The following is a 43,402-nucleotide window of genomic DNA, read 5'->3' on the forward strand; positions in this document are numbered from 1 at the left end:
GTCGTTCCTGATTTAATTCCCTCAAGCCGGGAAGGCTGTTACTTTTCCTTGATGAAAAGTAACCAAAAATCATGACAGAATGATCACTCCCGACCCTATCCGATCAGTATCGGGGCCATCGCACGCCCGGAATTCTGTCGGCCATCCCGCCTATGCGCAGAGGTTTCAGGTTCATGCCTGTTGAGCGTTTGGGTTGAAAGAAAGCCTCTACAAGGAAGGCGCGTAACTCACCAGCCTTGTCTCGCTTGCTGGCAAGGGGAAGGACCAACAAGTGCAAAGGAAAAGCCAACTCTACCTCTGAACCGCCATGGGATATCAGACCATGTTGGCAATAGTTTTTACTTCATTCTAACAATTCGAATTCCTCCTTGCTTGTAAACTTCTCCTAATGAACATTCATTATTCTTGAAAAAGAATTTATCACTATTTGGTTCGTATCTTACTGTTTCGCTATCCAATAGGAGATAATAGTGTTCCCTATCATGTAGCATGGCCATGTTGTCTTTTGTTAAGGAAACTAATTCAAGATATGACAGAGAACCTGAACTGATTAGTTCGTTAATAGGAATTTGTGATTGCCCACTTAGAATAAAGTATTTTTCTCCGCCTCCTGGCATTCCAAACCACGGCATAACATCTCCTTTAGATACAGAATATTTACTTGGAATCTCATTTACTATGAAATAACGTTCTTCTAAATGTTGGAATTCGGGCGGAAGTGATTTTTTTTCAAAGGGCTCATTTGCTGACCAAAAGAATATTCCTTGATTTTGCCAAGCTGGGTTTTCAGGTTCAGGTGATGTGTTCTCGTCGAAATAGTGCATGAATAGCTGATGGTTTAACATTCTTAAGGTTGCCCCATTAACAGCTTCTGTTAATTCATCAATTGACGATCCTGAGTTCTTCTTCTTAAATAAATTTTTGAACATTTCACAGTAATTATTGCTAACAACCACTGGTGGTTGTTATACGCCTTGTAACACTACCAAATCTAGCAGTTTTTGCTTCCTGATCAAACCATTGTCGGCTATGGGGTGTACGCTGCTCCTCTAACCCGCTCCCACCCGCCCCTTTGTGGCCTTCCACCTAAAGGAGTCACTATTTTCAGCTCACCACCCTACGTTAGCGGCCGGTTCACTAAATTGTCACCTCAAAATCGGGTCAATGACGGATGAAAATAGCTGTTTACAAGCCATAGCGCAGGGTAGCGAGGAAGCTTTGGAGCAGCTATACCTTCTGTATGCTGATCGGGTGTACAACACGCTCATTAGCTACACCAAAAATGCGGAGGATGCCGAGGAACTCCTGCAGGATGTATTTGTGACCATCTACAATACGGCCTCCGGCTTTCAGTACCAGTCATCCGTCAGCACCTGGATCTACCGCATCGCGGTGAATAAATCCCTGGATTTTCTCCGAAAAAAGAACAGTCAGAAGCGCTCGGGCATCTTCACCTCCCTGTATGTAAAGGACTCCGCGGAGCCGAAATATGAAGCTGCCGATTTTGTACACCCCGGGGTGAAGCTGGAAAACCAGGAAGATGCCGGGCTGCTCTTTCGGGCCATCGATGCGCTTTCGGACAACCAACGGACGGCCTACATCCTCACCCAGGTGGAAGGCCTGCCACAGAAGGAAGCAGCAGCAATCATGAACCAAAGTGCTAAGGCCGTGGAGTCGCTGGTACAGCGGGCCAAAGCAAATTTGAAACAGGAATTAGAAAAATATTTCCCCGAACGAGGGAAATCGAAAAATAGTACGTCGAAATGAACATGGAACTAAAAAATCGTGTCACGGAGGTGATGAATAGCCTGGAGGGCATTCAGAAAGCGAAAGCGCCCCGTGATGGTTTTGCAAAAATTCAGCAAAAGCTGGCAGATCAGCGCCGGGAACAGCCCACCCTCAGTAAGCCTGACTATGGCTGGATGAAGGTGGCTGCGGTGATCGCTTTGGTGGTCTGCTCCAATGTCTGGGCCGTGGCTAACTATTGGGCATCTGACCAGGCAACCTATGCAGCTGCTGGCAGCTACCCACAGATCGTCACTGATTTTAACCTGTACGAAAATGAATAACAAGATGTATAAAACAGGATTCTTCATCCTTTTGGTCATCAACATTGGGCTGGTAGTGCTCTTTGCGCTGGGTCCCAGGCCCCCACGCCCCGAAAGCGGGATCAAAAATGAAATCAGCCGCGAGCTGGACTTCACAGCAGCGCAGAAAGCAGCCTTTGAGCAAATGGCCCTGAACCATCGGGAAGCCATCCGCACGCTGGAAAAGCAGGAACGCGAACTGATGGGCGCATTCTTCAATCAGCTCTCCCAGACCGAGCCCAATGGCGTGAATGAAGGGCTCCTTCAGGAAATCATGCAGCTGGAAAAGGATAAAATCATGGTGACCTACCACCACTTTGAAGATTTAAAGGGGATCTGCAACGAGGAGCAGCTGGTCAGGTTTGAGCGGGTGATCCAGCGCATCCTGCCTGTACTCACCAATTCGTCCGGGAGGCCGACGCGGCCCGATCAGCCTTTTTTATGAAGTGCCTTCCGCCGTACCTCTTAGGTCTGTCCTTTTCACTACATCGCAGTGAAGCAATCTGACACCAAAGGCAAAAACCGTCAAATACCCCGCCCCTTCTGAATGGTGATGGAGCACCTCAACGGCCTTTTTTTACACTGGCTGAAAAAAAATCATGACACTGCGAGGGGTGATTAAATAATCCGCGTCTAAACATCCAAACAATAGAGAAAATATGAAAGTATCGTGGATAAGCATGATTTTAGGGCTCCTTGCAGGAGCAACCATTTGGATTTCCTGTGGCAATGATGACTCAGAGGACAGCAGCATTGACGATGGCGAAACGCTCACCGAGCTGCCAGCAGCTTTTGGTGTTTTTGATTCTGACAATGTCTCCGTTATGCTGACCAACGATGGCAGGGAAATCATCATCGAAACCAATGGCCTCCCCAATCACACCTCACCCTATTGGTCCAACACTACGGCCCGAGAGATGGACGGTATTACCACGTCAGCCGCTGTAGAAAATCATCCGCTTTTTGTGGAACCGACAGTCACGTCTTATGATCAAATGGCACCAGGGAATATCGATGATTTCAATGGCTCATTTTCCCTGACGGTGGATGCCGTGCCAGGTCTGGCAAGCAGCAGCACAGCCACAAGCCTGGGAGCCGTAGGCATTTCGGTCAGTGGTTCAGTGATTTACAATGACCAGGAGGGCCCAAACGTTCCGCTGGATGGAGCCGTGGGGTCCCTGGATTACAACGGGGCACATACAGGGCCTCAGAGTTATCACTACCACCTGGAGCCCAAAGCATGGTCTGACGATGATGATCATCTCATAGGAATTATCGCTGATGGATTTTTCCTGTATGGAAGAAAGTGTACCTCAACAGAAACCTACCCTACTGATCTGGATGAATCCGGCGGGCACATCAGCACGACCAGGTACAATACCACTGAAGCGTATCATTATCATATTCAAAACGAACGCTACCTCAATCAGTACTACATCTTATTTCCCGGGGATTATCAAGGAACCGCCAATGCAATTCGCTAAAACCTTCTGGTTCTTTCTGGTGATGGTGGTGGGGTGCCAGTCGAAAAAAACGGCTGACCATTCCGTATTCACTGAGGCTACCCCTTTGATCGAAGTGTCGGTTGACTCCATCAAAATTGATAGAAATCAAGGCCTCGCATTTTATCAGGGCATTCCATTTACCGGAGTGTCCGTGGCTTCCTATGAAAATGGTCGGATCGCAGAAAAAATCACCTATCTGAATGGCCAGCGAAATGGAAGCAGGCACAAGTGGTTCGAAAGCGGCCTTCTGAGCTATGAAGCCACCTATGTCTCCAACAAACTCCACGGTGAGGCCACCTCCTGGTGGAGCAATGGGAACCTGCGATCTCAATCGAATTTCCAATCGGGGGTAGCTGATGGCACACAGCAAGAGTGGTACCAGGACGGTCAGCTTTTCAAGGAGGTGCACCTCGCAGATGGCCAGGAGGAAGGGCTGCAGCGTGCCTGGCGAAAAAACGGGAAACTCTATGTCAACTATGAAGCCAGAAATGGCAGAATCTTCGGACTGAAACGGGCCACGCTGTGCTATGAATTAACCAATGAAAACATCGTATTCAATGACTAGATACCTGATCATTCTACTGGTAATAAGCCTCACTGGCTGCTCTCCCGAGACAAAGGAGGCAACCAACCCGGTAAACCAGCTGCCTTATTATGACGAGGCAACATTCACACCCAAATGGTTTGCCTCATCGGAAGATATCCCTGGCGATTTTCATCAAATTCCATCCTTCTCTCTGATCAACCAATCCGGGGACACCCTGACGGAAAAAGAGGTGGAAGGCAAAATATTTGTCACTGACTTCTTCTTTACATCCTGCCCCGGTATTTGCCCTCAAATGACCTCCAATATGCTATTGGTGCAGGAGGCGTTTTTAGAGGACAACGATGTTTTGATTTTGTCACACTCAGTCACACCCGAGTATGATAGTGCCTCCGTACTCATGGAATACGCCGCATTGAAGGGTGTGGTAAGCGGCAAGTGGCATTTACTGACCGGAGACAGAGAGGCCATTTATGATCTTGGCCGCTATCAATACTTTGTAGAAGAAGACCTGGGGCTGGAAAAGGCCCCGGATGATTTCATTCATACGGAAAACTTCGTCCTGGTAGATAATGAAAGGCGCATTCGCGGCATTTACAACGGCCTCAACAAAGCATCTGTCAACCAACTGATTGCTGATATCAAAACGCTAAAATCCAGTACTTAAGCGTCCCTGTCCATGAGGATGATTTATTCTCCTCCCGAGGGAATTACCGGAAAGCTGCGTCTAAACTGACAAGCGTAGTAAACAGACCTTAAACTTTCAAATCATGAAGAAAATACTCCTGCCAATCATCCTCCTCGCCTCTTTCATGGCTTGTGAACAGGAGCATGCTGCCACCTCAGAAATCGTTATTGACGACACTGATTTCGAAGCAACAGACTGGACCACCGATACCCACAGCAACGATGCGGATCCCAATTTTGAGGAGGTTTTTGAAGACAATGCGGTCAAACGGCTGGACCTTGTGATTACCGCTGACCGATGGGAGGCCATGCTGGACGATATGACCAGCCTGTATGGAACCTTTGGCACAGGCAGGGGTGGGAACTCCTTTTCGGATGAGAATCCCATTTTTGTTCCGGCAGAGGTGTTTTATGAGGGTACCCAGTGGTACAAAGTAGGTGTTCGCTTCAAGGGCAACTCCAGTTTGGCTTCCACCTGGAAGTCCGGCAATATGAAGCTGTCCTTCAAACTTGATTTTGATGAATTTGAAGATGATTATCCCCAAATAAAGAATCAGCGTTTTTATGGTTTCAAGAAGCTAAGCCTCAAAAACAACTACAATGACAAGTCCATGCTGCGGGAGAAAGTAGCAGGCGATATTTTCAGAAACGCCGGATTGACGGGTTCGCACACTGCATTTTATACGGTGTATGTAGACCATGGCGATGGCCCCATATACTTCGGACTGTACACCCTGGTAGAAGAAGTGGATGATACCGTCATTGATACGCAATTTGCAAGCAACGATGGCAACCTCTATCAGCCGGATGGCGATGGAGCCAGCTTTGCGGCAGGCACATTTAGTGAATCTCAGTTTGTAAAAGAAACCAATGAAGATGCGGCTGACTGGTCGGATATTCAGCATCTGTTCGCAGCCCTGCACGCAGGAAACAGGACCAGCGATGCAGCAGCCTGGCGTGCGGGTCTGGAGGCCGTTTTGGATACGGATGTGTTCTTAAAGTACCTGGCGGTGAACACCGTCATACAAAACTGGGATACCTATGGGAGGATGACCCACAACTACTTTTTGTACAACAATCCCGAAACCAACCTGCTTACCTGGATTCCATGGGATAACAATGAGGCCCTGCAAACCGGCAATAGAGGGGGCTCCCTGGCACTCAATTTCTCAGGGTTGTCTTCTTCTGAGTGGCCGCTGATCGGTTATTTGTATTCCGATGCTACCTACAAAGCGCAGTATGACGCTTACGTTGAAGAGGTCGTCAGTGGGGTCTTTAATGCCAGTGACCTGCAGACTACCTACACCGCTTACGCGGCTTTGGTCGAGCCCTATGCCATTACCGAAACCCGGGGCTATTCATTTCTGAACAGCAGCTCTGATTTTCAATCAGCCATCAACGGCCTGAAAACGCATGTAACACAGCGAGCGACAGCCGTAACGGTTTATTTAAACTGATGTAAAACCGGAAGGATTGTTTGTCATCAATCTTTAACCGGAAGATTCAATCTCATCATTTGCCATTTCATCACTATATTCCGAATTATTTCACTTTACAATAATCTCATCCATGCTTATTTTGTCCAAGGTTCGTCGGTTCACTTTCTTTCTCACCCTCCCCACCCTCCTGCTGGCCACGGCCTGTGGCAGCGGCGATGGTGATGGCGATGAAGAACCGGAGCCCACGGCAGAAGGCATCTTTATCAATGAAATAGTGGCCTCCGGTGACGACTGGATAGAGCTGTATAACGCGCTGGAAACCAGCAAGGACCTTGGAGGCTATGCCATTTCGGACAGTGGCAATGAATATGCGCTCCCTACCGGCACTACCATTGCCGCCAAGGGGTTTATCGTGTTGCTCTGCAATGATCTGGGCACAGGCCTCAACACCAATTTCAAACTCGCTTCGGGTGGGGAAACAGTCTCGTTGAAAAATGCGTCCGGTACCCTCATTGATCACATCGAATTCCCCAACCTGGACAATGGGCAATCCTATGCCAGGTTCCCGGATGGGTCAGATCTTTGGCAAATCACAGGGGTCACCACACAAGGTGAATCCAATGGCACGGATGGTGCGCCTGCCATCAATTCCATCTCACGGGCTCCGCTCGTTCCGGCCCTGAATCAGCCTGTGGTCGTCACGGCTGAGCTGATCTCGACGACAGGTGTGGCATCTGTCAAATTATTCCATCGTTTCAATGGCGGTGCCTTCTCGGAGGTGGCCATGACCCTTCAAAGCGGAACATCCTACACCGGCACCATCCCGGGAATGACCACAGAAGGGACCGTAGCGTATTATGTGGAAGCCGTAGGAACCAACGGGTCGTCCTCATTCAAACCTGCCTCCGCCCCCGATAATACGGACGATTATTTGCTCAACACAGATCCCCTGCCACAGCTGGTCATCAATGAATTCATGGCCAGCAATACCTCCTGCTGCCCGGATACTGATAGCGGAGAAGAGGAGTTTGATGACTGGATAGAAATTCACAACCTGGGCACTACTGCAGTGAACCTGGCCGACATGTATTTCTCAGACGATAAAGACAATCCCTTCGGTGACAAAATCAGCGACGATGATGCCGCCGCCACTACCATTCCTGCGGGCGGTTACCTGGTTTTTTGGGCCGATGGATCTACCAGTCAGGGTGCCACACACCTCAATTTTAGCCTGAGTGCCGATGGCGAGGATGTGGGGTTATTCTACATCGATGGACGCCCCATTGACACGTACACCTTTGGTGCGCAAAGCGAGAACATATCGTGGGGACGAACAACTGATGGTGGCGACACCTGGGGAGCACTGAGTAATCCCACGCCGGGCCAGGCCAATCAATGATTTCGAGTAGGGTGTTAGAATAGTCCTTTAGAAGGCTCCCGGGATACCCCGGGAAATGGCCTGCTATCGGGACATGAAAAAAGTGATTTTTCCCACCTTTTTTGCGAGGGACTGAGCGAAGGTTCACGTCTAAATAATCAAACAAATAAGGAAATGAAAAACACAATAAAAACACTCGCACTCGGAGCTATGGCTTTCTTAATGGTAGCATGTGCTTCACAAAAAAATCAGACAAGTAGCAATGACCAAAGGCCGTCAGGTCAGCAGGCTGGTCGCCAGCAGGGACCACCGAGTTTTTCGCAACTCATTGCTGAAATGGACGCCAACGATGATGGCAAACTAGCAAAAAGTGAGGTAAAAGGACCACTGGCAAATGATTTCGCTAAGATTGACGCTAACAGTGACGGATTTCTTTCAGAAAGTGAATTGAAAAATGCACCAGCTCCGCAAAGAGGCGGCCCAGGAAACTAAGCAAGATCGCATTTCATCAAATACTCAGTCCCCGGCTTGTCGGGGACTTTTTTTGTTTAGACCATTGGCTCAGCCCTGCACATGGGTCTTCTCTAAGGACGTCAGGGATCAAAACCGCCCACTCTGTAGGGGCACTCAGCGAATACACCGTACATTTACCTGATTGCAACCTCCGTAAACCTGCCAAAGATTACCATGAGCATCTTCAATATCATTACCGTCCTGATCATCCTTTCAGCCGTATTTGCCTTCATCAACACCAGGTTTCTGAAGCTCCCTTTCACCATTGGCCTGATGATCATCGCGATTATTTTCACGGTCGGAATCAGTATTCTTGGTCACTTTAATCACTATGTGCTGGATGAAGCCAAGCTTATGATCCAGTCGGTGGATTTTGAAACGGCACTTCTGGACATCATGCTCAGCTTCCTTCTTTTTGCCGGAGCATTGCATACCAAACTTGAATCACTCAAAAGGCAAAAAGGCCCTATAGCCCTGTTTGCCACCATAGGGGTGGTACTCTCTACTTTTCTGATCGGCACCATGATGTATTATCTGTTCATGGCCTTCAGCTACCCCATCAATTACATCTACTGTCTGCTTTTCGGGGCGCTCATCTCCCCTACTGATCCCATTGCCGTCCTGGGTATTTTGAAGGACGCCAATGCGCCTAAAAAGTTGGAGACGAAAATCGTGGGTGAGTCGCTTTTCAATGATGGCGTGGGTGTGGTGGTTTTCATCGTGCTTTTCAAAATCGCTCAACAAGGCCTGGAGGCCATGAGTTTTGCGGATGTGAGTTTGTTGTTTGTGACCGAGGTAGCCGGAGGCATGATCCTGGGCCTATCCGCTGGATGGGGTGCTTTTCGGTTGATGAAAGTCATTGATAATTATGAAACGGAGGTCATCATTACGTTGGCGCTGGTCATGGGTATTTCTGCTCTGGCGCATTACCTACACGTATCAGGACCGCTTGCCGTAGTAGTGGCAGGTATTTTTCTGGGCAACAAAGCCCCAAAAATTGCCTGGTCTGCAAACACCCATACATATGTCGATAAATTTTGGGAGCTCATTGATGTCCTGCTGAATGCCGTTCTTTTCGTACTCATCGGTTTGGAGCTATTAGTGGTGACGATGAACGGGAAATACCTTCTATTTGGAATGATCGCCATACCTCTGGCCCTTTTAGCCAGGTTCATTGCACTTTCAGGCCCGGTAGCAATTTTCAAGTCCAAACTAGACTTCATCCCCAAAACTAATCTGATCATGACCTGGGGCGGTATCAGAGGGGGCATTTCCATAGCCCTGGCCTTATCTCTGGAACCTCAGATGGGGCGCGAACTTTTCCTTACCATCACCTACGTGATTGTGGTATTCTCTATCATCATTCAGGGATTGACCATCGGATCGCTGGTGAAGTGGGTTTTGAAGCGTTCGGAATCTGGTTAATGAATTAGAGACGTAAGATGGCTTCCAGAAAGCCCATATTTTCGCCCTTGTTCTTTACAAAGGTCTTACCGATCTTGTAATATCCGGTAGGCATTGACCAGCCGAAGACATAAGGGTGAATCAACCTGAAGTGGAAATTCCAAACATAAAAAAGGTACTTAATTTTTACTATTTCATATCTGAAGACTCCTATTGTTGTATATCATTGTTGGTAGTTTGGTCCGATTTGGAGATAATTTGTAATGGACCTGGTTCACGAAGATTATGATGTGGGAGCGAAATGAAAGTGGCATAAATGGTGGAGCTTTACCGGAAGTATTGGGTATAATTTGGAACTGTTCCAAAAGCTGGACTTTTTACAGGATGCTGCTAAGCATAGTCAATGGCATATTGCCACTGGGCACCCTGTATTTAATCAAGAAGATTGTTGATGAAATCGTGCTGCTGGCTGATGGTCTGGGACAGGATGATTTTCCCTATGAATCCTTTGTGGTGTATATCGGACTGTGGCTGGGATTAATCCTGGTTACTGCGCTCCTTGGGCTGCTACTAGACTATATTTCGGAGGTACACAATCATATCCTCTCCAACCACATGCAGGGAATGATCCAGGAAAAAGCACTTGCCGTAGAGTATCGGTTTTATGATACGGATAATTATCATGACATTTTTCATCGAGCACAGAGAGAAGCCAGTTCCAGGCCCCAAAGACTACTCAACGACTTGACCACCTTTATCAGCAGTGGCGCATCACTTATTATCCTTTCTACCATTTTTCTTTCCCTGCATTGGGCCATTGGGTTAGCTTTTGTGTTGATAGCCATCCCTACTGCCCTGGTCCAATTCAAGTTCATTCGCAAGTTCCATGAGTATAAATTGAAGACTACACAATTGGAACGAAAAGCCAATTACCTGAACCAGCTGATTACTTTCAAACCGTACGCAAAGGAGAATAGAATTTACGCGATAGGCCCTGAAGTGCGAAGGCTCTTCATCAAAGCAAAGGATGAACTTCTAGCAGGAAACCTGAGAATTCTGAACACCTATTTGAAATCCAATATAGGTACAGTGTTTATTGAAATATTGTTCCTGGGTGGCATCTTCTATTACGTCATTGTTCAGACAGGTAGTGGCATCCTCAGTATTGGATCCATGGTGATGTACTTTCAGGCTTTCCAGAGGGGCCAAAAGTCCATGAAGGATGTCCTTTCTGCTCTAAACAAAATATTAGAACAGAAACTCTTTCTTAAGCATCTATTAGAGTTTTTACATCTCAAAGGGGTACAACCGGACGCTGATCATTCAAAAGTAAAAATTGAATCCATCGCCAAAATAGAAATTAAGGATGTGGGGTTTTCCTACCTAAATGATTCGTTTGAGGTACTCAAGCATATCAACCTCACCCTGAACACGGGTGAAATTTTGGCCATCGTTGGAGAAAATGGATCCGGTAAGTCCTCTCTGGTTAAACTTTTATGTGGATTTCACTCACCATCGGCGGGTGAAATCTTGATCGATGGAAAGAACATCAATGATATTGATAACGATTCTTACAGGAATCAGGTGAGTACACTTTTTCAGGATTATTCAAAATACCACCTCTCTGCAGGATTTAATGTATCACTGAGAGAAGGTCATTGGGATGAAAAACTGCTCCGAGCAGGTACGGATAAAGCCGGAGCTACGGAGGTGATCGATGCGTTGCCCCATGGGTTCAAGACTCAGCTGGGCAAGGAGTTTAAGGGTAGTTCTGAACTTAGTGGTGGGCAATACCAGAGACTTGCACTTTCGAGGGCCCTCTACAAATCTGCTTCTGTACTTATTTTGGATGAGCCCACAAGTTTTATCGACGGTAATTCTGAAAGAATATTTCTTCAACAGCTCCGTGAAATCTCCAGAGATAGAATTGTGATCATGATAAGTCACAAATTGTCTAACATTATCTTAGCAGACAAAATATGTGTTTTGCACGAAGGTCATAAGGTAGAGTTTGGCTCTCATGACGAATTGATCAAGGCAAATAGCTACTATAAAAAAATGTTTGAACCACAGTTAGTGAGATTTTCCGAGAACAGCTAACAACACTTAACTGGAATGCTTTAGCACTGATCCGCCATGAATGAAAAACTGATCTCAATACATATTCCTAAGACTGCCGGAACCTCCTTTCGTCATACGCTGATAGATGTTTACGGGATAGAGAGGGTAATGCCATTTTATTATCCCGACAAAAGTAAAATCTCCTATAAAATCCCAAAGCGGATCCGTGTGCTTCATGGTCACATATCCAGTCACGATTACGACCAATTAATTAAGCAAAATCCTGAGTGGGAAAAAGCCAAGGTAATCTCCTGGGTCAGAGATCCGGTGGACCGGTTTATCTCCAACTATTTCTATATGAAAGATATAGTTTGCCGACAACTGGATAACTTCAATAAAGACACTCCGGATCTCAAAAAAAGAATGGTGCGCACGCTAGACGACTTTATCCAAAGACCCAATGAAAGAGACGAGATGGTCAGATTTATTAATGAACAAGACCTGGTATCCAACAAGTTTTCATTTATTGGAGATGTAAGTAATTATGACGAAGACCTTCAATTGCTGGCATTTATTCTCGGTTGGAAGGCTTATCGAACCTATCAACACAACACCACAAAGGGTAAGGAAAAAGTGGACAATGAAACCCGAAACAGGATCAGAAACATCCTGGAAGGAGACATGAACATCTACGATGAGGTAACAGCGTGGCGAAGAACTCACCAGAAAGCAACCGGACATTCCGGATTCACTCCTGCAGTTTCGATCCACAACAAGTTAAAACTCAGGAATCGGGCGGTCGGCAGAGTTCTTTCCTTGTTTCAAAAAATTAGATAGAATGGCACTGGAGTTAGTTTCAATACATGTACCTAAGACCGCAGGCACGTCGTTGGCGCACAGCTTTTGTCAGGCATATGGCGACGATCGAGTCGTAAGCCTGACAAGGAAGCTGGTTAGAGGAAACGAAAACAATCTCAGCGTTCACCTCCATCCAAATACCCGAGTCTTACATGGGCATTTCTTTTATTCTGAAATTGACCCCCATATTCTGGCTGATGAAAACATCAGGCTCATTGCGATGGTGAGGAATCCTATTGATCGTGTAGTTTCCAACTATCACCATTTTATCAAAACCACTAAGGAACACTTTCCTGGTTCAAGAAAGTGGCTTCGCCGATTTGAATCCCTGTTAAAATATGCTTCCAGGGAGCATACCCAAAATGTCCTCAATAGATATCTTGCGCCCTATAACTGGGATCGCTTTGCCTTTATTGGTGTTCAGGAGTGCTTTGCTGAAGATCTGGCTCGTCTTTCAGTGCTTTTGGGATGGGACCCTAATACTGAAGAATACAGGCTGAATGTGCATAAACGTAAGAAGGAATTAACACAGGAGGAAGAATACTATCTGACCAGGTGGAATCAGGAAGACATTAAATTGTATGAAGAATTGGTGTCCATGCGTAATCTCAAAAAATGGTGATCGTGTTTTATTTTAGAAATTCAAGTGCAGAATGATTGTCTCGCATAAGCATAAATTCATTTTCATAAAAACACACAAAACCGCCGGCTCTAGCCTTGAAATGGCACTGGCCAATATTTGTGGCCCTGATGATATTATTAGTCGGTTAAACACGAAAGATGAAACAGCACGAAAAAACCTGGGCTACGTAACTGCCCAAAATGATTATGTTCCATTCTCAGCTTACAGACTAAAAGATTGGTATAAATTTCTGGTGAGGGGTCATAGACTCTTTTATAGAAATCACTGGCCTGCCAAAAGGATCAAGAGGTATATCCCTAAGCATCAATGGGAGAGCTATTTCATTTTTTGTTTTGAAAGAAACCCATACGAAAAGATCATTTCCTGGCACTATTGGGTTAGAAGAAAAACGAAGCTTAACATCAGTGAATTTCTGAACGTCAGGAGCGAAAAGATACGAGCCGAGCTCGAAATGTACCATATCAATGGGAAACTAGCTGTGGACAAAATGTATGCATATGAAGAACTGCAGGAGGCTCTTGCGGATATTTCTGACCGATTATCTTTAACTGAGCCATTGACCATGCCCGAATACCGTGCAAAAGGGAACATTCGAACAGATAGAAGACCATTCGCAGAAGTACTCAGCCAGAAAGAGATGAAGACAATTTATGATATTTACTATCCGGTATTTGAACTACTGGGATACGAGAAAACCAGTAAAATCGAGCTATGATTAACACTGATCCGCATCCCTCAATCGTTTGGCTGGCATCATACCCAAGATCAGGAAATACCTTCTTTCGAAACATCCTTTTTCATGTGTATGGCATAGAGTCCCTTACCTATCATCTTCAGAATAAGGATGAGCTTGACCGAAACACCCTTGAAAAGAGAACATTTGTCAAGACTCATTTAACACCTGATCAAATCCCAATTCTAGAAGGCGATCAGGTCATCTACCTGGTAAGAGACGGAAGGGACTCGGTATTGTCACGTGCCCATAGAAAAAAGAATATGGTAGATCGTTTCTCTAATTTCAAAGTGAATTTGATCAATTTCATCTCCAGCCAATACCCGGGAGGATCGTGGTCCGGGCACGTTTCATCCTGGGCCAAATATGCTACGGTCACGGTCAAGTTTGAGGAGTTGATCGAGGATCCAATAGGACAAACCAAACGCATAGAGGAATGTATGCCAATGCCCTCACCTGATTGGGCTCAAATGCCCACTTTTGAGAGTCAAAAACAGGGCAATGCCAGGTACGTAACCGGGAACTCAACTGTTTTCTTCAGAAAGGGTAAAATCGGGAGCTGGAAAGAGGAAATTCCGTCGAGGTACATCCTGTTGTTCAATAAATTGCATGGCAATACCCTATTTGAATTGAATTATACAGAAAGGCCCAATCACTTTTCCAGATTAGATCAGCTGATCATTTATTCAACCTTCGTAGAAGCCAAATTCTTCCAATACCTCAATTTATACTATAGGTTAGTTAATAAAATACTTAGTCTGAAAGGAAACAATAAATGATTTTGATCACCTCCTTTCCCGGATCGGGAAATACTTTCTTCCACAATATTTTAAAAGAAGTTTACGGTATTACATCAGGTTACTTCAATGAAGGTGATGATGTTAAACTGAGCGATTTTATAAGTACTCATCAATTGCCCGCGTCTCTCCCGGAAAAAATGCAGGCTTATCCATCTGTGTGTATTGTAAGAGATGGCAGAGAGGCAAGCATCTCATTCTCCAGAAGCATTCATAATGGCGCATCCGCTCCCCTGGTAAAAACGATTCAGGATGTGACAATAGCCAGGCAGGGTGATTATTATGACGGCTGGTCCATACACGTAGCGCAGTGGCTTCAAAAAGCAAAAATCGTCATCAGGTATGAGGATTTAAAAGAGGATCCAATTCGGGAGATAGAGCGATTGAGAACTATGTACCCGGGTCTCCCAAAACCTGCAGCGCAACCAATTAGCTGTGCAGCAGATCCGGACGCTATTGACTCCCATGAAGATATGACCGGAGATCTTGAAGAAATGTTTTGGGGGTTGCATGGGGATGTCATGCAGGTTTTAGGGTATACTAAGGATAGAAAACTCCTGTCACGAGAAGCGTTTGTGGCTGTCGAGAATTTTTATGACCCGCAACCTGCTGAAGTTAAGCATGTACTGATTGAAGCCAGTACCCTGCTCAACAAACAAATGGATGGCACCAAGAGGTACATAGAGACACTCTTAAGAGCACTGCACGTTCAGGTGCTAAAAGCACCAACATCACTGGATATTAAAGTAAGAGTGGATAATATATATCCTTTGGCCAATCTCTTTTCCAAAAGCAAGTCTGGGAAAAATGTAAAAAAAGGCCTGGTAAATGGCTTTGTGGTTTACATAGTCTCCTTCCCCAGAAGGTTGAAAAATAAGCTTCCCAACAAATCAATTGAAGATATACTCTTAGTAACCCGAATATTAGGGCTTTTGGCCATTTACCAAAAACTGATTCAGACTTTCAACCGCAGACTTGTCAGCCAATATGAAAATAACAAGCTTGACCTGCTTCATCTTACGCTTCCTCAAAGGGCAATAAAGCAGCCTATCGCACTTAAAATGACCTGTACAGTTCATGATCTCACGTGCAAACTGTTTCCGCAATTTCACCTCCTCCATAGTATCAAGACGACTGATCGGAGCATGAAGTGGATTAAGAAAAATGGAAGCCACGTTATTGCTGTATCTAACCATACCAGAGCGGACATAATCAAACATTATGATTTTGCCAATGGTAGCATTGACACAATCTTTGAAGCGATAGACCATGAGCTCTTTTACCCTGTGTTGGATCCGCTACTTAGTGACAAAGTATTGAATAAGTATGGTATCAAAGGAGTCCAGTACTTCTTTTCGCTGTGTACATTAGAGCCTAGAAAGAACCTCAATAATGTGTTGAAAGCCTTTGTGATGTTCTGTGAAAGAAACCCTCATGCCAATATAAAATTCGTGCTCGCAGGGGGGCGGGGTTGGAAGATGAGTGAACTTCCAAGTCACCCCAACATACTTGCCACCGGGTATATTCCCGAAGAAGAATTAGCAGCCCTCTATTCCGCATCGATTGGTAATTGCTACGTATCATTCTATGAGGGATTTGGTTTACCTCCTTTGGAAGCAATGCGTTGCAAGACAGTGGCCATATATGGCAACAACTCTTCTATGGTTGAATTAATCGGAGATGCCGGACTACCCGCAGACGCCCACAATGTTTCAGAGATCGCTCATCAAATGGAAAAAATTGCCTTTGATAAAGAATTCAGGTCAATGATGGAAGATAGAGCCTATAAGAAATCATGGGAGTATACCCTGAATACCCTAGGAAAGAAAACGCTGGATCATTACAATTCTTTGGTTTAATCACTGAATCCAATTTTGCCGGTGTCTCCCACAAACTAAACCACTGCATGGGGGCGACTTAAACACTGACCTGAGTGGTATCAGGGGTGTATTTCCATAGCTCTGGCCTTATCCCTGTGGATTAGAGACGTAAGATGGCTTCCAGAAAGCCCATATTTTCGCCCTTGTTCTTTACTATGAGCACAGGGATGTCCGATTCATGAAAGACAAGTTTTTCGGCCAGAGATCCCATCAAAATAGAAGAAGCGGTGGTTCTTCCCCTTGAACCGATCGCAATGAGGTCCGCACCGAACTCAACGGCTTTTGTGTGCACTAATTTTTCATTTTCGGCAAGTTTTGAAGACAGGTAGGAACACTTCAGGTCAGCCGAAAACTGATGTTCTTTCTGAAATTTTGCACAATCATTCTTCGCATGGCCGCTAATGATCTCGTCGAATTCCTCATAGGTCTTACCGATCTTGTAATATCCGGCAGGTACATTGTATACATGTAACAGCGCAATGTCTTCCGATGAATTTTTTGTAAGCACTTCTGCTTGTTTTACAGCCAATGCCGAATGCTCGGAAAAATCGACCGGCACCAATACCTTTTTGAGTTCAGGCTTGAAGTTTTCGGGCACTAATAAAAGGGAACAGGGGCATTTTCTGGCTATGTGACTGGAAACCAAACCAGAACCCTTCAGGCTCTTCTTCCTTCCCATCAGGATCAGATCCACAGCCTTTACATTGGCCAATTTCAGGATTTTATCAATAGGGGCTCCATCCCGGACGATACATTCCGTTTTCACATCTGATCCCTGAAAGTACGGTTTTACCTTTTGCTCAATATCCGCCTGGATACTCTCATCAAGGGGGGCCATTAAAGTGGGGTACTTTTGAATGAGCTCTTCTGGTAACTCCAGGTTTTTGGCTACGTGCAAAAAGAAAATCCGCTCCAGAGGTAGACTTCTGCTTATCAGAGCCGCATACCGGATCACGTGTTCATCCATTTCGGTAAGATCAAGTGTCACGAGTGCTATCTGATAGTTATGGTGTTTGAAATTTTTCATGATATAACTGGGTTCATTAAATCTTCATTTATTTTAATACAAGTAAAGGAATGGGACTGTGAAAGGTCATCTTTTGTGTTAAGCTCTCGTTGAACAGCCGCTCAATAAAGGAATAACTCCTGGGGAGTATGGCGATCAGATCGATATTATTTGCCAGACCGTATTCCACAAGGCCATCTTCTACACTGTTGCTGTAAGTAAAATGAAAGTCAGACTTCACTTCATCCAGTAGGTTGATAATATCCTCCCGGTTATCAAGCTCCTGCCTGATCATGGTTTTTGCGTCACGATTCAGGGTGATTACGTCCACGGCCAGTTCCATTTCCCTGGCCAGATCAATCAAAAACTGCATTTCATGATTGACTGTGGAAGTACTGTAGTCACAAGCCAAACCGACCTTTTTCAGGCGTTTGAGCGAAGTTTTATCCGGGATCACAAAGACAGGTACCTGTACTCTTTTGATGATCTTAGCCGTTTTTGTGCCCCATATTTCATCAAAACCGCTGGCTCCTTTCGTGGCCATGACCAGGAGGTCAATCTCTTCATCCTTAACAGTCTCTACGATGTTGTCCAGAGAAAGTCCAAGCTCCTTTCTGAATTCATGTGGAACCCTGCTTAATTGCGGGTGTTCTTTCAGCAGTTTAGCAAACTTCTTATCAATGCCTTTTTCCAGTTTTTCAGGGTTGTCGGTATAGTCTTCTTCAGCGACCAGCCGATGATATACGTGCATTATGAGCAATCGACCACCGATCCGATCCGCCAAATGAATGGCCTGATCCAGCGCATTCCCGGCTCTTTCAGAAAAATCAGTAGGGAGTAATATCCTTTTTAGTATTTTCATGATTGAAGTCTTTTGATTTAATAATATTCCCAGACTCCAATGATACTGGCAAATTCTCTGGTAATTTATGATTTTACTTAGGGTCCGCAGGTGAGATAAATCAGGTGTCCGGCTCCGAAATCGTGAATTTCACATTGCCAAATTAGTAGATTGGAGCCGTTCGTCGCTTTTATGACCGCCCAAAAGTGGCAGTTCATCTGGAAAAATTCTGACGAACTCTGAAAAACAGAAATATCCTTTTACCAAAACAGCCCCTAATCATGACAAATCATACCAATGGATTGGAGAGAATTATTTGAAATTGAGCACCAAAACATTGAGACATGATGAACAGATTACTCCTGCTATTTTTTACTTACATTCCGTCACTTATTTACGCCCAGCAGCTCCAACTAAACGACCAAAACTATTTTGAAATGCCGGGACTGGACGTCACGGTGTTTGCAGACATTTATCCCGATGGCCATCAAACCGGAGTGACGGTCATCCAGCACGGTATACGCACAGCTGCCAACGGTGACTTACGGCTGGAAACCTCACCGGGTCAATGGTCGCCGGTACCCAGGGGTGGAAAGCTCATGGCTGACGAACCCAATCAAACCCTGACTCAACGACTATGGTACCCTGACTCTTCCAAAAACCGAAAAGGATTCAACCCCATTATCTACCCGGATCTTCAACTTTTTTACAATGTAAGGGTAACCCCTATAGGAGGCAGTTCATTTAAAGTGACAGTAGATCTGGACGAACCCCTCCCCAAAGAATGGGAAGGCAAGGTCGGTTTCAATTTCGAACTTTTCCCCGGTGACCTTTTTGGCAAATCCTACCTTATGGATAATCAGACAGGTCAGTTTAGCTCACAGCCCAACGGTCCCATGACGACCCGGTACGGGGAAACACTGGCCGAACCACTGGCCACAGGCCACACCCTGATTGTGGCACCAGAGGAAGAACTCCAGCGCATGAAGGTCACGTCCGGTGCCGAACTTCAGCTCTGGGATGGCCGCACCAACCATAACAACGGGTGGTTTATTATCCGAAGTGAAATCCCTCCGGGTGCCACTCAAAAGGCCATTGAATGGGTGATCACCCCCAACGTGGTAGCTGGCTGGCAATACAAACCGGTAGTGCAGGTATCGCAGGTAGGGTACCATCCTGATCAAAGGAAAATTGCCATCATAGAGTTGGATCAAAACGCCACGATGGAGAATCAGGAGATCACTTTGTACCGATTGGATGAAAACGGCAAAACGCTGGTCAGGAAAGCAACCCCGGACCTCTGGGGTAAGTTTCTGAGGTATCAGTACCGCACGTTTGATTTTTCAGACCTCCGTGATCCGGGTCTGTATACCCTTGCCTATGGTGAAGTGAACACCCATGCTTTCAGAATAGACAGAAAGGTATATGACCGCCATGTCTGGCAGCCTACACTGGAGTATTACCTGCCCGTGCAGATGTGTCACATGCGCGTCAATGAAAAATATCGTGTGTGGCATGACCTGTGTCACCTGGATGATGCACTGATGGCCCCTACGGATACCAACCACTTCGACGGTTACCTGCAGGGCGCCTCCACCCTTACAGACTATCAACCATTGGATCAGGTGCCCAACCTCAACCAAGGTGGATGGCATGATGCCGGGGACTATGACCTCCGAGTAGAGTCTCAGATAGGAACTACCTGGATGCTCGCGATGATGGTGGAGGAATTTGACCTGGACTATGATGCCACCACCATCGACCCTGAAAAGAGACTGGTGGAAATTCACCTGCCTGATGGAAAATCAGATGCCATCCAGCAAATAGAGCATGGCCTGGCCACCGTGCTGGGTGGGTATCGAACTTTAGGACGGCTGTACCGCGGGATCATCTGCCCAAGCCTGAGGCAATACGTCATGCTCGGCGATGCGGCATCCATGACGGACAACCTGTCCTACAATAGTACATTGGATAGTACTCAGGTGGTGAATCAGGAGTCGGGCATTCCGGATGACCGCTGGGTATTTACCGAAGAAAACCCGGGACGTGAACTTTATGTAGCCGCAGGTCTGGCTGCAGCTGCACGTGTCCTGAAGGATAAAAACCCCGACCTGGCCAATGAGGCATTGGCTGCTGCCAAAGTCATCTACACCGCAGCGGGCAAAGCTGATGGCCATGTGTCTCAAAAGATACTGGCGCTGGCGGAGCTGATTCTTACCACTGAAGATCCTGAACTCATCACAGCATTCATCTCCCTGAAAGCGGACATCATTGCCGACCTCTCACATTCGGGCTGGGCGGTAGGCAAAGTCATCCACCGGATTGAAAACAAAAAATTCAGGAAAGAGGTAGCCAATGCCGTCGCTAGCTACCAACAGGGCCTTCGTGCCCAGCAGCAAACGGATTCACCCTACGGAGTACCTTACAAGCCCAACATCTGGGGTGCCGGTTGGTCGATCCAGCGATTCGGAGTGGAGCAGTACTTCTTTCACAAGGGTTGGCCGGAACATACCACCTCAGATTTTTACGAAAATGCGCTCAATTTTGTATTAGGGGTTCACCCGGGCATCAATACCTCCTCATTTGCCTCAGGGGTGGGTGCACAGTCCGTGACCGTGGCTTATGGGGTCAATCGGGCCGACTGGTCATTTATTCCGGGCGGAGTGGCCTCAGGTACGGCGCTTATTCGACCAAACCTTCCCGAACTAAAAGTGTGGCCATTTTTCTGGCAGCAAACAGAGTATGTAATGGGTGGAGGAGCTACCAACTACATGTTTCTGGCACTGGCCGTAAACGATCTGTACAGGGAGCGCGGAGAATGAACACTTTAGCCCCCTTTAGTCAAAAAAATGCCGGACCAAAAAGCCCGGCATTCCCTAAACTATGAGAAATTAAATATGAAGAAGTAATGAATTCTTAAGGGTTCTGCTTCATCAAAGGGTTATTGGCTATTTCATTGGATGGAATGAAATAGATGTTGCGAGGGTCATCCCAGGGAATTACCTGAGTAGTCTGCCCTTCATCCAGGTGCATACCCGGATAGCTTCGATCAATGTTGAGTTTATTTCTGACCAGGTCTGTCAACCTAAAGCCCTCCCAGGCCAGCTCAAGTCTCCGCTCGTGAAGAACCACCTCCAACGCAGAAGCAAATCCCTTCAGATCTGTAGTGGTATAGAGCGCAGTGCCTGTGAGTCCGGCACGCTCCCTGATCACATTCACATCCGCGATCGCTCGAGCTGCATTGTTCAGATGCGCATAAGCCTCTGCTCGATTGAGGTACACCTCCCCCAGGCGAATGAGCTGTGGTGAATTGAGGGTGACCACACCATCCTGATAAGAAAACTTGGTGATGAAGTATTTAGGAAAACCATTGCGCTCCTTCACTGTCACACCGTCCGGCTCCAGGTCCGGCACAATAAAGTCATTGCGAATGTCTTCCGGATATTGGGAAAGAAAATCTCTCAATGGCTCAGAGGCATACACCTCACCCCATCCCTGCCCCTGATCGGTCAGGTACATAGAGCCTATAGATGCTGAAGCATGATCATCCTGCAGCAGATGCGCTACCAGAAAAATTGCTTCCTCAGATTCTGCCCCATTCCAAAATGAATTGAGGTAATCCGCTCTGGAAACCAATGAAAAATCATCACCCTCGATTACCTTATCCGCATAGTCGATGGCATCCTGCCACTGTCCCATGTGCAGATATGCTCTGCTGAGCAAGGCCTGAGCTGCTCCTTCTGAGGCATAGGCTGATCCACGGCCACCAGACATCAGCTCTTCGGCTTTCAGCAAGTCTGCCTCCACCTGGGCATAACACTGCCCCACTGTGGATCGGGCTTCAGTAGGCTCGTCAGAAAGGGATGTTTTCAGTACGATCCCCGGGCTATCCTCCCCATGGCTAAAGGGTACTGCAAACAACTTCAACAAACTCAGGTGCAATAGCCCTCTCAGAAAGTAGTTTTCACCAAGGAGTTGTCTGAACTCGTCAGAAGAAGATTCATCTACAGCTCCAATAACCTGGTTGCAGCCATTGATGGCCCGATAGGAAGAAAACCACACATAGCTGGTATTTTCCATGGTAGCAATGTGCTCCCGGGTAAAGGCATAGAACAGGGGATCAGTAGTAGACCCGCTAATCATCACATTGTCACTTGGAAACTCCGATAGCTGGTGGTCATTCCGCACCCAGTAGTTGGCCGTATACTCCTTGTTATCATATACAATCAATTTCTTCAGCATGGCATAGTTGCCATTGGTAGCGGCCACCAGGCCTTCATAGTTGCCGGCCAGCGACTCGTTCACAATACCGTCACTGGGAAGCTGATCCAGTTCACAGGCGGTAAATGTCAAAAGGGAGATGAGCAATATATAAAATCGTTTCATGTCTTTCTTCTTTAAAATCTTGCGGTCAATTTCATCAGATACTGTCTGCTGATCGGGTATTTAAAATCCTGAAAACCAGGAAGCTCAAATGCCGCCACAGAAATCCGTGCCTCAGGATCCAACCCCGAGAACTTGGTCCAGGTGTAGAGGTTATCACCACTCAGCCCCAGGTTGAGGCCCTGAAGTTTCAGTGCTTTGCACACTGCCTGTGGGAAATTATACGTCAGTGACACGTTTCTCAACCTGATGTAGCTGCCATCTTCCAGGTATCTGGACGAAGGTGCATTGGAAAGTTTATTTCCCCCACGCTTGGGCAACGGATGCGTGGCATCGTCTCCGGGCTTTTCCCATCGGCTCCAGCCATCCTGTAGCTCCATCATGTTATACTCGGTATAAGCTCCGTCATTGTCGAAAAGCTGTCGGGCACTGTGGTACACCTGATTTCCATATTGGTAGCTGAGCAATACACTCAGCGAAAATCCTTTGTAGCTGACCGAGTTGGTCCACCCCCCATACAGTTTGGGCAACACACTACCGACACGCTGAAACTCTGCCTCATTGTAGTTGGATGTAGCCTCTCTGGACACCACCTCCCCGCTGGCATCACGGTTCACTTTTTCCCAAAGCGGATCGCCATTGGCGGGATCCACCCCCAGCCATTTGGGCAAGTACCACTGTCGCAGCTCCTCTCCCACTGCGGAGATTTGATTCACGTCCGTACCAAAAAGCAGCTGATCAGTATCGGCAAACTTCAGGTTCTCGCTCTTATTGAAGGCCACGTTATAGGAAGAGGTCCAGTTGATGCCATTACCCTTAAAAATGTCTGCCGAAATCGCCGCTTCAACTCCCTGATTTCTGATCTCGCCCACATTTCTTGCCTGTATCTCAAAACCAGTAGACAGCGGCAGTTGCACGTCCAGCAGAAGATCCGTGGTTGTGTTGTTGTAGTAGTCGAAAGTGGCGTTGATCCTGTTAAAAAAGGTAAGATCCACTCCGATGTTTCTTGAAATCAGGGTCTCCCACGTGATGTTGTTATTGGCCAGCAAGGGAATGGTGGCTGCAGGAATGCCATTATACTGGTCTGAAAGATCGTAGTAAGACAGGTATGGGAATGAATTGGAGCCCACATTGTCATTACCTACCTCCCCATAGCTGGCCCTCAGCTTCAGGAAGGAAATCACGTTGTTATAGACAAAAAAGTCTTCAGAACTCACGATCCATGAAGCGGAAGCGCCGGGGAAATAGCCCCATCTGCTTTCCGGTCCGAACTTGGAAGAGGCATCCGCTCTGAATACGCCCGTTACGAAATATTTACCCCCGTATGAGTAACTCATTTCTGACAAATAAGAGAGCCGGGTACCCGTCACGTTGTTTCCATAAATACTGACCGGTTCTGAAGCTGCTCCGATTACATTGAGGCCGATGGGAATGTTTCGCGCACTGGCTCCCAGGTCTTCATAGTAGTAATAATTACCCTCAGCGCCTACAAAGCCCCCTATGGAATGTTTACCAAAGCTTTTCTCACCTCGCAAAATCAACGTGGAAATGGCATCTTTGGAAGCAGCTGTAGAGGTACTGATGGATCCCTTGGAGGCTTTCCCTTCCCGTGTTCTCGGATCGAGAAAAGACTCATACCGGCCATTGGAAATGGAAACCCGGTTTCTTGACTCAATGGAGAGCCAGTCTGTGAGGTCGATGTTCAGAAACGCGTTTCCCGAAAAATCAAGCCCCTTTGAATTGTTGTAGTTATACTGGGCAGAATGAAGTACGTTTTTGCTATCGCGTCCGTACCATTCTTCAGAGGTAGTATTATCGATGTATTTGATTGACCCATCGTCGCTATACGGACTGTCCCAGGGCAGGTAAAGGAAGGGATCGTATCGCCAGTCCCAGAAATCCTGATTGCGCTCGCTGCTGATGAGCGAGAGGTTGGTTTTGAGGGACACATTTTCTTTCAGCTGGAAATTGAGGTTGGTACGCAAACTCATGCGCTCATATCCGGTCTCCAGCAGCGTACCGTCCTCCTGATAATAGTCACCGGAAACCGCGTAGGTCATTTTCTCCGTTCCGCCACGGGCAGCCAGGTAATAGTTTTGTAGCACTCCACGCTTAAATGATTCATCCAGCCAGTTAAAATCCCTGTCCTTTAAATCCTCAGGTCTCACTTTCAGGAAATTTACCCGTTCATCTCCCCACATGATTTCCTGCAGGTCATAAAGATCAGCACCGTTCATCATGCTGAAATTACCTGTGGTGATCTCTTTTACCCCAACTGAAGTAGAAAACTCAATCACCGGATCACCATTTCCCTGTTTGGTGGTGACAATCAGCACCCCTCCGGATGCCAGTGACCCATAAAGCGAAGTGGCGGCAGCATCTTTCAATACGGTCACAGAAGCGACATCATTTGGCTGGTAAGTACCACCTATGATTCCGTCCACCACTACCAGCGGTGCCCTGTCGGCAGTGAGCGAGTTTACTCCTCTGATCCTGATTTCGGCAGGCTCCCCGGGTGAGCCACTGCTGGTGGTCACACTCACACCAGCCACTTTGCCCTGCAGCATGCTTTCTATATTAGAGCTGGTCACATTCTTCAGGTCCTTCTCACCAATGGTGGTAGCCGAAGCTGTGAGTTCCCGTCTGGATTTCTCCGAGTACCCCATCACCACCACTTCTGACAGCTCCGCGATATCGATGGTCATCGTCACATCTATTCTTGACTGACTGTTCACAGGCATCCGTAGCGACTCAAAGCCCACAAACGAAAAGACCAGCACATCATCCGCAGCTGCCTGAATGGTGTAATTACCATCCAGATCTGTGATAGACCCAGTAGTGCCTCCTTCAATCAGCACCGTTGCTCCCGGGATGGCTTCACCATCCTCTGAAATCACCTGGCCCTTGATCACCGACTGTGCCCCTGCCAAATACGAGACAAGGAACAATGCCAAAATCAACAGACCATTCTTAAGAGTAAATCGCTTAATCATTTGAGAATATTTTAGATACTTTCAATTCCTTATTTTTAACGTAAAAGCAAATTAATAAATAAATAATTAACTTTCAATTACTTTCATTAAGATTTATCCATTTTGTCTTTTCTTTCTATTATTACAATGTCAATGAGTTCACTTTATCCTAAATATCTATAAATATGACCATCAAAAATTCATGGTTTTTCTATGCGCTCATCACCACCATCTTCTGGGGCATTTGGGGAGCCATCATTGAAATTCCAGAAAAAAACGGCTTCCCCGCTACCATGGGCTACATCGCATGGGCCATCACCATGATCCCCTGTGCTTTTATAGCGTTGCAACTGATAGGGTGGAAACTGGACACCAGCCGCTCCTCCATCGTATTAGGTTCCATAGTAGGTCTGGCCGGAGCAGGTGGTCAGCTGTTACTCTTTCAGGCACTGAGAGAAGGGCCGGCCTATATTATTTTTCCCATTGTCTCTCTATATCCGGTACTGACCATTGTGCTATCCATGGCCATCCTGAAGGAAAAAGCAACCACCAAACAATATATAGGTATCATCACCGCCCTTATCGCCATATTCCTGCTTTCCTACTCCGATGGAGAGACCTCCAGCACGGTGGGATACGCCTGGCTCCTGCTCTCCTCCTGCGTATTTATCCTTTGGGGCCTGCAGGCCTTTGTGATGAAATTCTCCAATGAAAGTATGAAAGCCGAAAGCATCTTTTTCTATATGATGACAGCCGCAGTGGCCATGAGTCCGATAGCCTTCGCCATGACAGATCCTGCCACCGCCATCAATTACGGATTCTCAGGCGGTGGACTGGCATTGCTCATTCATTTTCTCAACTCCATCGGCGCGCTCACCCTGGTGTATGCCCTTCGGTATGGCAAAGCCATTATCGTCGTGCCTATGACCGGGCTGTCTCCGGTCATTACCATTATCCTTTCTCTACTTATTTATGCGGTTTGGCCACAGAACACCTTGCTTATTGGGATTGCCTTCGCTGTTGTAGCCATTTATTTAATCTCAGAGTAACATTTCCTTATGATGTTGATCGCGAAAAGAAAGATGTGCCACAATAATAAAATGAATAGTAGCTATAAACTTTTTTTATATTTCGTTTGCTTTCGTTTTTAAAAGTTAATAACTTTCGAAACCTATTTAAATCAATTAATTTAATAGAAGGGAAACATTGAAGTGTATTAAACCTTAAACTTAAAAACTAATGAAGACTCAATCCTTTAAAAAACTAATGCTCCTGAGCCTGACCGCAGGCTTGGCCGGCCTTTTCTCGTGCGGCGAAGATGAAGCCAAGACTCCTTTGCCGGTAGCTGACTTTACGTTCTCACTTGAAGGCAAAACAGTGACCGTAGTAAATGCTTCTACCGACGCAGAAACGCAAACATGGGACTTTGGTGATGGTGGAACATCTACTGAACTCAGCCCTTCTCATACCTATGAAGCCAATGGTAGCTATATCGTAAAACTTACTGTCACCAACGAAACAGGATCGGATGACAAAAGTGAAGTATTGGAAGTGATCAACATCCAAATAGATGGTGACCTTGCAGACTGGGATGACATCCCTGCACTGGCCTCTTATGGAGACGGTGAAGCTGGCTCTTTCCTGGAAGTGAAGGTAGAAAACCTGGAAGATGATAAGCTTTTCATCTACGTGAAAACCACCTCTGCATCAAACGGATTCATTGATCTGTTCATGAACTCTGATAACGATGATGCTACTGGTTTTGCATCATGGATGTATCCTACCACTCCCGGATTCGATATTCTGGTAGAAGGTTATGCCATTTCTCAGAGTGCTGTTGAAGCGGAGTTGTTCTTTGGCAACTACGATGATGCTACAGCTGGTGAAGACAAAACTGCCTGGGCATGGACGGCACTGACACCTAGTGCTAACTTCTTTAAGACGATAGAATTACAGTCTGCCGGAGCTAATAAAGCCTATGAGTTTTCAGTGGACCTGTCGGAATTCCCTCCTGCAGCAGCAGCTTCAGGTTCTGTGAAGTTCTTCCTGATAGATGTGGATGCTCCTGATGGTGCTGGTTCTGACTGGGCCTGGTTAGGAAACGCTCCTGCTGGTTACGGTGAAGAAACCTCTGCAGCCTTTACTTATACTTTAAAATAATTTTCCAGTAATTCATATTTGAGGCTGTCTCAGGAGTAAAACCGCACGTTTTGTCGGACTTTTGAGATGGCCTCTTTTTTATACCAAATTCCTATGTCCCCGATTCAAAGAATAGTTACTTGTTTACTTCTATTCATTGCCCTAACAGGTTATAGCCAGACCGTCACCTATACGCCAGACGAAAGTGTGATTGCCAACCCGGAAAGGGGCCTCTATCATCATACCGAAGTACACACCGGACAGTATGAAAACCTCAACTCCGAAACACTGAAAGGATACCGAACCAATGAGGCCATCACACAAATCCTGCGGGTTTTCTATCTGGAAAGCTTTCGGGAAAGCCCTATTTCGGGTGACTACCTGAACAACATGCGACGGGATTTTGCCATTGCCCGATCGGCAGGAATCAAAGTCATCGTAAGGTTTGCCTACTCACAGGGGACAACGGCACCATACAACGACGCCCGACCCGAATTTGTCCAAACCCACATCGATCAGCTCAAACCTGTACTTCGTGAAAACGCAGATGTAATTGCCGTCATGCAGGCCGGATTTATCGGCACGTGGGGAGAGTGGTATTACACCGACCATTTTGCCAACTCTCCAGGACAAATCAGCTCCGAAGACTGGGAAAACAGACGACAAGTAGTCTACAGCATACTCGATGCCCTGCCAGATGACCGGATGGTCCAGCTGAGAACCCCCGGATACAAATTCACGATTTTTGACAGTCAGGAGCCACTCAACGAAACCACCGCCTTCTCCGGCAGCTATGCCAGCCGGGTAGGCCATCACAACGACTGCTTTGTGGCTTCATCCAGTGATTTTGGGACCTACGTGAACCCTGAAATAGAAAAACCTTACCTGCGGGAAGAAACCCGCTTTACGCCCATGGGTGGCGAAACATGCGCCCTGGCCTCCCCCTACTCCGATTGTGAAAACAGCCTTTCGGACCTGGAGCAGTTTCACTGGTCTTACCTGAACATTGACTACAACCGCCAGGTATTAAACGAGTGGGACAACCAGGGCTGCTTTGACGAAGTGGAACTCCGACTGGGGTACCGCTTCAAAATGATCGCTGGCACCTTTACCACCGAGACCAGGCCAAACGGCTCACTGGCTTTTTTTCTTACGCTGCAAAACGATGGCTTCAGCAATCCCTACAATCCCCGGTTGATTGAAGTGATCCTGAAAAACAGCACGACAGGCACGGAATATCTCATCCAGCCAGATGAGCACATCAAGCTCTGGCCACTCAATGAAGCGTTTAACCTGACCTTTGAGGCCGGTATTCCTGCAGATATTGCAGAAGGTGATTACCAGCTTTACCTGAACCTGCCCGACCCATATCCCTCACTCTATAAAAACCCGGCCTACGCCATCCGTCTGGCCAATGAAGGCACCTGGGACAGCGAAACCGGATACAACAACCTCCTGAGTACCGTTTCCATTTCAGCCAGCAATAATGCAGAGGATTATACAGGTTCGGAATACTTCACTCCGAGATTAACACAAAACAGCATAGAGATGGAAGGCTCTGACCAACTATTTGGTGATGCCAGCAACAACGCCATCCTGACCTACTGGGGAAGACAAAGCAATGACCTGACGCGAGTGATAGAAAGAGCTGAAGGCACTGAACCTTTCGAAACCATTGCTTCCATCGGTGGCGCTCAGGATTACTTTCTGGACCTGAATGTTACTGCGGGAGTCAACTATACGTATCGCTATTACCTGAGCAGCGCCACCGGCAGCACATCTCCATCGACTGAAATCACCCTGACCATGAGTGAGGAGAGCTATCCCACCATTGTGATAGACGGTGAATCATCCGACTGGAACACCATTACGCCGCTTAGCAGCACAGTATCTGATGCCGAAGCTAAAGTCCTAAGGGTCTTTTTTGGAGCGCAGGATGCCTTTATGCTCCTGGAGGGCGGAGCTGATAACTACAGCATTTACCTGGACACTGACGGTGAGCTTTCCACAGGCTTTCAGGATAACGCTGGTCCGCTTTCCGGCATGGATTATCAGCTCACGGAGAGTGGACTATCAGGGTATTCTTCCAGCCAATGGACAAGTACCAATGCCAGCATAGACAAGATAACGATTGATCAAACCACTGAACTAGCCATTCCACTAAGTGCTTTGGAAAACCTGGGTGACAACCGCAGCATCCGCATCTACGCATCACTCAACAATGGTGCAGCCCTTTTATCTGATACCGAAGGTCAACCGACCAATCATTACCGGGCATTGCCACCAGCTATTCCCGGGGACTTTGCGGTGAGAAACTCAACCGACCTGCCCGAAACGCGACTGGTGGTTTCCTGGAGTGCCTGTGCCAACTGCCTCGGCTACACGCTGGAGCGCTCTCAGGATGGTGAAACATTTGACCTCATCGGCTCCTATGACACTTCAGTGAAACTCATCAGAGACGACAATCTCACGAATAAGGTTACCTATTATTACCGAATAGCCTCCTACAACGAACTTGGAACCTCGGCCTTCTCTGAAACAGTGTCCGCCACCACTGGGGTCATCCAGCTGGGCACTCAGCCGGAGCTTCTGTCGGTCTTTCCAAACCCAACACAAGACAGACTTTCTATCAGCACACCCTATGACCAATTTGCCATCCATTCCCTGGATGGAGCACTGATCACCAAAGGGGGCTACCAAAAAAGCATAGACGTCAGCATGCTGGGCGCTGGAGTATACGTGCTCAGCATCCAAACCCCGGAGGGCAGCCAGCAACTAAAGTTTGTGCGGGAATAGAATCAGGCAATAATCACTTTTACACCGGCATCTTCCAGCCGCTTGCGGTCATCATCGGAGAGCTTATCGTCTGTCACCACAATGTCAATCTTATCGATCGGACAGATGAAGGCGAAGCTCTTCTTTTTGAACTTGCTGGAATCTGCCAGGAGGATCACTTCATTGGCAATCTCAATCATGAGCTCATTGATGTGAGCCTCCTCTATATTGGGTGTGTAGAGACCCGTTTTGGTGTCAAACCCATCCACACCGAGGAATGCCTTGTCTACATAAAAGTTCTTAAGGCTTCGCTCTGCCAGTGGCCCTACCAGTGATTGTGAGTTCTTTCTGAGGTATCCGCCGGGGATGGTCAGATTCACCCCCGGGTGACTGATTAGGAGGGTAGCAATATTCAAAGCGTTGGTGATTACGGTCAGGTCCTCAATATCCGTGAGGTTCTTCACCATCTCAGCAGTGGTCGTACCCGAGTCTATGAGCACAATCTCTGAGTTCTTGATCAACTTTGCGGCAGCTCGTCCTATCCGAACCTTCTCCTGATAGTTAATCTTGTCTTTCTCCGATAGGTTGTAATCCACCCCTACCCGGCCCTCAATTTTCATCGCCCCGCCTCGTGCCCTGATCAGCAGGCTTTTCTGCTCCAACTGATCCAGATCGTTCCGTATAGTAACCTCACTCACTCCGAATTTGGCACTCAACTCATCTACATAGACCTGCCCTTCACTATTGATGGCATTTAAGATCTCATTTCTGCGAGACACGGTTGAATTTCTGGTATTGATAGGCATTTTGATATGGGTTTAAAGCAAGATAGAAAATATTCGCATGCTAAAGCAAGCTTCAATAACAAATGAAACTTTTCAAAAGATTAAAAACATATTAAATAAGTATTTGAAAGTATAAGTTTTATTTTTATTTTTGATTTCAAGTAGATTAAAAGCTTACATAAGAATTTCATCCCATAGATAATATGCAATATTTAGGACTAGAAATGGAGAATCTGAAGTCACTGGGCGCCATCGACACGGCCAGGGAAATCAGTCAGCAGCCAGCGATTTGGTTGAAAATTTGGGACTTAATAAAAAATCAGCAAAAAACAATCAGTTCCTTTATTCAGGATCATCAATATGACAAAATCATTCTGACCGGGGCTGGCACCAGCGCATACATTGGCGAATCTCTGGAAGGCACTTTTTACCGAAACCTTCATCGCAATGTAACCGCCATCCCTACCACACATTTGGTTTCACATCCTTATGATTACCTGTCTGGAAATGAAAGTATCCTCATGATCTCTTTCGCCAGGTCAGGTAACAGTCCGGAGAGCAAAGCCGCCGTGCAACTTGCAGACAACATCAGTAAAAGCTGTCACCACCTGATCATCACCTGCAACATGGAGGGAGACCTGGCTACCTATGAGTCCAAAAACAAGAAATACATCCTCCTGCTACCGGAAGAAACCAACGACAAGAGCCTGGCCATGACCAGTAGCTATACCAGCATGTTGCTTTCAGGCCTGCTCCTTTCCAGACTCAATGAACTGGATCAACTCAAGGCACAGGTGCAGCTGGCCAGCGATTACGCCAAAGGTATCCTCACGGACCACCTCAACGAAATCAAAGAAATTGCAGACCTGCCTTTCAAAAGGGCCGTTTTTCTGGGGTCAGGGCCTCTGCTGGGCACAGCCACAGAATCACAGCTGAAGCTCCAGGAGCTAACCGATGGCAGCATCATCTGTAAACACGAATCTTTTCTCGGCTTTCGCCACGGGCCTAAGGCCGTAGTGGATAACGAAACGCTGATCGTCTTCATCCTCTCCAACAGCACCTATGCGAGCAAGTACGAGCATGACTTAATGTTTGCCATGGACAAAGGCAAAAAAGCCCTCGCCAGGGTGGCCATTGCCGAACGCATAGATTTTGACCTTCCGGTGGACTACAAAATCAGTCACACACAAAATGGATTGCATCTGGAAGAAGATTTTATGACCTTGCCTGGTGTGGTACCGGGTCAGCTGCTCGGCTTTTTCAAATCACTGAGCCTGGGTCTGACACCTGACCAGCCCTCCACCAGCGGAGCGATCTCCCGTGTGGTACAGGGTGTGAACATTTATGATTTACCTTAAAAACAGTCTCTAATGTACGATGTATTAGTGGTAGGTGAGCTCAACGTGGACATTATCCTGAATGGGATTGATGGTTTCCCGGAGGTAGGCAAAGAAAAGCTTTCGAAAGACCTGCGCGTGGTACTGGGCAGCAGCTCTGCCATTTTCGCCAGCAACCTGGCCACCCTGGGTGCCCAGGTAGCCTTTGTCGGCAAAATCGGAAAAGATCAGTTTGGTGACCTGGTAGAAACCACTCTGAAGGGAAAGGGAGTGAGCACACAATTTTTGGTGCATACCAGCGATTACCAGACCGGAGCCACCGTGGTACTCAACTACGACATGGACCGGGCCATGGTGACCTACCCAGGCGCGATGGAGCACCTTACCGAACAAGAAGTGCGCAACGACATCCTGACGGAAGCCAAGCACCTGCACGTCAGCTCTGTATTTCTGCAGCCAAACCTGAAGAAAAACCTGGTAAAACTAATGGACCGTGCCAAATCCTTTGGACTGACCACTTCCCTGGACCCACAATGGGATCCGGCAGAGCAATGGGATCTCGACTTGCGGGAGCTCTTGCCACTGGTAGATGTATTCCTGCCCAACCGATCAGAACTGAAACACCTGACCAAAACCAACTCGGTACACCACGGCATAGACGCCATCCGGGAGTTTGCCAACATAGTGGCGGTGAAAGACGGTGAAAATGGAGCCATCCTTTTCCACGAAGGTGAAACCATCCGCAAGCCCGCCTACCTCAACAAAGACGTAGCGGACTGCATAGGTGCCGGGGACAGCTTTGATGCCGGATTTATCTCCCAGTACATACAGGGAAAAGACCTGCAAACCTGCCTGGACTTTGCCAACCTGGTGGGCGCCGTGAATACCACAGAAGCTGGTGGTACTGCCGCCTTTCAAGACCTTAACAAAGTAAAATCAATCGCCAGAGAGCGGTTTTCATTTTCCATTTGAACGACCTATGAAACTACAGGATCAACTTGCCCTGAATAAAAAAGAAGGCAAAGCCCTACTGGCTACCAACTTCTACAATTTCGAGACCCTATCCGCTGTACTCACTGCAGCCAAAGCAACCAATTCTGCCCTGATTCTTCAGCTTTCGGAGAGTTCGCTGCACTACATGGGATTGGAAGTGGCCGCTCAGATGGCCAAAAGTGCCATCTCACAGTATGGGGTGCAGGCATGGCTCCACATGGACCATGGTGGGGATGTGAACCTGGTGAAAGCCTGCCTGGATGCCGGTTTCGACTCGGTGATGATCGATGCAAGCGAGAAGCCTTTCGCCGAAAACGTAAAAATTACTCAGGAAATCGTGCGCTATGCAGAGCAGTTTGGTGCCAATGTGGAAGCTGAACTCGGCTACATTGCCAAGCTGGGACAGGGACAGGACATGGTCTACACACAGCCCGATGAAGCCCGGCGCTTCGTGGAAGAAACGGGCATCAATGCCCTGGCCGTGGCGGTGGGTTCGGCACACGGTTTCTACAAAGAAACCCCCAAACTCCAGCTGGACCTGATCGCTGAAATCAACGCAGCCACCCCGGCCGCACTGGTACTTCATGGCAGCTCGGGGATTCCTCATGACCAGATACAGGAGTCCATCCGTCGTGGGATTACCAAAATCAATCTGGCCACGGAGATCAAAAACATATTCATGAAAAAACTCCAGGAGATCCTGGCAGACTCCGATGAGATAGACCTGAGAAAAGTCTTTCCAAAAGCGACTCAGGCGGCCACCGACCTGGTGAGTGAGAAGCTCAAAGTCATTAATTTCAGCTAGTATGAAGCGGGCGGCATGGATCATTTTCTGGATGATGATCTCGGGCCAGCTACTGGCGCAATCGCCGGATAGCCTGCTGCTCAAAGATTACCAACCCAGATCCATTTTCAAGATTCCGAAAAGTAAGGTGACCAAAGCACGCTTTCCGGTCATCGACATGCACTCACATCCCTACGCACGCACTGCTGCCGATTTGCAGCAGTGGATCATCAACATGGATAGTGCCGGGATCAGGCAAACGATGATCCTCACCTACGCAACCGGTGCGGAGTTCGATAGTCTGCATAGCGTTTATGCCGCATTTGGTGAGCGCTTTCAGCTATGGTGCGGCTTTGACTATACCGGCTACAACGAACCGGGATGGACGGAAAAGGCCATCAAAGAACTGGAGCGATGCCACCGCAAAGGGGCTATCGGTGTAGGCGAACTGGGTGATAAAGGGCTAGGGCTGACCTACTCGCACCCCACCCCTGCCCGGGGCATGCACATCAACGACCCACGGATGCAGCCGTTACTGAAAAGGTGCGGAGAACTGGGCATGCCGGTGAATATCCACATTGCCGAACCGGCCTGGATGTATGAAGCCATGGACGCCACCAATGACGGGCTCATGAATGGGTTCAAATGGCGCATCGATCCGGAACAGGAAGGCATCTTATTACATCAGGCTTTGATGCAGACCCTGGAAGAGGCCCTGCAGGCCAATCCTGGCACCACCTTTATTGCCTGCCATTTCGCTAACTGCAGCGCGGATCTATCCATTCTGACCGACCTGCTGGACCGCTATCCCAACCTGCATGCAGACATCTCTGCCCGCTACGGTGAAACCGCAACCATTCCACGGTACATGGCTGCTTTCTATGAAAAGTATCAGGACCGTCTGCTCTTTGGTACCGACATGGGCAGCGAACCGGAGATGTACGAAATAGTCTTCAGAATCCTGGAAAGCGAAGACGAGCATTTCTACCAGCCCGAATACTTCAACTACCACTGGCCGCTGTATGGCTTTGGTTTGTCCGATTCCATTCTCAAAAAGCTCTATTATGAAAATGCGCAAAAACTACTGGACTAAGACGATCCTCCTGCTCGCAATCAGTGGCTTCTGGTCTTGCAGTGAAAAGGAGACCACCATCCAAAGTGGTGACCTCACCCTGCGGGTGAACGATCAACTGCACACCTTTTTACAATCCTCCAAAACGGGCGCCACAGACCTGATGTTGGGCTTTCAGCCAACGGAGTACCTCATCCGCTCAGAAGGGAAACTGACCGACTTTGACCTTTTGGCATACGAAGAAACACCCGTCACCACAGCAACCGGAAAAGGCGTCAGACATACCTTTTTAGGAAAAAATGCCGCCACAGGCCTTACCAAGCAGCTCATACTAACGGTTTATGAGGCTTTCCCAAACGTGATCACCACACAGGTGCGCTATGTCAATGAATCAAACCAGCCATTGACCTATAAAAGCTGGGTCAACAACGGCTACCAGCTCATTTCGCAGGACGAGCCTCCGTTCTGGGCCTTTCAGGGAAGTAGCTCCGGAGCCCGGGCCGACTGGATCAAGCCGGTGAATCCGGGGTTTTATCAGGAAAACTACATGGGCATGAACAGCTCAGACTATGGCGGGGGCATCCCGGTGACGGACGTCTGGAACAGAAACGCAGGCATAGCCATCGGCCATACTGCCACTGTGCCCAAGCTGGTCTCGCTGCCCACGGAGATGAAGATGAACGAACAGGTACTCAGCGTGGGGGTACGCGAAGACTTTGACTATCCCAGCTACCTGGCACCTGGCGATACCCTGGAGACACTGGAAACGTTCGTGATGCTGCATGACGGAGATTATTACAATGGTCTACAACAATACTCGGCCTTTATGCAGGCCAAAGGACTCCAGCTCCCGACACCCGAGCCAGCGGCATTTGAGCCCATCTGGTGTGCCTGGGGGTACGAGCGGGATTTCACCCTGGCTGAAGTACTGGGCACGCTACCCAAAGTAAAAGCCCTGGGGATCAAATGGGCTGTGCTGGACGATGGATTTCAGCAGGCAGAAGGAGACTGGCACACCAACGAACGGAAGTTTCCCGGTGGCGATGCGCAAATGAAGGACCTGGTGAAAACCATCCACAGCCATGAACTGAAAGCCAAACTGTGGTGGGCACCACTGGCCGCCGACCCGGGCAGTCAGCTCCTGGTCGGGCACCCCGACATGCGGCTGTACCTGGAAGACTGGGCGCCACAGTACATCACCTGGTGGGACGCCTACTACCTCTCGCCTACTCACCCCAAAACCATAGCCCACACTCAGGAAGTGGTCAACCTCTTTCTGAAAGAATGGGACTTTGACGGACTCAAAATGGACGGCCAGCACATGAATGCCGTGGCCCCGGACCACAACCCGCTCAGCAGGCTGGAAGACCCAATCCTGAGCACAGAAAAACTGCCGGAGTTTTTCAAAATGATCTATGAGCAGGCCCGGAACATCAAACCCAATGCGGTGGTGGAAAACTGCCCCTGTGGTACCTGCATGTCATTTTTCAATATGCCACACATGAACCAGGCAGTGTCTTCAGACCCCACCTCCTCGTGGCAGATTCGCCTGAAAGGCAAAACCTACAAAGCCCTGATTCCGCAGACCGCCTACTACGGCGATCATGTGGAGCTGAGCGATGGTGGCAATGACTTTGCCAGCTCATTTGGGGTGGGTGCTGTGCTGGGCACCAAATTCACCTGGCCTGCGGACAACCCCACGGCCTCTGCCAGCTATGTGCTCACCCCGGAAAAGGAACAGGTATGGTCGCGCTGGTTTGGGCTGTACAACGACAAAATGCTCTCCAAAGAAACCTACCTGGGTGGACTGTACGACATAGGCTATGACCTGCCCGAAGCACACGTGATCCAAAAAGGAGATACCCTCCACTATGCCTTCTATGCGCCGGAGTGGGACGGGGCCGTTACCCTCCGCGGACTGACGGCAGACACCTATGTGGTCAATGACTACTTCCATCAGGCTTCTTTAGGCACGATCACCAAAGAAGCCCCGGAATTGACACTAAAATTCAGTGATTTTATTTTAATTGAAGCTTATCCCAAATAATCATGCAGATCATCTTCCCGAGACCTTTTGCCATCGCTATCGACGACCTGGGCTGGATCAATGGCCGGAACGACGGGGAAGGTGGCTACGGGCCCTACCGGCTAGGCATGGACAGGAACATCACCCTGAAGGACTATGAAGCCGTGGTGGACCTGGCTAAAAAAGCGGGGGTGCGCCTGCAGGGGCTTTTCATCCTGAGTGAGATGGACCGGGAAAACTTTCTGGGTGCCTACCCTACCACCACACACCTGCGTGAAAAGTGGAACAATGATGCCCTCATTTCTGATCTGCAGCTGGACATCATGGAGTTGGTGAAGAAAGAAGCTGCTCACCTGGAGTTTGGATTGCATGGTGTGGGGCATGAGTTTTGGCCGGAAGCCGGCAAGCGCCGACGTGCCGAATGGTATAACACCGTGGACCATCACCCCTGGCCGGAAGAAGACATTCGCACCCATGTGGAGTGCTACATCCGCATCCTGAAACAGTATGGCCTCTCGCAGGACAATGGCCACTCCTTTCCTGAAAGCTTTGTGCCTTGTGCATACAGCTACCACTGGGATCCGCAGGGACCTTACAGTTCAGGCAGCATTCTGAGCGGCTATGGCGTGCGCTACGCCAATACGGACTTTACCCAAATACCCGAATGTAACCCGCCTGCCGAACCCAATGGCGGGGGTTTTGACCACCGGGTGCATGTGATGAACCGCTACAACTACGGCAATCTGTGGTATGAAATGGGCAAGCTGCCCACCACGCCGCTGGCGGCACAGCCCACCGACTACATAGAAACCCACTGGCCCAACCTTCTGGCTCCCGATGGCCAGGATCAAAAAGACATCACGACACTGTGGGCAGAGTACTACCAGGCCGTGCAGGCCACTGAAGATCGGTATTGTGCGAAAAACACCGCTCAGATGCACTCCCAATGGCTCTACAACACCTACACGAAGGTGACCGGGACGAACGCCGGCGTGGTGCAGATCGATAACACCCAAATGCCGGACCATGTCTACCGGGGGTACTTCCCGGCCAACATGGTGCTGAAGGTGCCCCTGAAGCCGGGAGAACATGTCTCAGCAGCCACCATCAATGGGGCGCCCATTCCGGCGTACATAGAACATGAGGGCTATGGCCACCTCTACCTGCCCCAGCTCCTGCAGAAAGTCTATGAGTTGAGGTATGAGACGGGCACTGCGCCACTGCAAAATGTGATCTGGCACGAAGACACCTGTACGATCTTCGAGCTGACGGTAAGTGAGGCGCTGACCAAAATAGACCTGTGTCTGTACGGCACCCAGGAGCTCAAGCTGCGGAGCACCCGCGAGCCCGAGCAGGTGGAGAGCAACAACCCCGCCATCAGCATCCTGCGCTGGGAGATGCAGGCCGACATGCTGGTGATCAAAGTCCGCGCCCACGACATTCAGGGTGAAATAGGAGCGATTTGGGTGGAATATTGAGGATACTGACCTTTCTGTTGGTGAAAACACTAATAGAGACGGAGTAAAATGAAATTAAACTTTTAAAAAAATACCATGACCAATTTATATAACAGAATTGTACCCACGATGCTGCTGCTTTTAAGCATCCTGGTGGGCTGTAAAGACAAGGATCCCTCACCGGATTCAAACCCTGCTACCAACACCTCAAACACGGTTCACTACACTCCGTCAATGGAATCTTTTCCCAATCCCGAAAGAGGGTTTTTACATTTGACCGCAGTATTCTCCGAAGGATCACCCCTTACTCAAAGCGCGCTCCAAAACCTTCGAAATGACAATATCAGTCTGGTTTGGCGGCTCTACTATTTCGAAAAATTCAAACAAATTGACCTCAGTCAGGCACAACTTGACCTGATACAAACCGACATGGATAACCTTAGATCGGTGGGGTTAAAATGCGTGCTGAGATTTGCTTACACCAACAACTCCGATGATGGCACAGATGCACCTATCGAGATAGTGGAAAGGCATTTAGATCAACTAAAACCCTTATTTAAAGCCAATGCAGACGTAATCGCCTTTGTTAATGCTGGTTTCGCAGGGCTCTGGGGTGAATGGCATAGCTCCAGTAACAACCTGACTGCACTGGCCAATCAAAAGCGCATTGTCACGAAACTACTGGAAGTAATTCCCTCAGAAATAAAAATACAACTGAGAACCCCACGTCAAAAGCGGGATGTATTTGGAGAACAAACTGCCATGACCGATGAGATAGGTTATTCGGATGCAGCCATTGCACGTGTAGGTCATCACAATGACTGCTTCATGGCGAGTGATAATGACTATGGTACCTACGACAACCCCACCACCGATAAAAACTACATTAGCCAGGAGGCATTTTATGTACCCACTGGTGGTGAAACCTGTCCTCCGTCCGGAGTAGATGCAGCTGACTGTGAAGAAGCCCGTGAGACCATGTCTTTACTTAAATGGAGCTATCTAAACCTGGATTGGTACAAACCCATTATTGACGGATGGAAAAGTGAAGGTTGTTTTGAAGAGTTTGAACGGGATATGGGCTACCGGCTGGCCCTGGACTCTACCATCATCGATTCTGTGATGTCAAAATCCACGTCACTGGATATCGCTATCTATTTGTACAACCATGGATGGGCACCCATATACAATCACAAGACGGTATCCCTGGTGCTGTCCCCTACGTCCGGAGACCCGGTGCGCATGATTTTGGATGTGGATATCCGCAAAGCCCGACCAGGAGAGTCATTCAACATTACAGAAACCATAGACCTGTCAGATGTACCAACAGGCACTTATGTATTATATCTTCATATCGCTGATCAGTTTGAGTCAATTGCCGAAAGGCCGGAATATTCGGTGCGCCTGGCCAATGAAAATGTTTGGGACAGCAATACCGGATGGAATGACTTGCTTCAAACCATAGAAATCACTGAATAGAGGTAGACCAATGTACTATCATCTTCTATGGAAAGTCATTTTTTGATTCCTTCGCCCCTGTGGGTGATCAGCAACAGGCGTGTATATATTATAGTTTCTGGAGAAATACCTGTTGGTGGATTTTGCTACCCGTATCCCGCTTGTTGGTCAGACTTCTCCGCCAGGGTGGAAGACCAATAAGGGCAAGGGATATTTTGGCAGGTTGATGGTTCATTAAAATCCTGAATGTTTAGATAGTCTGGCAATATCCAGAATAAGTTTTTCAAACGATTCTTGACTCCAAAATCTTGGATGAATATATCCATGAGCAACGCTATTTCTGTTATTACCCTCATCAGTGATTTTAGATTCAAAGTAGTAGTCTTTTAATTCTTCAAGAAAACTGACATACTCCGGATTCTTTTCCTTGTTTTCAGTAATTGCGAGACTAATTAAATCCAATCCAACTTTCTTTCTCTTTAAAATGAGCTTGCCTTCATCGCGGAATTGCAGTGGATATTCACTCGTTGTAGATCGAATTAATTCTTCTAAATATGAGTATGCGAATGGAGATAATACTGAATAGGAGTTTGGAATTTTCTTGTAGGCATCTCTTGCAACTCCCCAATCAGGAACCCAGTCCCAGAAGTGCGCATATTTCATGATTTCGTCAAAAGCATCTTCGATATCCATGAGTCTTAATTGTGAAGTTAGTGAAGGACAACGTCAAGCTATGATGAGTGGGGATTAGTCCCGATAGCTATCGGGAGCACTAACCTCTCGTCTCGCACATAGCCACGCCTTGATTTAAATTTAAAACTTGTGGCGGACTTTCCAATTCCCACAAAACTGTTCTCACCGATGAAACCCCATTCATTCATAGCGCTTGTTGGCAAATCGTTTTTATTTTCTTCTTTTCCACACCTTGTTACTTATTTTAAGTCCAATTATTCCTGAATGCGGAATAATCCAAACCTTTCGAACTTCTGTTTTTGTTGTATCTAAAACTGCAAGTTGGGTTACATTTAAATAAGTCGAATCAACAATAATCAACGTGTCCAATAGGCTAATATCAAATTCTTGAGATTCATAATTTTCTACTTCGTCTTCAGAGACAGTGCTCTCTTTAGGGTCAAAAGGGGAACCAATATTGTCAATACCAAAATAGAGAGAGCCTTCATCTGAATTCACGTCTGATTGATAAGACAGTGTACTTCTTAACTGGATACCCAAATCCAAAAAATTATAGTGTGCATTTAAGTCTGAAAAACATGCGCACATGTGACATTTTCTTTCTTCAAATTGATTGAATTCAAATTTGGTTTGGGTCAACTCGGTTGTTTTTAAATCTGCATCTACAAAATCATATTTCGCATCATTGTCAGGAAACCAATGCCATTTATTGATTGGGTGGTTGAAATCAAAAGCAGGGCATTCAATTTTTTGACATCCGTTAAGTGTCAATAATGTAGTTAATATGATTATGAGCTTCTTCATAATGTTTGCCAACCGACCAGCAATCGGGCGTATGTCCGCAGCTAGTGAATGGCACTAAAGTAGTGAAATCTGCCGAGGCTCACAACGGTTCCAAATGGCACTGCGTTGCGAAAGTCTAAAAATCCTGCGAGCAAAAGATGATAGAAAGCACTGTCATTTCTCAGCGGCAGATATTACGGTCGAGTTGCACTAAAGCCAGCCAGAAAGCACTCCCGAGGATTCGGGAGGCATATAACCGATCAGCGCTTGTTAGCATCTGTTAATTCTTGGTAAAGTTTCGCAGGATCTTGTCTGTTGTCCCAGACTAGCAGAAGCCTCAGATGTTCAGGTAAATTCAGGTAGTAGAGGGAAACTGACTTATGAATCACCAGTTTCCTGACTTCACTATCCTCAAAAGTAGGAGCAAGTTCAGGGTTCTTTCTTATCTGGTCAACCCGAAAGTTCAATTGATTCAGAAATTCCGTTTTTACCTGTTCGTTCCAGAGTTCGGATATGAAAACTGATGTTCGTCTGAGAGATTTTCTGGCAGTTGGAGACCAGATCACCTTCTTCATTACTCCTTCATATTTAAGATGTCTTGAGCCGAAGTATGCTCGACACAATCTTCAATTGGTTCTGAGGCAGAAATGTTTAGGAGTTCAATGATCTCTTTTGGTAAAGAGTTGATCGAAGTTTTTCTGTAGCCCTCAATCTGATTGATCACAGTTTCGTCATCAATATTGGTGATCCAGTTGATCAAAGATATTTTTCGCTGTTCGATCGTCATAACTTAAAGTTAATCATTTTCACTCTGAAGTCCATAGATGCTAACGCTCAGATATGGCGCTGTGGCCTCCGAGCTTTTTTAATTCCGATAAAAGTAGCTTATCTGCCGCGCCTGGCCAAGGGGTGCTTCCAAAGCATCAGATACTTACTGCGGCATGAAGATAAAAGACTTCCACGAGCAGGAGAGGGTAGAAAGCACTTCAGTTGGTTGGCGGCAGCTAAGCGGGATGTTTTGCATGCTCTTGGCAGACAGCTAAGTAAGGCCATGCGCCATCATCGTTTGTTATATTCATTTAATTTGTACTTTATGACCTTATAAATAAAGCCTGCAACAAATGTTCCCAGAAAAATATAATGATATGAAATTGGCTTAATATATACGTTATATTCAATGAGAAAAAGTACTGTCAGGTAAATTCCTGCACCCGTAAAGAAAAGGTAAAAAATTGCTGCCAGACCCCAATAAAATATAAATGGTCTTCTTACAAGAATTGAGGAGCATAAAATTGCAATTACTATAACGATAAGATAGTGTATAGATTTCGGAATAAGTTTGATGTAATTACCCCTCAAAATCATCCAG

38 protein-coding genes are annotated in these 43,402 nt (G+C 47.3%); 27 read left to right on the plus strand and 11 right to left on the minus strand.

What is annotated here, in order from left to right; genetic code table 11:
- Positions 1-338: 338 nt before the first annotated feature.
- On the minus strand, positions 339-929 hold the full coding sequence (locus tag RIH33_RS01850) for a glycohydrolase toxin TNT-related protein (RefSeq protein ID WP_406650196.1): 591 nt from the start codon (positions 927-929) through the stop codon (positions 339-341).
- Positions 930-1,164: 235 nt separating this feature from the next.
- On the opposite strand from RIH33_RS01850, the gene RIH33_RS01855 reads away from it, so the two are divergent.
- From RIH33_RS01855 to RIH33_RS01930, 16 genes are all read left to right on the plus strand, one after another.
- Complete coding sequence (locus RIH33_RS01855) at positions 1,165-1,767, plus strand: RNA polymerase sigma factor (RefSeq protein ID WP_406650197.1); 603 nt, start codon at positions 1,165-1,167, stop codon at positions 1,765-1,767.
- Positions 1,764-2,069: a hypothetical protein gene (locus RIH33_RS01860; RefSeq protein ID WP_406650199.1), complete on the plus strand. Its 306-nt coding sequence runs from the start codon at positions 1,764-1,766 to the stop codon at positions 2,067-2,069. The genes RIH33_RS01855 and RIH33_RS01860 overlap by 4 nt, the downstream gene beginning before the upstream one ends.
- Positions 2,062-2,532: a hypothetical protein gene (locus RIH33_RS01865; protein WP_406650201.1), complete on the plus strand. Its 471-nt coding sequence runs from the start codon at positions 2,062-2,064 to the stop codon at positions 2,530-2,532. The genes RIH33_RS01860 and RIH33_RS01865 overlap by 8 nt, the downstream gene beginning before the upstream one ends.
- Positions 2,533-2,746: 214 nt before the next feature.
- Positions 2,747-3,571 carry a YHYH protein gene (locus RIH33_RS01870; RefSeq protein WP_406650203.1) on the plus strand — a complete coding sequence of 275 codons (825 nt, stop codon included), beginning with the start codon at positions 2,747-2,749 and terminating at the stop codon, positions 3,569-3,571.
- Positions 3,558-4,157: a toxin-antitoxin system YwqK family antitoxin gene (locus tag RIH33_RS01875; protein ID WP_406650204.1), complete on the plus strand. Its 600-nt coding sequence runs from the start codon at positions 3,558-3,560 to the stop codon at positions 4,155-4,157. The genes RIH33_RS01870 and RIH33_RS01875 overlap by 14 nt, the downstream gene beginning before the upstream one ends.
- Positions 4,150-4,803, plus strand: a complete 654-nt coding sequence (locus RIH33_RS01880; RefSeq protein WP_406650206.1) for an SCO family protein — start codon at positions 4,150-4,152, stop codon at positions 4,801-4,803. Before RIH33_RS01875 ends, RIH33_RS01880 begins: the two co-directional genes overlap by 8 nt.
- A 103-nt stretch (positions 4,804-4,906) precedes the next feature.
- Positions 4,907-6,280: a CotH kinase family protein gene (locus RIH33_RS01885; RefSeq protein ID WP_406650208.1), complete on the plus strand. Its 1,374-nt coding sequence runs from the start codon at positions 4,907-4,909 to the stop codon at positions 6,278-6,280.
- Positions 6,281-6,392: 112 nt separating this feature from the next.
- Positions 6,393-7,661: a lamin tail domain-containing protein gene (locus RIH33_RS01890; RefSeq protein WP_406650210.1), complete on the plus strand. Its 1,269-nt coding sequence runs from the start codon at positions 6,393-6,395 to the stop codon at positions 7,659-7,661.
- Between the two features lie 153 nt (positions 7,662-7,814).
- Positions 7,815-8,132: a hypothetical protein gene (locus RIH33_RS01895; RefSeq protein WP_406650211.1), complete on the plus strand. Its 318-nt coding sequence runs from the start codon at positions 7,815-7,817 to the stop codon at positions 8,130-8,132.
- Positions 8,133-8,327: 195 nt separating this feature from the next.
- Entirely contained in the window at positions 8,328-9,578 is a 1,251-nt protein-coding gene (locus RIH33_RS01900; RefSeq protein WP_406650213.1) for a cation:proton antiporter, read from the plus strand.
- Between the two features lie 363 nt (positions 9,579-9,941).
- Entirely contained in the window at positions 9,942-11,657 is a 1,716-nt protein-coding gene (locus RIH33_RS01905) for an ABC transporter ATP-binding protein (protein ID WP_406650214.1), read from the plus strand.
- A gap of 36 nt (positions 11,658-11,693) precedes the next feature.
- The gene (locus tag RIH33_RS01910; RefSeq protein WP_406650216.1) at positions 11,694-12,455 is read left to right on the plus strand and encodes a sulfotransferase family 2 domain-containing protein; all 762 of its coding nucleotides are present in this window, start codon (positions 11,694-11,696) and stop codon (positions 12,453-12,455) included.
- A gap of 1 nt (position 12,456) precedes the next feature.
- On the plus strand, positions 12,457-13,098 hold the full coding sequence (locus tag RIH33_RS01915; protein ID WP_406650217.1) for a sulfotransferase family 2 domain-containing protein: 642 nt from the start codon (positions 12,457-12,459) through the stop codon (positions 13,096-13,098).
- A 31-nt stretch (positions 13,099-13,129) separates the two neighbouring features.
- Complete coding sequence (locus tag RIH33_RS01920; RefSeq protein WP_406650218.1) at positions 13,130-13,834, plus strand: sulfotransferase family 2 domain-containing protein; 705 nt, start codon at positions 13,130-13,132, stop codon at positions 13,832-13,834.
- Entirely contained in the window at positions 13,831-14,631 is an 801-nt protein-coding gene (locus RIH33_RS01925; RefSeq protein ID WP_406650220.1) for a sulfotransferase domain-containing protein, read from the plus strand. Before RIH33_RS01920 ends, RIH33_RS01925 begins: the two co-directional genes overlap by 4 nt.
- Positions 14,628-16,508, plus strand: a complete 1,881-nt coding sequence (locus RIH33_RS01930) for a glycosyltransferase (protein WP_406650222.1) — start codon at positions 14,628-14,630, stop codon at positions 16,506-16,508. Before RIH33_RS01925 ends, RIH33_RS01930 begins: the two co-directional genes overlap by 4 nt.
- A 121-nt stretch (positions 16,509-16,629) precedes the next feature.
- Here the strand turns inward: RIH33_RS01930 and RIH33_RS01935 are convergent, their stop codons facing one another.
- Positions 16,630-17,556, minus strand: coding sequence for a universal stress protein (locus RIH33_RS01935; RefSeq protein ID WP_406650224.1), 927 nt, complete (start codon positions 17,554-17,556; stop codon positions 16,630-16,632).
- 28 nt (positions 17,557-17,584) lie between these two features.
- The gene (locus RIH33_RS01940) at positions 17,585-18,397 is read right to left on the minus strand and encodes a universal stress protein (RefSeq protein WP_406650226.1); all 813 of its coding nucleotides are present in this window, start codon (positions 18,395-18,397) and stop codon (positions 17,585-17,587) included.
- Between the two features lie 323 nt (positions 18,398-18,720).
- Here RIH33_RS01940 and RIH33_RS01945 point away from each other — a divergent pair, with 323 nt between their 5' ends.
- Positions 18,721-21,198: a glycoside hydrolase family 9 protein gene (locus tag RIH33_RS01945; protein ID WP_406650228.1), complete on the plus strand. Its 2,478-nt coding sequence runs from the start codon at positions 18,721-18,723 to the stop codon at positions 21,196-21,198.
- A gap of 94 nt (positions 21,199-21,292) precedes the next feature.
- Here the strand turns inward: RIH33_RS01945 and RIH33_RS01950 are convergent, their stop codons facing one another.
- A complete protein-coding gene (locus tag RIH33_RS01950; RefSeq protein ID WP_406650230.1) occupies positions 21,293-22,762 on the minus strand; it encodes a RagB/SusD family nutrient uptake outer membrane protein in 1,470 nt (489 codons plus the stop codon).
- An 11-nt stretch (positions 22,763-22,773) separates the two neighbouring features.
- The gene (locus RIH33_RS01955) at positions 22,774-25,752 is read right to left on the minus strand and encodes a SusC/RagA family TonB-linked outer membrane protein (RefSeq protein WP_406650231.1); all 2,979 of its coding nucleotides are present in this window, start codon (positions 25,750-25,752) and stop codon (positions 22,774-22,776) included.
- A 164-nt stretch (positions 25,753-25,916) separates the two neighbouring features.
- Here RIH33_RS01955 and RIH33_RS01960 point away from each other — a divergent pair, with 164 nt between their 5' ends.
- The 3 genes from RIH33_RS01960 (at position 25,917) to RIH33_RS01970 (ending at position 30,666) form a co-directional block, all read left to right on the plus strand.
- Positions 25,917-26,780, plus strand: a complete 864-nt coding sequence (locus tag RIH33_RS01960) for an EamA family transporter (RefSeq protein WP_406650233.1) — start codon at positions 25,917-25,919, stop codon at positions 26,778-26,780.
- Between the two features lie 190 nt (positions 26,781-26,970).
- Positions 26,971-27,891, plus strand: a complete 921-nt coding sequence (locus tag RIH33_RS01965) for a PKD domain-containing protein (RefSeq protein ID WP_406650235.1) — start codon at positions 26,971-26,973, stop codon at positions 27,889-27,891.
- A gap of 93 nt (positions 27,892-27,984) precedes the next feature.
- Positions 27,985-30,666, plus strand: coding sequence for a DUF4832 domain-containing protein (locus RIH33_RS01970; protein WP_406650237.1), 2,682 nt, complete (start codon positions 27,985-27,987; stop codon positions 30,664-30,666).
- Positions 30,667-30,668: 2 nt separating this feature from the next.
- On the opposite strand, the gene agaR is transcribed toward RIH33_RS01970, so the two are convergent.
- Positions 30,669-31,451: a transcriptional repressor AgaR gene (gene agaR, locus RIH33_RS01975; RefSeq protein WP_406650238.1), complete on the minus strand. Its 783-nt coding sequence runs from the start codon at positions 31,449-31,451 to the stop codon at positions 30,669-30,671.
- A gap of 203 nt (positions 31,452-31,654) precedes the next feature.
- Here agaR and RIH33_RS01980 point away from each other — a divergent pair, with 203 nt between their 5' ends.
- The 7 genes from RIH33_RS01980 (at position 31,655) to RIH33_RS02010 (ending at position 40,578) form a co-directional block, all read left to right on the plus strand.
- Complete coding sequence (locus RIH33_RS01980) at positions 31,655-32,788, plus strand: SIS domain-containing protein (RefSeq protein ID WP_406650240.1); 1,134 nt, start codon at positions 31,655-31,657, stop codon at positions 32,786-32,788.
- Positions 32,789-32,800: 12 nt separating this feature from the next.
- Positions 32,801-33,739: a carbohydrate kinase family protein gene (locus RIH33_RS01985; RefSeq protein ID WP_406650242.1), complete on the plus strand. Its 939-nt coding sequence runs from the start codon at positions 32,801-32,803 to the stop codon at positions 33,737-33,739.
- A gap of 7 nt (positions 33,740-33,746) precedes the next feature.
- The gene (locus RIH33_RS01990; RefSeq protein WP_406650243.1) at positions 33,747-34,565 is read left to right on the plus strand and encodes a ketose-bisphosphate aldolase; all 819 of its coding nucleotides are present in this window, start codon (positions 33,747-33,749) and stop codon (positions 34,563-34,565) included.
- A 1-nt stretch (position 34,566) separates the two neighbouring features.
- Positions 34,567-35,637, plus strand: coding sequence for an amidohydrolase family protein (locus RIH33_RS01995; protein WP_406650245.1), 1,071 nt, complete (start codon positions 34,567-34,569; stop codon positions 35,635-35,637).
- Positions 35,609-37,663: a glycoside hydrolase family 36 protein gene (locus tag RIH33_RS02000; RefSeq protein WP_406650246.1), complete on the plus strand. Its 2,055-nt coding sequence runs from the start codon at positions 35,609-35,611 to the stop codon at positions 37,661-37,663. Before RIH33_RS01995 ends, RIH33_RS02000 begins: the two co-directional genes overlap by 29 nt.
- Before the next feature lie 2 nt (positions 37,664-37,665).
- Entirely contained in the window at positions 37,666-39,120 is a 1,455-nt protein-coding gene (locus RIH33_RS02005; RefSeq protein WP_406650248.1) for a hypothetical protein, read from the plus strand.
- 75 nt (positions 39,121-39,195) lie between these two features.
- Positions 39,196-40,578, plus strand: a complete 1,383-nt coding sequence (locus RIH33_RS02010; protein WP_406650249.1) for a DUF4832 domain-containing protein — start codon at positions 39,196-39,198, stop codon at positions 40,576-40,578.
- Between the two features lie 213 nt (positions 40,579-40,791).
- Here RIH33_RS02010 and RIH33_RS02015 read toward each other — a convergent pair whose 3' ends face one another.
- The 5 genes from RIH33_RS02015 to RIH33_RS02035 form a co-directional block, all read right to left on the minus strand.
- Positions 40,792-41,250 (minus strand): hypothetical protein, encoded by a 459-nt coding sequence (locus RIH33_RS02015; RefSeq protein WP_406650251.1) that lies wholly within the window; start codon positions 41,248-41,250, stop codon positions 40,792-40,794.
- 210 nt (positions 41,251-41,460) lie between these two features.
- Complete coding sequence (locus RIH33_RS02020) at positions 41,461-42,054, minus strand: hypothetical protein (RefSeq protein ID WP_406650253.1); 594 nt, start codon at positions 42,052-42,054, stop codon at positions 41,461-41,463.
- Between the two features lie 239 nt (positions 42,055-42,293).
- Positions 42,294-42,608 (minus strand): type II toxin-antitoxin system RelE/ParE family toxin, encoded by a 315-nt coding sequence (locus tag RIH33_RS02025; protein ID WP_406658690.1) that lies wholly within the window; start codon positions 42,606-42,608, stop codon positions 42,294-42,296.
- Positions 42,608-42,820, minus strand: a complete 213-nt coding sequence (locus RIH33_RS02030; protein WP_406658691.1) for a hypothetical protein — start codon at positions 42,818-42,820, stop codon at positions 42,608-42,610. Before RIH33_RS02030 ends, RIH33_RS02025 begins: the two co-directional genes overlap by 1 nt.
- A 272-nt stretch (positions 42,821-43,092) precedes the next feature.
- A partial coding sequence (locus RIH33_RS02035) for a hypothetical protein (protein WP_406658692.1) occupies positions 43,093-43,402 on the minus strand: 310 nt, incomplete at its 5' end.

Origin of the sequence: Marinoscillum sp. (assembly GCF_040222955.1) — a bacterium.
GTDB lineage: Bacteria > Bacteroidota > Bacteroidia > Cytophagales > Cyclobacteriaceae > Marinoscillum.

Excerpts from the sequence above, each read along its gene's own strand:
- RIH33_RS01960 (WP_406650233.1), top strand. The coding sequence starts at position 25,917 with ATGACCATCAAAAATTCATGGTTTTTCTATGCGCTCATCACCACCATC.
- RIH33_RS02020 (WP_406650253.1), bottom strand. The coding sequence starts at position 42,054 with ATGAAGAAGCTCATAATCATATTAACTACATTATTGACACTTAACGGA.
- RIH33_RS01880 (WP_406650206.1), top strand. The coding sequence starts at position 4,150 with ATGACTAGATACCTGATCATTCTACTGGTAATAAGCCTCACTGGCTGC.
- RIH33_RS01935 (WP_406650224.1), bottom strand. The coding sequence starts at position 17,556 with ATGAAAAATTTCAAACACCATAACTATCAGATAGCACTCGTGACACTT.
- RIH33_RS01905 (WP_406650214.1), top strand. The coding sequence starts at position 9,942 with ATGCTGCTAAGCATAGTCAATGGCATATTGCCACTGGGCACCCTGTAT.
- RIH33_RS02005 (WP_406650248.1), top strand. The coding sequence starts at position 37,666 with ATGCAGATCATCTTCCCGAGACCTTTTGCCATCGCTATCGACGACCTG.
- RIH33_RS01990 (WP_406650243.1), top strand. The coding sequence starts at position 33,747 with ATGAAACTACAGGATCAACTTGCCCTGAATAAAAAAGAAGGCAAAGCC.
- RIH33_RS01940 (WP_406650226.1), bottom strand. The coding sequence starts at position 18,397 with ATGAAAATACTAAAAAGGATATTACTCCCTACTGATTTTTCTGAAAGA.
- RIH33_RS01925 (WP_406650220.1), top strand. The coding sequence starts at position 13,831 with ATGATTAACACTGATCCGCATCCCTCAATCGTTTGGCTGGCATCATAC.
- RIH33_RS01865 (WP_406650201.1), top strand. The coding sequence starts at position 2,062 with ATGAATAACAAGATGTATAAAACAGGATTCTTCATCCTTTTGGTCATC.
- RIH33_RS01920 (WP_406650218.1), top strand. The coding sequence starts at position 13,130 with ATGATTGTCTCGCATAAGCATAAATTCATTTTCATAAAAACACACAAA.
- RIH33_RS01870 (WP_406650203.1), top strand. The coding sequence starts at position 2,747 with ATGAAAGTATCGTGGATAAGCATGATTTTAGGGCTCCTTGCAGGAGCA.
- RIH33_RS01890 (WP_406650210.1), top strand. The coding sequence starts at position 6,393 with ATGCTTATTTTGTCCAAGGTTCGTCGGTTCACTTTCTTTCTCACCCTC.
- RIH33_RS02000 (WP_406650246.1), top strand. The coding sequence starts at position 35,609 with ATGAAAATGCGCAAAAACTACTGGACTAAGACGATCCTCCTGCTCGCA.
- RIH33_RS02010 (WP_406650249.1), top strand. The coding sequence starts at position 39,196 with ATGACCAATTTATATAACAGAATTGTACCCACGATGCTGCTGCTTTTA.
- RIH33_RS01850 (WP_406650196.1), bottom strand. The coding sequence starts at position 929 with ATGTTCAAAAATTTATTTAAGAAGAAGAACTCAGGATCGTCAATTGAT.
- RIH33_RS01955 (WP_406650231.1), bottom strand. The coding sequence starts at position 25,752 with ATGATTAAGCGATTTACTCTTAAGAATGGTCTGTTGATTTTGGCATTG.
- RIH33_RS01860 (WP_406650199.1), top strand. The coding sequence starts at position 1,764 with ATGAACATGGAACTAAAAAATCGTGTCACGGAGGTGATGAATAGCCTG.
- RIH33_RS01900 (WP_406650213.1), top strand. The coding sequence starts at position 8,328 with ATGAGCATCTTCAATATCATTACCGTCCTGATCATCCTTTCAGCCGTA.
- RIH33_RS01965 (WP_406650235.1), top strand. The coding sequence starts at position 26,971 with ATGAAGACTCAATCCTTTAAAAAACTAATGCTCCTGAGCCTGACCGCA.
- RIH33_RS01945 (WP_406650228.1), top strand. The coding sequence starts at position 18,721 with ATGATGAACAGATTACTCCTGCTATTTTTTACTTACATTCCGTCACTT.
- RIH33_RS01985 (WP_406650242.1), top strand. The coding sequence starts at position 32,801 with ATGTACGATGTATTAGTGGTAGGTGAGCTCAACGTGGACATTATCCTG.
- RIH33_RS01910 (WP_406650216.1), top strand. The coding sequence starts at position 11,694 with ATGAATGAAAAACTGATCTCAATACATATTCCTAAGACTGCCGGAACC.
- RIH33_RS01885 (WP_406650208.1), top strand. The coding sequence starts at position 4,907 with ATGAAGAAAATACTCCTGCCAATCATCCTCCTCGCCTCTTTCATGGCT.
- RIH33_RS01855 (WP_406650197.1), top strand. The coding sequence starts at position 1,165 with ATGACGGATGAAAATAGCTGTTTACAAGCCATAGCGCAGGGTAGCGAG.
- RIH33_RS01970 (WP_406650237.1), top strand. The coding sequence starts at position 27,985 with ATGTCCCCGATTCAAAGAATAGTTACTTGTTTACTTCTATTCATTGCC.
- RIH33_RS01915 (WP_406650217.1), top strand. The coding sequence starts at position 12,457 with ATGGCACTGGAGTTAGTTTCAATACATGTACCTAAGACCGCAGGCACG.
- agaR (WP_406650238.1), bottom strand. The coding sequence starts at position 31,451 with ATGCCTATCAATACCAGAAATTCAACCGTGTCTCGCAGAAATGAGATC.
- RIH33_RS01980 (WP_406650240.1), top strand. The coding sequence starts at position 31,655 with ATGGAGAATCTGAAGTCACTGGGCGCCATCGACACGGCCAGGGAAATC.
- RIH33_RS02030 (WP_406658691.1), bottom strand. The coding sequence starts at position 42,820 with ATGACGATCGAACAGCGAAAAATATCTTTGATCAACTGGATCACCAAT.
- RIH33_RS02015 (WP_406650251.1), bottom strand. The coding sequence starts at position 41,250 with ATGGATATCGAAGATGCTTTTGACGAAATCATGAAATATGCGCACTTC.
- RIH33_RS01895 (WP_406650211.1), top strand. The coding sequence starts at position 7,815 with ATGAAAAACACAATAAAAACACTCGCACTCGGAGCTATGGCTTTCTTA.
- RIH33_RS01875 (WP_406650204.1), top strand. The coding sequence starts at position 3,558 with ATGCAATTCGCTAAAACCTTCTGGTTCTTTCTGGTGATGGTGGTGGGG.
- RIH33_RS02025 (WP_406658690.1), bottom strand. The coding sequence starts at position 42,608 with ATGAAGAAGGTGATCTGGTCTCCAACTGCCAGAAAATCTCTCAGACGA.
- RIH33_RS01995 (WP_406650245.1), top strand. The coding sequence starts at position 34,567 with ATGAAGCGGGCGGCATGGATCATTTTCTGGATGATGATCTCGGGCCAG.
- RIH33_RS01950 (WP_406650230.1), bottom strand. The coding sequence starts at position 22,762 with ATGAAACGATTTTATATATTGCTCATCTCCCTTTTGACATTTACCGCC.
- RIH33_RS01930 (WP_406650222.1), top strand. The coding sequence starts at position 14,628 with ATGATTTTGATCACCTCCTTTCCCGGATCGGGAAATACTTTCTTCCAC.